The 57,671-nt window shown below is 39.5% G+C and carries 57 protein-coding genes, 1 tRNA gene, 1 pseudogene and 1 riboswitch (1 of these 60 running past the window's edge); of the genes and pseudogenes, 34 read left to right on the top strand and 25 right to left on the bottom strand.

Features of this window, described 5'->3' with window-relative positions:
• The 6 genes from pepT to L1S31_RS11520 form a co-directional block, all read right to left on the bottom strand.
• Positions 1-740, bottom strand: the 5' portion of a protein-coding gene (gene pepT, locus L1S31_RS11545) for a peptidase T (RefSeq protein ID WP_236464895.1). It extends 574 nt beyond the left edge of the window; the window shows 740 of its 1,314 coding nt (coding positions 1-740); its start codon is at positions 738-740; its stop codon lies off the left edge, out of view.
• Between the two features lie 149 nt (positions 741-889).
• Positions 890-1,984, bottom strand: coding sequence for an MBL fold metallo-hydrolase (locus L1S31_RS11540; RefSeq protein ID WP_236464894.1), 1,095 nt, complete (start codon positions 1,982-1,984; stop codon positions 890-892).
• Between the two features lie 9 nt (positions 1,985-1,993).
• The gene (locus L1S31_RS11535; RefSeq protein WP_236464893.1) at positions 1,994-2,908 is read right to left on the bottom strand and encodes a helix-turn-helix domain-containing protein; all 915 of its coding nucleotides are present in this window, start codon (positions 2,906-2,908) and stop codon (positions 1,994-1,996) included.
• Between the two features lie 74 nt (positions 2,909-2,982).
• Complete coding sequence (locus tag L1S31_RS11530) at positions 2,983-3,786, bottom strand: SDR family oxidoreductase (RefSeq protein ID WP_236464892.1); 804 nt, start codon at positions 3,784-3,786, stop codon at positions 2,983-2,985.
• A 350-nt stretch (positions 3,787-4,136) separates the two neighbouring features.
• A complete protein-coding gene (locus tag L1S31_RS11525; protein WP_236464891.1) occupies positions 4,137-4,328 on the bottom strand; it encodes a cold-shock protein in 192 nt (63 codons plus the stop codon).
• A gap of 227 nt (positions 4,329-4,555) precedes the next feature.
• The gene (locus L1S31_RS11520) at positions 4,556-5,011 is read right to left on the bottom strand and encodes a hypothetical protein (protein ID WP_236464890.1); all 456 of its coding nucleotides are present in this window, start codon (positions 5,009-5,011) and stop codon (positions 4,556-4,558) included.
• Positions 5,012-5,157: 146 nt separating this feature from the next.
• Between L1S31_RS11520 and L1S31_RS11515 the strand changes: the two genes are divergently transcribed.
• The 10 genes from L1S31_RS11515 to L1S31_RS11470 all read left to right on the top strand — a co-directional run bounded on the left by L1S31_RS11515 (position 5,158) and on the right by L1S31_RS11470 (position 11,310).
• Entirely contained in the window at positions 5,158-5,733 is a 576-nt protein-coding gene (locus L1S31_RS11515; RefSeq protein WP_236464889.1) for a Crp/Fnr family transcriptional regulator, read from the top strand.
• A gap of 86 nt (positions 5,734-5,819) precedes the next feature.
• Positions 5,820-6,356 (top strand): YceI family protein, encoded by a 537-nt coding sequence (locus tag L1S31_RS11510; protein ID WP_236464888.1) that lies wholly within the window; start codon positions 5,820-5,822, stop codon positions 6,354-6,356.
• Between the two features lie 3 nt (positions 6,357-6,359).
• Positions 6,360-6,578, top strand: a complete 219-nt coding sequence (locus tag L1S31_RS11505; protein WP_236464887.1) for a tautomerase family protein — start codon at positions 6,360-6,362, stop codon at positions 6,576-6,578.
• A 4-nt stretch (positions 6,579-6,582) separates the two neighbouring features.
• Entirely contained in the window at positions 6,583-7,317 is a 735-nt protein-coding gene (locus L1S31_RS11500; RefSeq protein WP_236464886.1) for an SDR family NAD(P)-dependent oxidoreductase, read from the top strand.
• 42 nt (positions 7,318-7,359) lie between these two features.
• Positions 7,360-8,118, top strand: coding sequence for a type 1 glutamine amidotransferase domain-containing protein (locus L1S31_RS11495; RefSeq protein ID WP_236464885.1), 759 nt, complete (start codon positions 7,360-7,362; stop codon positions 8,116-8,118).
• Positions 8,119-8,200: 82 nt separating this feature from the next.
• The gene (locus tag L1S31_RS11490) at positions 8,201-8,683 is read left to right on the top strand and encodes a cupin domain-containing protein (RefSeq protein WP_236464884.1); all 483 of its coding nucleotides are present in this window, start codon (positions 8,201-8,203) and stop codon (positions 8,681-8,683) included.
• 86 nt (positions 8,684-8,769) lie between these two features.
• On the top strand, positions 8,770-9,246 hold the full coding sequence (locus tag L1S31_RS11485; protein WP_236464883.1) for a nuclear transport factor 2 family protein: 477 nt from the start codon (positions 8,770-8,772) through the stop codon (positions 9,244-9,246).
• A gap of 11 nt (positions 9,247-9,257) precedes the next feature.
• Positions 9,258-10,343, top strand: coding sequence for an NAD(P)H-dependent flavin oxidoreductase (locus L1S31_RS11480; protein WP_236464882.1), 1,086 nt, complete (start codon positions 9,258-9,260; stop codon positions 10,341-10,343).
• Between the two features lie 82 nt (positions 10,344-10,425).
• The gene (locus L1S31_RS11475; protein ID WP_236464881.1) at positions 10,426-10,845 is read left to right on the top strand and encodes an Ohr family peroxiredoxin; all 420 of its coding nucleotides are present in this window, start codon (positions 10,426-10,428) and stop codon (positions 10,843-10,845) included.
• Positions 10,846-10,860: 15 nt separating this feature from the next.
• Positions 10,861-11,310 carry a DMT family transporter gene (locus L1S31_RS11470; protein ID WP_236464880.1) on the top strand — a complete coding sequence of 150 codons (450 nt, stop codon included), beginning with the start codon at positions 10,861-10,863 and terminating at the stop codon, positions 11,308-11,310.
• A 47-nt stretch (positions 11,311-11,357) separates the two neighbouring features.
• Here L1S31_RS11470 and purL read toward each other — a convergent pair whose 3' ends face one another.
• The gene (gene purL, locus L1S31_RS11465; RefSeq protein WP_236464879.1) at positions 11,358-15,005 is read right to left on the bottom strand and encodes a phosphoribosylformylglycinamidine synthase; all 3,648 of its coding nucleotides are present in this window, start codon (positions 15,003-15,005) and stop codon (positions 11,358-11,360) included.
• 76 nt (positions 15,006-15,081) lie between these two features.
• The gene (locus L1S31_RS11460) at positions 15,082-16,596 is read right to left on the bottom strand and encodes a right-handed parallel beta-helix repeat-containing protein (protein WP_236464878.1); all 1,515 of its coding nucleotides are present in this window, start codon (positions 16,594-16,596) and stop codon (positions 15,082-15,084) included.
• A gap of 190 nt (positions 16,597-16,786) precedes the next feature.
• Between L1S31_RS11460 and L1S31_RS11455 the strand changes: the two genes are divergently transcribed.
• From L1S31_RS11455 to L1S31_RS11430, 6 genes are all read left to right on the top strand, one after another.
• Entirely contained in the window at positions 16,787-17,209 is a 423-nt protein-coding gene (locus L1S31_RS11455) for a PaaI family thioesterase (RefSeq protein WP_236464877.1), read from the top strand.
• Positions 17,209-18,273: a chorismate-binding protein gene (locus L1S31_RS11450; protein WP_236464876.1), complete on the top strand. Its 1,065-nt coding sequence runs from the start codon at positions 17,209-17,211 to the stop codon at positions 18,271-18,273. Before L1S31_RS11455 ends, L1S31_RS11450 begins: the two co-directional genes overlap by 1 nt.
• A 65-nt stretch (positions 18,274-18,338) precedes the next feature.
• On the top strand, positions 18,339-19,055 hold the full coding sequence (gene bshB1 / locus L1S31_RS11445) for a bacillithiol biosynthesis deacetylase BshB1 (RefSeq protein WP_236464875.1): 717 nt from the start codon (positions 18,339-18,341) through the stop codon (positions 19,053-19,055).
• Between the two features lie 86 nt (positions 19,056-19,141).
• Positions 19,142-19,215, top strand: a tRNA-His gene (locus L1S31_RS11440).
• Positions 19,216-19,285: 70 nt separating this feature from the next.
• A complete protein-coding gene (locus L1S31_RS11435; RefSeq protein ID WP_236464874.1) occupies positions 19,286-19,699 on the top strand; it encodes a hypothetical protein in 414 nt (137 codons plus the stop codon).
• Between the two features lie 100 nt (positions 19,700-19,799).
• On the top strand, positions 19,800-20,117 hold the full coding sequence (locus L1S31_RS11430) for a hypothetical protein (protein WP_236464873.1): 318 nt from the start codon (positions 19,800-19,802) through the stop codon (positions 20,115-20,117).
• A gap of 8 nt (positions 20,118-20,125) precedes the next feature.
• Here the strand turns inward: L1S31_RS11430 and L1S31_RS11425 are convergent, their stop codons facing one another.
• A complete protein-coding gene (locus tag L1S31_RS11425) occupies positions 20,126-21,160 on the bottom strand; it encodes a M28 family peptidase (RefSeq protein WP_236464872.1) in 1,035 nt (344 codons plus the stop codon).
• A 5-nt stretch (positions 21,161-21,165) separates the two neighbouring features.
• Positions 21,166-22,236, bottom strand: coding sequence for a DUF3667 domain-containing protein (locus L1S31_RS11420; protein ID WP_236464871.1), 1,071 nt, complete (start codon positions 22,234-22,236; stop codon positions 21,166-21,168).
• Between the two features lie 74 nt (positions 22,237-22,310).
• Between L1S31_RS11420 and L1S31_RS11415 the strand changes: the two genes are divergently transcribed.
• Positions 22,311-22,808 (top strand): GNAT family N-acetyltransferase, encoded by a 498-nt coding sequence (locus L1S31_RS11415; protein ID WP_236464870.1) that lies wholly within the window; start codon positions 22,311-22,313, stop codon positions 22,806-22,808.
• 10 nt (positions 22,809-22,818) lie between these two features.
• The gene (locus L1S31_RS11410; RefSeq protein ID WP_236464869.1) at positions 22,819-23,775 is read left to right on the top strand and encodes an ion channel; all 957 of its coding nucleotides are present in this window, start codon (positions 22,819-22,821) and stop codon (positions 23,773-23,775) included.
• A gap of 20 nt (positions 23,776-23,795) precedes the next feature.
• Here the strand turns inward: L1S31_RS11410 and L1S31_RS11405 are convergent, their stop codons facing one another.
• Together L1S31_RS11405 and L1S31_RS11400 are read right to left on the bottom strand one after the other, a co-directional pair.
• Positions 23,796-24,335: a YceI family protein gene (locus L1S31_RS11405; RefSeq protein ID WP_236464868.1), complete on the bottom strand. Its 540-nt coding sequence runs from the start codon at positions 24,333-24,335 to the stop codon at positions 23,796-23,798.
• A 14-nt stretch (positions 24,336-24,349) separates the two neighbouring features.
• The gene (locus L1S31_RS11400) at positions 24,350-24,715 is read right to left on the bottom strand and encodes a hypothetical protein (RefSeq protein ID WP_236464867.1); all 366 of its coding nucleotides are present in this window, start codon (positions 24,713-24,715) and stop codon (positions 24,350-24,352) included.
• Between the two features lie 85 nt (positions 24,716-24,800).
• On the opposite strand from L1S31_RS11400, the gene L1S31_RS11395 reads away from it, so the two are divergent.
• Positions 24,801-25,190 carry an OB-fold protein gene (locus L1S31_RS11395; RefSeq protein ID WP_236464866.1) on the top strand — a complete coding sequence of 130 codons (390 nt, stop codon included), beginning with the start codon at positions 24,801-24,803 and terminating at the stop codon, positions 25,188-25,190.
• A gap of 21 nt (positions 25,191-25,211) precedes the next feature.
• A complete protein-coding gene (locus L1S31_RS11390) occupies positions 25,212-26,051 on the top strand; it encodes a DUF5777 family beta-barrel protein (RefSeq protein WP_236464865.1) in 840 nt (279 codons plus the stop codon).
• A gap of 70 nt (positions 26,052-26,121) precedes the next feature.
• On the opposite strand, the gene L1S31_RS11385 is transcribed toward L1S31_RS11390, so the two are convergent.
• The 6 genes from L1S31_RS11385 to L1S31_RS11360 all read right to left on the bottom strand — a co-directional run bounded on the left by L1S31_RS11385 (position 26,122) and on the right by L1S31_RS11360 (position 34,520).
• A complete protein-coding gene (locus tag L1S31_RS11385; RefSeq protein WP_236464864.1) occupies positions 26,122-28,179 on the bottom strand; it encodes a T9SS type A sorting domain-containing protein in 2,058 nt (685 codons plus the stop codon).
• A 35-nt stretch (positions 28,180-28,214) separates the two neighbouring features.
• Entirely contained in the window at positions 28,215-29,351 is a 1,137-nt protein-coding gene (locus L1S31_RS11380) for a hypothetical protein (protein WP_236464863.1), read from the bottom strand.
• A 206-nt stretch (positions 29,352-29,557) separates the two neighbouring features.
• Entirely contained in the window at positions 29,558-31,600 is a 2,043-nt protein-coding gene (locus L1S31_RS11375) for a T9SS type A sorting domain-containing protein (protein WP_236464862.1), read from the bottom strand.
• Positions 31,601-31,642: 42 nt separating this feature from the next.
• Positions 31,643-32,740, bottom strand: a complete 1,098-nt coding sequence (locus tag L1S31_RS11370; RefSeq protein ID WP_236464861.1) for a hypothetical protein — start codon at positions 32,738-32,740, stop codon at positions 31,643-31,645.
• 150 nt (positions 32,741-32,890) lie between these two features.
• A complete protein-coding gene (locus L1S31_RS11365; RefSeq protein ID WP_236464860.1) occupies positions 32,891-34,222 on the bottom strand; it encodes a DNA recombination protein RmuC in 1,332 nt (443 codons plus the stop codon).
• A gap of 43 nt (positions 34,223-34,265) precedes the next feature.
• Positions 34,266-34,520, bottom strand: coding sequence for a hypothetical protein (locus L1S31_RS11360; protein ID WP_236464859.1), 255 nt, complete (start codon positions 34,518-34,520; stop codon positions 34,266-34,268).
• Positions 34,521-34,617: 97 nt separating this feature from the next.
• Between L1S31_RS11360 and L1S31_RS11355 the strand changes: the two genes are divergently transcribed.
• Positions 34,618-35,196: a pseudouridine synthase gene (locus tag L1S31_RS11355; RefSeq protein WP_236464858.1), complete on the top strand. Its 579-nt coding sequence runs from the start codon at positions 34,618-34,620 to the stop codon at positions 35,194-35,196.
• Between the two features lie 14 nt (positions 35,197-35,210).
• Complete coding sequence (locus tag L1S31_RS11350) at positions 35,211-35,672, top strand: tRNA (cytidine(34)-2'-O)-methyltransferase (RefSeq protein WP_236464857.1); 462 nt, start codon at positions 35,211-35,213, stop codon at positions 35,670-35,672.
• On the opposite strand, the gene L1S31_RS11345 is transcribed toward L1S31_RS11350, so the two are convergent.
• The 5 genes from L1S31_RS11345 to L1S31_RS11325 are packed head-to-tail and all read right to left on the bottom strand — an operon-like array spanning position 35,673 to position 40,092.
• Positions 35,673-36,170, bottom strand: a complete 498-nt coding sequence (locus tag L1S31_RS11345) for a hypothetical protein (RefSeq protein WP_236464856.1) — start codon at positions 36,168-36,170, stop codon at positions 35,673-35,675.
• 38 nt (positions 36,171-36,208) lie between these two features.
• Positions 36,209-37,006 carry an ABC transporter ATP-binding protein gene (locus L1S31_RS11340; protein ID WP_236465003.1) on the bottom strand — a complete coding sequence of 266 codons (798 nt, stop codon included), beginning with the start codon at positions 37,004-37,006 and terminating at the stop codon, positions 36,209-36,211.
• Positions 37,003-38,034, bottom strand: coding sequence for an iron chelate uptake ABC transporter family permease subunit (locus tag L1S31_RS11335; RefSeq protein ID WP_236464855.1), 1,032 nt, complete (start codon positions 38,032-38,034; stop codon positions 37,003-37,005). The genes L1S31_RS11340 and L1S31_RS11335 overlap by 4 nt, the downstream gene beginning before the upstream one ends.
• Complete coding sequence (locus tag L1S31_RS11330; RefSeq protein WP_236464854.1) at positions 38,035-39,213, bottom strand: ABC transporter substrate-binding protein; 1,179 nt, start codon at positions 39,211-39,213, stop codon at positions 38,035-38,037.
• Between the two features lie 12 nt (positions 39,214-39,225).
• Positions 39,226-40,092, bottom strand: a complete 867-nt coding sequence (locus L1S31_RS11325) for a T9SS type A sorting domain-containing protein (RefSeq protein WP_236464853.1) — start codon at positions 40,090-40,092, stop codon at positions 39,226-39,228.
• Between the two features lie 67 nt (positions 40,093-40,159).
• Positions 40,160-40,361: riboswitch (cobalamin riboswitch) on the top strand.
• Positions 40,362-40,442: 81 nt separating this feature from the next.
• On the opposite strand from L1S31_RS11325, the gene L1S31_RS11320 reads away from it, so the two are divergent.
• From L1S31_RS11320 to ctlX, 3 genes are all read left to right on the top strand, one after another.
• The gene (locus L1S31_RS11320) at positions 40,443-42,395 is read left to right on the top strand and encodes a TonB-dependent receptor plug domain-containing protein (RefSeq protein ID WP_236464852.1); all 1,953 of its coding nucleotides are present in this window, start codon (positions 40,443-40,445) and stop codon (positions 42,393-42,395) included.
• Between the two features lie 138 nt (positions 42,396-42,533).
• Complete coding sequence (locus L1S31_RS11315; RefSeq protein ID WP_236464851.1) at positions 42,534-42,710, top strand: hypothetical protein; 177 nt, start codon at positions 42,534-42,536, stop codon at positions 42,708-42,710.
• 126 nt (positions 42,711-42,836) lie between these two features.
• A complete protein-coding gene (gene ctlX / locus L1S31_RS11310) occupies positions 42,837-43,772 on the top strand; it encodes a citrulline utilization hydrolase CtlX (RefSeq protein ID WP_236464850.1) in 936 nt (311 codons plus the stop codon).
• 87 nt (positions 43,773-43,859) lie between these two features.
• Here ctlX and L1S31_RS11305 read toward each other — a convergent pair whose 3' ends face one another.
• The gene (locus L1S31_RS11305; RefSeq protein WP_236464849.1) at positions 43,860-44,483 is read right to left on the bottom strand and encodes a MarC family NAAT transporter; all 624 of its coding nucleotides are present in this window, start codon (positions 44,481-44,483) and stop codon (positions 43,860-43,862) included.
• 112 nt (positions 44,484-44,595) lie between these two features.
• Between L1S31_RS11305 and L1S31_RS11300 the strand changes: the two genes are divergently transcribed.
• The gene (locus tag L1S31_RS11300; RefSeq protein WP_236464848.1) at positions 44,596-44,961 is read left to right on the top strand and encodes a CoA-binding protein; all 366 of its coding nucleotides are present in this window, start codon (positions 44,596-44,598) and stop codon (positions 44,959-44,961) included.
• Here the strand turns inward: L1S31_RS11300 and L1S31_RS11295 are convergent.
• The gene (locus tag L1S31_RS11295) at positions 44,958-46,454 is read right to left on the bottom strand and encodes a sodium:solute symporter (protein ID WP_236464847.1); all 1,497 of its coding nucleotides are present in this window, start codon (positions 46,452-46,454) and stop codon (positions 44,958-44,960) included. The genes L1S31_RS11300 and L1S31_RS11295 overlap by 4 nt on opposite strands.
• A 155-nt stretch (positions 46,455-46,609) precedes the next feature.
• On the opposite strand from L1S31_RS11295, the gene recR reads away from it, so the two are divergent.
• From recR to L1S31_RS11255, 8 genes and pseudogenes are all read left to right on the top strand, one after another.
• Positions 46,610-47,230 (top strand): recombination mediator RecR, encoded by a 621-nt coding sequence (gene recR / locus L1S31_RS11290; RefSeq protein WP_236464846.1) that lies wholly within the window; start codon positions 46,610-46,612, stop codon positions 47,228-47,230.
• A 64-nt stretch (positions 47,231-47,294) separates the two neighbouring features.
• Complete coding sequence (locus L1S31_RS11285) at positions 47,295-48,080, top strand: polysaccharide biosynthesis/export family protein (RefSeq protein WP_236464845.1); 786 nt, start codon at positions 47,295-47,297, stop codon at positions 48,078-48,080.
• An 11-nt stretch (positions 48,081-48,091) separates the two neighbouring features.
• Positions 48,092-50,566, top strand: coding sequence for a polysaccharide biosynthesis tyrosine autokinase (locus tag L1S31_RS11280; RefSeq protein WP_236464844.1), 2,475 nt, complete (start codon positions 48,092-48,094; stop codon positions 50,564-50,566).
• Entirely contained in the window at positions 50,563-51,543 is a 981-nt protein-coding gene (locus L1S31_RS11275) for an SDR family oxidoreductase (RefSeq protein ID WP_236464843.1), read from the top strand. The genes L1S31_RS11280 and L1S31_RS11275 overlap by 4 nt, the downstream gene beginning before the upstream one ends.
• Before the next feature lie 10 nt (positions 51,544-51,553).
• Complete coding sequence (locus tag L1S31_RS11270; RefSeq protein WP_236464842.1) at positions 51,554-52,945, top strand: UDP-glucose 6-dehydrogenase; 1,392 nt, start codon at positions 51,554-51,556, stop codon at positions 52,943-52,945.
• Positions 52,946-52,996: 51 nt separating this feature from the next.
• Positions 52,997-54,274 carry a nucleotide sugar dehydrogenase gene (locus L1S31_RS11265; RefSeq protein WP_236464841.1) on the top strand — a complete coding sequence of 426 codons (1,278 nt, stop codon included), beginning with the start codon at positions 52,997-52,999 and terminating at the stop codon, positions 54,272-54,274.
• Positions 54,275-54,278: 4 nt separating this feature from the next.
• Entirely contained in the window at positions 54,279-55,325 is a 1,047-nt protein-coding gene (rfbB, locus tag L1S31_RS11260; protein ID WP_236464840.1) for a dTDP-glucose 4,6-dehydratase, read from the top strand.
• 332 nt (positions 55,326-55,657) lie between these two features.
• Positions 55,658-57,671 (top strand): annotated as a pseudogene (locus L1S31_RS11255) (hypothetical protein); the annotation flags it as partial.

Raw genomic sequence — 57,671 nt, 5'->3', positions numbered from 1 at the left:
AATTCGTTGATAAAGTCGTTGGCAATCAGCATCGAATTAATCATTTTTCCTTTGGCATAACCCGGATGCACGCTCTTTCCTTTGAAGGTAATCTTAACGCCAGCCGCATTGAAGTTCTCGTATTCCAATTCGCCAATCTGGCTTCCGTCCATTGTGTAAGCCCAGTCGGCTCCAAATTTTTCCACATCAAACAAATCGGCACCACGACCAATTTCCTCATCAGGTGTAAACCCAACGCGGATTTTCCCATGTTTGATTTGCGGATTCTGAACCAAATATTCCATGGCCGTAACAATCTCGGTAATCCCCGCTTTGTCGTCGGCGCCAAGCAACGTCAGTCCATTTGTCGTAATCAAAGTCTGTCCTTTGTACAACAATAAATCCTTGAAATAATTCGGAGACAAAATGATGTTCTGCTCTTTGTTCAATACAATATCACCGCCATCGTAATTCGGGATAATCTGTGGTTTTACATCCTTTCCGGTAAAATCGGGAGTGGTATCAAAATGCGAAATGAATCCGATTGTCGGAACTTCATGCTCCACATTCGAAGGCAGCGTCGCCATGATATAACCGTGTTTGTCAATGGTAACTTCCTTTAAGCCAATGGCTTTAAGTTCCTTCACCAGGTTATTGGCAAGGTCAAATTGTTTTTTGGTACTTGGAGTAGTGTCCGAATTTGGATCCGATTCGGTATCGATAGTAACGTAGCTTACAAAGCGGTCGATGATGTGTTGCATTTTAATTAGATTTTCTACAAATATAATAATTCAATTTGTCATTCCCGCGAAGGCGGGAATCCATTTTAGGAGCGGCACATTTTCTTTCTTAACACTTATGCTCCCGCCTTCCGCGCTACATGGTAGCTTGCTGCAGTCGGGGCTAAAGACTACTTCCACCATTCTCTAAACTCCTGATTACTGTCATCAAGAAAAACTTTTTCGCCTATTGTGGGTGTGATCAGCGAATAACCGTAACCATCGGTTTTATGATATTCAGTAACCTTGTCCAAAGGTTCATCCCAAGGATGTTGCGCCAGGGTGAATTTCCCCGAATGTACAGGAAATACCCTTTTCGCTTTCAATTCCGCTGCGGCCTTTCCAAATTGCTCCGGCAATAAATGAATGGCTTCCCAGGCCAGGTTGTACTGGCCGTTTTCAATTAACGCCAAATCGAATGGGCCGTATTTTTTACCTATTTCAGCAAAATGGGTATCATAACCACTATCACCACCCAAAAATAGTTTTAGGCTTTTGGCTTCCAAAACAAAGGACAACCAAAGCGTATTATTGCGCACCAGCCCACGTCCTGAAAAATGCCTCGCAGGTGTAGTATGGATTGTGAGTGTGTCGGTCAGCACTTCTGTTTCATGCCAGTCTTTTTCAATGATGATTGCCGGATCAAAGCCCCAATGTTCAAAATGGGAACCCACTCCAAGTCCACAAATAATAGTTTTGACTTTAGGTTTTAATTCCAATATGGTTTTATAATCCAAATGATCATAATGGTCGTGCGAAATCAACAGATAATCAATATCGGGAAAATCATCCGCCTGATAGTCATTACTGCCGGGAAAGGCTTTTACGCTTCCCGGAATCGGTGAGGCATTGCCACTGAAAACAGGATCGATAAGGAACTTTTTGCCATCAACCTGTAGGAAATAGGAAGAGTGCCCAAACCAAACCAATATATTTTCATTAGGATTCAAATTCTTCAAATCAGTTTTATCAGAAGGGATTTCCCGGTTAGGCTTACGATTCGGAAAGCTGCCAAAAAGCTGTTGGTACAAAAGCCCGGGCATCGAATAGCCTTCCGTTAATGTTGGTGTAAAATGGAAGTTCTGAAACTTTCCATCCTTGTATTGTGGGGATTGTTGAATCCTTTTCAGCCGTTCACCCGAAGGGGCTTTCCCAAACATCGGACGGTTCAGGAACCAAAAGCCAAACAATAGCAATACTGCTGCTATGCTTATAAATATAATCATAGTCTTAGTTTAATTAAGTGAATTTTTGAATTCCAAAGGCGTTAAGCAGGTTTTGTTCTTAAACAGCTTGCTAAAGGATTGTGGATATTCAAAGCCCAATTGATAGGCAATTTCCGCCACAGACAAATCACTGGAAATCAAAAAATCCTTGGCTTTTTCAATTAGTTTGGAATGGATGTGCTGTTGCGCATTCTGCCCGGTTAGGTTCCTGAGAAGGTCGCTAAGGTAATGGCTCGAAACATTTACCTTGGAAGCCAGTAAATCTACTGTGGGCAATCCTGTTTTTAGTGTATCGGCATTATCAAAATAGCTGTCAAGCGTTTGCTCCACCTTCATCAGCAAATCATTGCTTACCGCTTTTCGGGTAATGAACTGGCGTTTGTAAAAACGATTGCTGTAGTTCAGCATCACATCAATGTAGGAAACAATTACATCCTGGCTCATTTCGTCAATCGCGGTGTGAAGTTCATTGTTGATGCTTTCCATCAGGCCTATAATGGTGTTTTTTTCAATTTCGGAAAGATGCAGTGCTTCATTGGTATCATACGAAAAGAAACCATATTTCCTGATGTTTTTCCCCAATGGATAATTCCGGATAAAATCGGGATGGAAGAATAGGGTATAGCCCTTGTATTCCGCTTCCTTATCATCAATATAGATGAGCTGGTTGGGAGAGGTAAACATCATTCCGCCTTCGTTAAAGTCATAATAACCCTGGCCGTATCCCATTTTGCCAGTAGTGGAAATTTTGTACGATATCTTATAAAAATCAAGCAGTACCGAATCGGGTATCAGCGTAGCATCCATGGCAATCTTACTATTGTCAACAATGCTCAGCAACGGATGCAGTGGTTTTGGAAGCTGCAGTATCTGATGCAGTTCCGATATGGAGGAAACTTTGTGTGGTGTGTTTTTCTTTTCCATGGTTTAAATATAAGAAAATTTAAGGCTGATACCGAACAGGATTTGATTCCCAAACAGTATCAGCCTAAATGGATTTAAGCTCCAATGAATTGTTTGCCAAATTGGGCACGGAACACTTCATCGCCCTGTTCCAATCGTTGCCTGTAAAGTTCTTTGGCGTCTTCACCGGCTACATAACGTAGTTTGGTTTTTCCATCAGTAGCGGCTTCATAAACCACTTCCGCAATCTGCTCAGGTGTAGAGGCATTGGCAAACATTGCTTCAGCGCCGGCAAACATGCTTTCGACCATTTCCTGATAGGCTGGTGCTGAACCGGCATCCAACGAACGCGTCATAAAGTCGGTTTTAATCCCGCCAGGAGAAATGGTTTTGATGTTGATTCCAAAAGGATTCAGCTCAAAAGCCAGGCTTTCGCTCCAGCCTTCCAAAGCCCATTTAGTAGCGTGGTAAACAGAACCTAAAGGAAAAGTAAGCAAACCTCCAATTGAAGTTGTAGTAAGGAACAACCCATTTTGCCTTTCCCTGAAATACGGAATAAAGGCATTGGTGACACGGATAACTCCCAACAGGTTCGTGTCAATTTGTTTGGTAATCTGTTCGTCAGTAAGGCTTTCCAATGGACCAATCAGCCCATACCCCGCATTGTTATACACTACATCAATTGGGCTTAGTGCCAGTGCTTTTTGAACCGTTTCCTGAATCTGTGCCAGGTTGGTGACATCCAAAGGAAGCAGTGTTACATTTTGGAGTTTGGAGAGTTCGGTTTCCTTTTCAGGATTTCTCATTGTTGCGATTACATTCCATCCATTGTTGTGGAATAATTGTGCGGCTGCTTTCCCAAGTCCGGAAGAGGCGCCAGTGATAAAGATTGTCTTCATGATTTTTGTTTTAAAAATTGTGTTATAATTTGATAAGACAAAATTCACACTATGCATCTTCTAAAAAGTATCCATTTTGGTAAAATGAGTGTTCAAAATGGATTTAGGGTTTGTAGTTTATGATTTGTGGTCTCGGTAGTAGATTTTTTCACTCTGAATTTTAACATTTCTGTGTCAAAATCGTTCGAAAAAATATTTTTACCACACTTTTTGTGCTAAACTTTAAAAACAAAACAGTTTTAGCACAGAAATGTTAAAATTTTTCAGCCCCAACCTTGAGATTGACTTTGTAGTAACAAAAAAAAGCCAATCCTTAGGATTGGCTTTTAATAACATTGGTAAAATATATCTTAGATAACGTTTACATTGGTTGCAGTTGGCCCTTTTTGGCCGTCTGTTACATTATAGGACACTTTGTCGTTTTCCTGCACCTGCCCATTAAGGCCTGTTACATGTACAAATAAGTCCTGTCCGCCATTACTTGGTGTAATGAAACCGAAGCCTTTGGCTTCATTGAAAAATTTAATCGTTCCTTCGTTCATAAAAATAAATTATTAAGCGGTGAAGATAGTCTTAATAATTGGTTTTAAGTCTTTTAATATGAATAATTTACAAAAGGCCGTTAATTTAGTACCGTTATTTTGTTTCAATAAATCAAATTCCCGATTCAAATATCGCTGTCTTAGACTGGCGCAATTGCTGTTTTAAGAATGTATTGTTCTTTTTTTTTAGATAGATTGTTCCGATAAAGGGAAGCAGGCCATTTAGCTTATTTCGAAGCTGTCTCCTTATAATCCTTACTACGCTCACCCTGGATGAACATTTTCAGGGTATTGAAATGCATGGTAAATTCAACCGGTTTCCATTCCATGTCTTCATCCGTGTCTTCTTCGGTGCGGGTAGTATATTGGTACCAAAGGATGTATTTGGCATTGTCAAATCCCTTTTTAAAGAGTAAAGCACCCTTTTCGTCGCATTCCAATCCCCAAATCATTGGCCGTTTGAGCTGGTCGTGCAGCTGGTAAAAACCCATTCCGTATTGATTGAGTTCCACCACAGGTTCCTTTCCGTTGAATAAATATTTGCCCAGGATATCCAGGTTGATATTGTCCATATAATGCGAAATGTAATGCGGGCCGTCTTTGGTTTCAATCTTATCCCAGAGCTGGGCAAAGCTCTTGGTTCCAATCAATAACAAGACTAGGAGTAATTTTTGAGGTTTCATAACGTTAGGTTTAGTTTGTACTAAAAATAAAAACTATTCAATTCCAGTCGTCGATATGTGGAAATTAGTTATGAACAGATTGATTGTGGAAATGTTCATTTTAGTTAATTATGTAACTTTGTGTGGAATGACAAATAAGTATCAGCATGGAAGCCAAAGCAATCCTACAACAACACATAGCCAAGACCATATCGTTAAGTGAGGAGCAATTTGCCCATTTTTTCTCTTATTTTAAACCGATGTCCTTCAGCAAAGGACAGACGATTATTGGGGAAGGCGATACCGTAGATTGCGAATACTTTGTGCTTTCGGGTTGTTTGAAGGCTTTTTATATTAATGATGAAATCAAGATGTATATCCTTCAGTTTGCCATGCCAACCTGGTGGACCTCTGATTATGCGGCATTGTATAATAATACCCGCGCTACCATAAATGTAGACTGTATCACTGATGCAGAAGTACTTTGCCTTTCCAATGCCGATAGGGAGAAACTGTGTAGCGAACTCCACGAAGCGGAACACTTTTTCCGTTGGAGGACGAATCGGGGTTACATTGCTTCGCAAAAAAGGCTGCTTTCCTTTATGAATAATGATACCAAAAAGCGCTATGAGGAATTATTGGCGCTTTATCCCCAACTGTACAATTTAGTCCCAAAGCATTTAATTGCAGCTTATCTCGGGGTTTCCAGGGAAACTTTGAGCCGGCTTTATTCGGCACACTGATACTTTTTTCGAATGTGATGTAGGTCACGTAACCAACTTCGTATTCTGTTCTTCCTTTGTACCATAATTTTAAAACAAATTTAAAAATGGAAACAAAAGAATTTAAAATCGAAAGCGCAAAAAGCCGCATCGATTGGATAGGAAAAAAAGTAACCGGCGCACATAACGGTACGATTGAAGTAAAAGAAGGTTCCTTCACTTTGAATGACGGAAGGATAACCGAAGGTAAGGTCATCATTGACATGTCGAGCATTATGATCCTCGATGTAACGGATGCAGCTACGAATACCCAATTTGCAGGACACCTTGCTTCTGATGACTTTTTCTCAATTGAAAAATTCCCAGAGGCGTCTTTCGAAATTGTATCGGTAAATGCAATATCAGGCAATCAATATCATTTTGAAGGGAATTTAACGATCAAAGGAATTACTCATGCAGCTGCTTTTGATGCAACTGTTGAAAGCAGTGCAGCTACGCTAAACCTGGTTGGGAAACTTATCGTAGACCGTACCAAATATGGCATCAAATTCCGTTCAGGAAACTTCTTTAGGGATTTGGGCGATACGCTAATCTACAATGATTTTGAACTTGATGTTAATGTAACTGCCAACTTAAAAAACTAAGCCATGCCATTCGTAAAAATTGAATTGACCCGCGAGGGCGTAACCCGCGGTCAAAAACAGCAGCTAATCAAAGGAGTCACCGACTTAATTACAGAAGTCCTTAACAAAGACCCACACTTAACCCACATAGCCATACAGGAAATAGATACCGACAATTGGGGTTATGCAGGTGAACAGATATCAGTATTGCGTGAAAAAGGAATAACAGCAGATAAAAAATAATGCGATGAAAAAGCAAACTATAATTGTTACCGGAGCTTCTTCGGGTATAGGAAAAGGAATAGCGAAATACTTTTTGGATCGTGGCGATAATGTAGTCATCACTTCGGGTACGGCTGATAAATTGGAAGCAGTTTACCAGGAATTTGGAGCAACGGATAATCTTGCATTCGTCGCGGGTAATATCAGCAATAAAAAAACAGGCGAACAATTGGTGGCTACAGCCATTGAAAGATTCGGTTCCGTAGATATATTGGTTAACAATGCAGGTATTTTTGATAGTAAGCCTTTTTTAGAAGTAGATGAAGCTTATCTGGATAAATTCCTAACTACTAACCTGAAAGGAACTTATTTCACTACACAAACAGTCATTCCACAAATGCTGAAACAAAAAGGAGGTGTGGTAATCAACATCGGGACACCATTGGTAAACCATGGATTAGGTGGGTGGCCGGCATCAGCTCCGGTATCGAGTAAAGGCGCCATCCATGCCTTAACCGTTCAGCTTGCCGCCGAATTTGGAAAACAAAACATACGTTTCAATACAATTGCTCCGGGAGTTATCCGCACCCCAATGCATGGTGATAAAGCGGATTCCAATGCTGGACTTCACCTGCTGGATAGGGTTGGCGAAATTGAAGACGTTGCAGAGATGGTTTATACTGTTGCCAAAAGCAATTTTATCACAGGCTCGATCATCAATGTAGATGGAGGAAAAGGAGCCGGGCATAATTTAAATTAATTAAAATAATAATAACCGCCTCAGGGCACAAATTAAATAAAGATGAAAAATATAATTAAATCAGTATTTGTAGCTATGTTGGTAATGACTGGCGTTATTGCTACAGCTCAGAAATCACAAAAAACAAAAGTGCTTTTTGTTTTAACTTCCCATGATAAATTAGGGGATACAGGAGAATTAACAGGTTCCTGGATTGAAGAATTTGCAACCCCTTATTTTTTCTTTTTGGACAAAGGAATTGAAGTAGTGATTGCAACCCCAAAAGGAGGACAGGCTCCCATTGACCCAAAAAGTAACGACCCATCTTTCCAGACTCCGGCAACCAAACGTTTTTATGCCGATAAAAATGCACAAAAAGCATTGAGCACTACAGTGAAAATCACAACAGTTAAACAAGAAGACTTCAAGGCAGTATTTTACCCAGGTGGCCATGGCCCAATGTGGGATCTTGCAACGGATAAGAATTCGATGAAACTGATAATGGAATTTTACAATAACAGCAAACCAATAGCTTTTGTATGTCATGCGCCGGCCGCTTTGGCAAATGTTAAGGATAAAAACGGGAACTATCTTATTGCCGGTAAAAAAGTAACAGGTTTCAGCAATACTGAAGAAGCAGCTGTAGGATTAACCAAAGTAGTTCCTTTTTTGTTGGAAGATAGATTAAAAGAACACGGAGGAAAATATTCCCAAGGCGCTGATTGGAGTTCTTATGTAGTGGAAGATGGCTTATTGCTGACAGGTCAAAATCCTCAATCTTCAGAAGAAGTGGCTTCTAAGTTATTGTCTAAAATAAACTAATTCAATTATCTCCAACAAGTGATTTGGCATAGTTTGAAAATGAAGCTATGCCAAATCTTTTTATACCTTAAATATGTTTATTATGAAATCGAATATATCCTTAATGCTGACCCTTATTTTTTGGGTTGCCGAGAGCAGCAGCGCACAAGGCATGAGTTCCAAAGAATTCAATTCTATAAACCCCGAAAAGATAACATGGAAATCTTTCCCTGCTTTTCCGGATAAAGTAAAACTGGCTGTTTTGGTAGGGAATCCTGCTAAAACAGAACCCTTCATAGTTAGGGTAAAAGTACCGGATGGTGAAAAAATAATGCCCCACGTACATCCTGAAGATCGAATCTATACTGTAATTTCAGGAGTGTTTTATATAGGCATTGGAGAGAAATTTGACGAAACCAAACTTAAGGCCTATGCTCCAGGTTCGGTAATCATATTGCCTGGAAATACACCACATTTTCATTGGGCGAAATCTGGAGAATATGTTACCCAGGTCTATGCCATTGGCCCTCTGGGTTTGGAATACCTCGATAAGGAATACGATCCCAGGTTAAAATCGAGGAAATAATACTGCTTTTGTTTTAATGTGATTTACATCACACAGTCAGCCCGCTGTTTCTTTTGAAATTTGTAGTGTAATTAAATCACAACACAATGAAACCACAAAATCCAACAGTAATAAAAGCAATCTTAGTAACCGCTTTCATGCTCTATAATGTACAGGGAATGAAAGCACAAAACAACAGCACCATGAAAAATCAGGATTCAGACAAAGCAGCCCTTACAAAAGTATTGGAAGACAATTATTTCAAAGGGATTTATGAAGGCAATGTAGCCTTATTGGGCAGTGCATTCCATCATGATACTTTATTATTTGGCGATATTAAAGGAACGCCTTACGCCAAAACGCTCGAACAATATTTAGACGGAGTTAAAAACCGTCAAAGTCCTAAGGATTCCGGCAGGCCATTTCGAGGAGAAGTTTTATCTTTACATATCGTAAACTCTATCGCGGTAGCTGAAGCCAAAGTGACTATGTACGACTTCATTTACCATGATATCCTATCGTTTCATAAAATCAACGGGAATTGGGTTATCGTCAATAAAATGCTTACCGACACCAACCAATAAATGATAAAGTTATGTGGTATCATACAAAAGCAACAGAATTATTAGGCATACAATATCCGATTATGCAGGGCCCGTTTGGCGGTAATTTGTCTTCAGTAGCATTAACCGCTACAGTATCCAATGCTGGTGGCCTTGGCGGATTTGGAGCCTATACCTTGAGCCCACAGGAAATCATCGATGTCGATAAGCAGCTAAAAGCAGCTACTGATAAACCTTACAATCTCAACCTTTGGATTGCTGACAGCGATGTTCCTAATTCGGGCATAAGTGATGAATACTATGCAGAAATAAAAAAAGTATTCCAGGTCTATTTTGACGAGCTTGGAATTCCTTTTCCTGAAAAACCCGCACCCTTTCAATCCCGATTTGAAAACCAGGTAGAAGTAATCCTGGATCTTAAACCAAAAGTATTCAGTTTTATGTTTGGCGTTCCTTCTGCAGATATATTGGAGGAAAGCCGTAGACGAGGCATTGTAACAATTGGAGCAGCCACCACTTTGGATGAAGCCATTTACCTTGAAGCGGCCGGAGTTGACATGATCATTGCCTCAGGTTTTGAAGCAGGCGGGCACAGGCCTTCTTTTTTGGCTTCAGCTGAAACCTCCATAACAGGCTCATTTGTATTAATGCAACTCATTAAGGAAAAAGTAAAAGTTCCCATTATTGCTGCTGGTGGCATTGCTAATGGGAAAGGAGTAGCGGCTGCTCTGGCTCTAGGAGCGAGTGCCGCACAAATAGGTACCGCTTTTTTGGCTACAGATGAATCGAATGCTTTGCCAATCCATCGTCAAATGTTGTTTTCGGATGCAGCCAAATACACTACACTTTCCCGAGCTTATACTGGCCGTTTAGGCCGTGGAATTACCAGCAGGATTGCCAGGGAAATGATAGGTAAGGAAAAACAAATCCTCCCTTTTCCGCTACAGACAACTCTAATAGCATCCTTGCGAAAAGCTGCCCTTGAACAGGGGAAATGGGATATGGTATTGTTTTGGGGAGGACAGATTGCGCCAATTCTTAAACACACCAAAGCTGCTGCTTTGATGGCTTCGTTAATACAAGAAACAGAAGATTATTTTAGCAATCTAAAAGCCTGATTTTTTCGAATGTGACCTACATCACGTAACCGGATTTTTATTCTTCCTGAACTTTGTACTGTAATTTTAAATACAATACAAAATGGAAACAATAAATGAAAAAGTACTTTATACCGGAGTGACCCATACTACAGGAGGCAGAACTGGTAAATCCAAAAGTTCAGATGGTGAGTTGGATATCCTACTTTCCTCTCCCGGTTCTAAACGTTCCGGCACTAATCCTGAACAACTATTTGCAGCCGGATGGTCAGCCTGTTTTATAGGCGCCATGGAAATCGCAGCAAGAAATCTAAAAGCGGCAATTCCCGAAGATCATTATGTGAATACAGAAGTCGATTTGGTATTAAGTGAAAACGGTTATACACTTCAGGCGCGTTTATATATAAACTTACCCGGAGTTGATAAGGGAATTGCGAAAAGCATTATCGGGATTGCACAAGAAAGCTGTCCCTATTCAAAAGCCACAAAAGGGAATATAAAAACCGAATATATCCTTATCTAAAAACAAATAGAAAACATGAAAAGTAATTTAATCTATCTGGCAATGGCATTGATAACAGGGGCGCTGATTCCGATTCAGGCTTCTACAAATGCTGCGTTCAGTAAAAGTGTGGGCAATCCCTTCCTTACAGGTTTGATGGTTTTTATTGTGGGTTTGATAGGAATGGTGGCATTTATCGTTATATCGGGGACAGCCATGCCAACTACACAACAGGTAATCAGCGCGCCACTTTACAGCTATCTGGGTGGTGTGATTGTAGTAATTTATGTGATTATGATTTCGGTGTTAGTGCCTCGCATTGGCGTTGGAACCTCCATTGCCTTTATATTGACAGGGCAGGTGATTTTTGCAGTAATCATTGATCACTTTGGGCTTTTTAATGTTGTACCACGTTCTATCAACTTTACAAGGATTATTGGTTTAGTATTGTTGATAAGTGGAGTTTATATCGTAATGAAAAAATAAGGTTTAACTTTTCTACAGATAAAAAAAGGAGCTAATGCTCCTTTTTTTTATTTTTTCTCTAACCAAATTCTAGCATTTACAAATGCCTCAATCCATGGGGAAACTTCATCCTTTTTATCCGTTGGATAGTATGCCCAGTTCCATGGGAAGGCAGAGCGCTCAATATGTGGCATCATCACCAAATGACGACCGGTCTTGTCACACATCATTGCGGTGTTGTAACCCGAACCATTCGGATTTGCAGGATAGCCTTCGTAAGCGTATTTGGCTACAATATTGTACTGATTCTCTGCTTCCGGAAGTTGGAATTTTCCTTCTCCGTGCGAAACCCAAACCCCAAGCGTGCTTCCGGCTAAGGTTTTCAGCATCACCGAATTGTTTTCGGCAACTTTTACCGATGTGAAAATGCTTTCGTGTTTGTTACTATCATTGTGCAGCATCTTTCCATGGACCTTATGTTCCGGATGGATGACTTCCAATTCCATAAACAACTGGCATCCATTACAGATTCCAACGGATAAAGTGTCTTCTCTTTTGAAGAAATTCTTAAGCGAATTGTTTGCCTTTTCGTTGTATTTGAATGCTCCGGCCCAGCCTTTTGCCGAACCCAAAACATCCGAATTCGAAAATCCTCCCACAGCGCCAATAAACTTTATATCTTCCAGGTTTTCACGCCCCGAAATCAAATCGGTCATGTGGATGTCCTTAACGTCAAAGCCTGCTATGTATAGGGCATTCGCCATTTCACGTTCGGAATTACTTCCTTTTTCCCTGATTATGGCTGCCTTTGGACGCGGTTTCGTATTGTCAATCTCAGGTTTTTTCCCTGTAAACTGAGCAGGGAATTTATAGTGTAAAGGTTGGTTTTTATAATTGTCAAAACGTTCTTTGGCTTTATTGTTTTTGCTTTGTTTCTGGTCGAGTAGGAAAGAGGTTTTGAACCAAATGTCTCTTAAGTTTTGAATGTTGAATTTCAAATCATTAATTGTCAATTCGCCTGACTCCACAGCGTTTCCGATTTTGAAGAACTCGATTCCGCTCAATGCTTTTTCAAATGCAGCGTCGTCTTTTGCCTGAAGTACCAAACCGATGTTTTCAGAAAATAAAATCTTTACCAAATCTTTTTCGGCAAATGAACTAAAGTCGATTTTGGCTCCCAAATTTATATCTGCAAAACACAGCTCCAATAAAGTTGTAATCAAACCACCCGAACCAATGTCGTGCCCTGCAACAATCTGCCTGTCCTTGATTAGATTTTGAATGGCATTGAATGCTTTTTTAAAGAAATCAGCATTCTTGATGGTTGGCGTATCATTTCCGACCTTATTCTGGGTTTGGGCAAATGAACTTCCGCCCAATTTAAATTCGTCCTGAGACAAATTGATATAATAAATCGAACCGCCATTTCTTTGTAAAACCGGTTCAACGACTTTTGTAATATTGGAACAATTTCCGGCAGCTGAAATAATAACCGTTCCCGGCGCAATCACTTCATCATTCGGATATTTTTGCTTCATTGACAGCGAATCCTTTCCGGTTGGAATATTGATTCCCAATTCGATGGCAAAATCAGAACACGCTTTTACCGCTTCGTACAAACGGGCATCTTCGCCTTCATTTTTGCATGCCCACATCCAGTTGGCCGAAAGGGAAACACTTTTCAAACCATCCTTTAACGGCGCAAAAATAATATTCGATAAGGCTTCGCCAATAGAATTCCGCGAACCTGCACTTGGATTTATCAAAGCTGAAATTGGAGAATGCCCTATGGTTGTGGCAATTCCTTCCTTTCCGTTAAAATCCAATGCCATAACACCAACATTGTTCAATGGTAATTGTAACGGTCCTGCGCATTGTTGTTTGGCTACTTTTCCACCAACGCAGCGGTCGACTTTATTGGTCAGCCAGTCTTTACAGGCAACTGCTTCAAGCTGTAAAACCTGCTCCAAATAGCTGTGGATTTTATCTTGTGAATATGGAACTTCAGTATATTTTATAGTGGATGTTGAATCGGTCATGATCACTTTAGGCGAACTTCCAAACATATCTTCCAGCGCAAAATCCATAGGTTTTTCGCCAGTAGTTTTGCTTTCAAAAGTAAAGCGGTGGTCATCGGTTACTTCGCCCACTTCGTACATTGGGGCACGCTCACGCTCGGCAATTGCTCTCAGGATTTCAATGTCATCCTTTCCAATTACCAATCCCATGCGTTCCTGTGATTCGTTACCAATGATTTCTTTGGCAGATAATGTTGGATCGCCAACAGGAAGTTTGTCCAGATTGATCAATCCACCGGTCTCTTCAACCAATTCAGAAAGGCAGTTCAAATGCCCGCCTGCACCGTGATCATGGATTGAAACGATCGGATTCGTATCGCTTTCCACAAAAGCACGGATGGCATTGGCAGCCCTTTTCTGCATTTCCGGGTTCGAACGTTGGATGGCGTTTAATTCAATTCCGGAACCAAAAGCACCGGTATCTGCAGAAGAAACTGCAGCGCCGCCCATTCCGATTCTGTAATTTTCACCACCAAGTACTACAATTTTATCGCCTTTTTTTGGTTTGTGTTTTTTGGCCTGTTCTTCTTTTCCATAACCAATTCCACCGGCTAACATGATTACTTTATCGAAACCTAACTTTCGGTTGTTTTCTTCATGCTCAAATGTTAGTACAGAACCTGTGATTAAGGGTTGTCCAAATTTATTTCCAAAATCGGAAGCACCATTCGAGGCTTTTATCAAAATGTCCATCGGAGTTTGGTACAACCATTTTCTTTCCTGCATTCCGTTTTCCCATTCACGATTTTTTTCCAATCTTGAATAAGCAGTCATGTAAACCGCTGTTCCTGCCAAAGGCAATGAACCTTGTCCGCCTGCCAAACGGTCCCGGATTTCTCCACCAGAACCTGTAGCCGCACCATTAAAAGGTTCTACGGTTGTTGGGAAATTGTGGGTTTCGGCTTTGATGGATATTACTGAATTGAATTCCTTTTCCTGGTAAAAATCGGCTTTGTCCCCCTTTTTTGGAGCGAACTGAGTCACTTTCGGGCCTTTGATGAAAGCCACATTGTCTTTATAGGCCGAAACGATATCATTCGGATTGAGTTCGGAAGTTTTCCTGATCATTTTGAACAAGGACATGTTTTTCTCTACACCATCAATAACGAAAGTTCCGTTGAAGATTTTATGACGGCAGTGTTCCGAATTTACCTGCGAGAATCCGAAGACTTCCGAATCCGTTAATTTTCTATTGAGTTTTTTGGAAAGGTTTTCAAGGTATTGTACCTCTTCATCGCTTAAAGCCAAGCCTTCCTGTTTGTTATAGGCAGCAATGTCGGCAATTTCCAGGATTGGTTCCGGCTTGATGTTGATGGTAAAAATATCCTGGTTCAGCTCGCTGTATTTCTGCGAAAGCATCGGGTCAAAATCATTGAAATCCTCAGAAATTTTTAAGAACTCCTCAATTCGTATGATGCCGTCAATTCCCATGTTTTGGGTAATTTCAACAGCGTTGGTGCTCCAGGGCGTAATCATTGCGGCACGTGGGCCAATAAAAAAATCCGTCAGGACGGATTTTTCTATTTTATATGCGTTAGCGAATAACCAATTTAGTTTTGAGATAGTTTCTGCCGAAAGTTCGTTTTGCGACTGAACGGCAAAAACGGTATTGCTTTCGTTTCCGAAGAAATGAATCATTGTGTTGTTGTTTTGTGTTGTTGTGGTGCAAATTTAGGCTAAAAATCTGAAACCTAAAAGAGCTTTTAATTTAATTCTAAGGAATAAAATTATAGGCGCCCACATCAAAAGGATTTACCCTTGGATTGCCTAATATGTCAAACAAAACTCCGGCTTCAATTCCCATTCCTATTGCAAAGGAATCCTCATCAAGGCGTAGGTTGTTTTTAGCAATTTCTACGAAATCAGGTGATTTATTTATCTTATTTCCGTTTTGTTCCAATCGCAGCACATCATATAAAAGCGGATTTGCCACAGCGACAGAACCCGATGAAACATTAATCTTCACGAGGCAGTTTTGGAAAGAGCTGTTGAATGTAGTTCCTTTTTTGTCCAGGATAATTTCATTGCTGTTTGAACCATAAATGATGCAATTCGTGAAAGCTGCATTTAGTGCCAATGGCGTTTCCTCTCCTAAATAATCAGAAGCATACACCGCCAGTTGTTTGGAACTGCTCCAGTTGTTGTTGAACGTACAATTGGTAAACGCATAATCTCCTCCATAAACAGCAGCCACACAGTATTGACCGCAACTGTTGATGACTACTTTTTTGCCTTCAATGTTCCCGTTATACGAAAGTATCCCGTAGTTGGAACAATCGTAAATCTGGGTGTTTTCTATTCTAACCAAACCTGCATTGTCTTCAATAAGCAATCCTACGATGGCATTTTTAAGTGTTAGATTCTTAATGTTTGCATGGCTTCCCTGACGCAGGTAAACGGCCTGCCATTGTCCCGGAACATCTGAAAAATCGGGTTCCAAACGGTCGCCTTCAAAAATAACTTCGTTTTCCAAAGTTTCCTGATTTGTGGATATGTCTCCTTCTATATTGAGCGTTCCGCCTTGTTGAACCACCAAACCTGATCCATCGTGGAAATGAACCCTTGCTCCTTGTGGAATGGTGAGCGTTTCTCCATTGGGCACACTCGCATAACCGTAGACGACATAAGGTTTGTCGGTATGGAACGTATATTCATCCTGATTGTCGGGATGATTGTGGCTCAGGTTTCGGCCGTTGGTTTCCAATACTTCCCCGTTTTCGCCAAAACCAATTGGAATCTGGTCGATAACACCGTTGGTATTATTAGGGAAAATAAAATAAGCATCCTGGATTAGTGTTACCAATTCCACTTTTTGCAGGTTATCGCCGCTGTCAAATTCAATCTGGTCGGTATATAGGAAATCGTCTGGGTTGGCATCACCAATACCCGCTGTGGTTTCTATGAAAATATACATACTGTCCTTTGCCAATAATTCGACGTCGCGGAAAACCCTGTTTTCAAAACCGACCATTCCATCAACCGTCATCCTGTATTTTGAACCAACTCCTTTTGCCAATCTGATGGATGGAATTTTGATGTCTTTGTCGCTTCGGTTATAAACTTTCAAGGTATAAGTGCTGGAACCGATATTGGTAAAAACCGTGTCGAGGTAAATGGTGTCTTTAGAAAAAACCAACTCGCCCTTACTTGGTTCGAATACAAAATCCTGACGACAGGAACTAACGGTGATAGCTAAACCAACAAAAAATAGAATAATGAGTTTACGCATTTGCAGTATGAATTTTGGTAAATGTAAGTATTAATTTGAAAATCTAAAAATCTAATGATATAACGTCAAAAAATAGAATTTATTGCCAAAAGTATTCAAATCCGTGTCATTTCGGTTTTAAATTCTTGTAAATAAGTAGTATTTTTACACTCGGTACCTTTAGGTCAAACCGTAAAAAATAAAAATAGCTATGTCATTTGATAAAGATAAAATGCTCCAACTTTGCAATAATTGGTGCAAAAACACCCTGATGGAAACTTTGGAAATCGAATACATCGATGCCGGCGAAGATTTCCTTACGGCCAAAATGCCTGTAAATTCAAGAGTGCATCAACCTATGGGATTGCTTCATGGCGGTGCCACTGTGGCATTGGCAGAGAGTGTTGGAAGTGCGGCTTCCTTTTTGTTCATCAATACCGAAAAACAGGAAGTACGCGGCATCGAAATTTCTGCGAATCATTTAAAGGCAAAGCGTGAAGGAACCGTTTTTTGCACCGCAAGGATCATCCATAAAGGCAGGAGCATCCATCTTTGGGAAATAAAAATCACCGATGAAGAAGGAAAATTAATATCGCTTTGCAAATTGACTAACATGATTTTACCAAGACGCTAATGACCGATTTATTCCTAAAAGTCAAAATCCAGCAAGGGCAGAATCTGCCGTTTGTCTTGTTCTGCAAACCCGATTCCAATAAGGTTGTAGGTGTGTTTCAAAGGAATGACCACTTGTATTTTTTGGAAAGTTTTGAGGAAAAAGGTTTTGCTTTTGCTCCCTTTGATGCTGAGGAAGTCCCTTATATTCCGTTGGAGCATTCGGATGTGTATGTTGAAATGGTCCATAGCAAAAATTACTATTTTGAATCCAAGCCCATTGCGCCAAACAATATCATAGGAAAAGATTTCTTTGAAGAATTGGTTGCCAAAGGCGTTGATGCCATAAACGACAAGGAATTCCTAAAAGTGGTTTTGTCGAGGAAAGAAGAAGTGGCACTGACTGATTTTGACATCCAGGCAACGATGCGCCGAATGATTTATCAATATCCCAATGCCTTTAAATATTGTTTTTCGCATCCAAAGATTGGAACCTGGATTGGCGCAACACCCGAACAGTTCCTGAAGACCAATGCGAATTCGATAAAAACGGTTGCACTTGCCGGGACACAATTGGAAACAGCTTCTAAAAATGTGGTTTGGCAGGATAAGGAAAAAACCGAGCAGCAATTGGTCACCGATTTCATAGTAGACAGCCTTGAGGATTTGGTTAAGGAAATTACCCTTTCGAGTCCGTATTCGGTTAAGGCGGGAAATTTGTGGCATATAAAAACGGATATTTCTGCAACTTTGAAGTCGAAGAAATTCCTAAAGAAAGTCATAACGGCCTTGCACCCAACGTCAGCTGTTTGTGGCCTGCCAAAGCAGGAAGCAAAACAGTTCATCCAAAAAAATGAAGGCTACAACCGCGAATATTATTCGGGTTACCTGGGCGAACTGAATATCGATTTGGTCACCTTTAAAACATTGCAGACCGATTTGTTTGTCAACCTGCGCTGTATGAAAGTACTCGGAAATAGGGCGCAGCTCTTTATTGGCTGCGGGATCACCAAAGACAGTAATCCGGAAGATGAATACATTGAGACGGTCAACAAATCGATGACGATGAAGAAAATCATTAGTTAAAAATTGACAATAAAAATAGAACACAGAATTCAAAATTTAAAATTTAGAATTTAAAATAGATTTATATGAAACTAGATATACTTGCGTTTGGAGCGCATCCCGATGATGTAGAATTAGGCTGCAGCGGAACGATAGCCAAGGAAATTTCGCTTGGGAAGAAAGTAGGCATCATCGATTTGACCCGTGGCGAATTGGGAACGCGTGGCTCTGTTGAAATCAGGAACGCCGAATCTGCGAAAGCTTCAGAAATACTGGGAGTTTCAGCAAGGGAAAACCTGGATATGCGCGATGGGTTTTTTGTAAACGACGAAGCACACCAAATGAAAATCATTCAGATGATTCGGAAATACCAACCGGAAATCGTGCTCTGCAATGCCATTCGCGACCGTCACATTGACCACGGAAAAGGAAGCAAATTGGTTTCGGACGCCTGCTTTTTGTCGGGTTTGCGAAAAATTGAAACTGCATTAGACGGAAAAAATCAGGAAGCATGGAGGCCAAAAGTGGTTTATCATTACATACAATGGGAAAACATTGAACCCGATTTTGTCGTTGATATTACGGGTTTTACAGAGAAGAAAGCAGCTTCAATCCTTGCCTACAGCTCGCAGTTTTATTCAGAGGATTCCAAAGAACCGGTAACCCCGATTGCGACCAAAAATTTCCTGGAAAGCATCCATTACCGCTCTCAGGATTTTGGCCGGATCATTGGCGTAGACCATGCCGAAGGATTTACCGTTGAAAGATATTTGGCGGTGAAGAGCTTAGGGGATTTGATTTAAAAAATATAAAAAATCTTTGCAAGAGTAAACTTTTGCACTATATTTGCACTCGCAAAAGAAGCTTAGGCTTTATTGCACATTAAATGGTGGTTGTAGCTCAGCTGGTTAGAGTATTGGTTTGTGGTGCCGAGGGTCGCCGGTTCGAACCCGGTCAGCCACCCTTAATCAAAAAGTCCTGATGATTCAGGACTTTTTTTGTTATATTACCTTCGATTTCAAAAAGTGAAACTATGGATAATCATCTGGAATTAACCGATTGGGAGTTTGAACAACAATTTGCGGATTGTAAAATTCCACCGGCTTTGTTTAGCCACGAAGCGCATTTAAGGCTTGCCTGGATTCATATTGATAACTATGGCATTGATGCAGCGGTTGCCAATGTTTGTTCCCAACTAAAATCCTTTGTAGAGTTTTTGGGAGTTTCTGATAAATACAATGAAACGGTTACCATTGCTGCGGTTAGGGCTGTTTATCATTTTAAGTTAAAATCGGGAACAGATAATTTTCAGGATTTCATTGCAGAAAATCAAAGACTTACAACCAGCTTCAAGGAACTGCTGAACCAACATTACACTACCGATATTTTCAATTCCGCAAAAGCAAAAAGGAGATTTATTAAACCAGATTTATTACCTTTCGATTGATTTTACCGGACAAAATGCTAATATCATAATAAAATCGGCAAATAGTGTAAGCTCTTTCTTTTTGGAAGGAATTATCTTTGAGTAACTAAATAGATGAAAAATGAAAACGCAATCTCAACTCCAGAATATACTTTCCTTACTATTCATTTTAGTTTCGCTGAACGGTTTTTCACAAACTGTAGATAAATCGAATCTTACCACACTGCAAAATGTTGTTGAGAATATCAAGCAAAAGAATGAATCCATAAAAAATGTGGAAAGTGTAAACGTGATGGTAAACGATGTACTGATAAAAGATTTACAGGATTTTACCATAGACCCAAAGAGCATTGCAATGGTAGAAGTACTTGTGCTGAAACCTAAGGCTGATGGAGCACAAATCAAGCCTTCCATAATAATCAATACAAAGCCTAGATAATCTTTATTTTATCTTCCGTCGGTTTTGTCAACCACCAATTTGTCTTTTCGGTTGGCTATTTCCAAGGCAATGGCAAAAGCATATTTTGCCCTGGTTTGCAGCGCATCAAATTCTATTTTCTCTACTTTATCCGTTGGCTGATGATAGTCTTCGTGTGTACCGTTGAAAAGGAACACCACCGGAATTCCGTTTTTGGCAAAATTGTAATGGTCGGAACGATAATAAAAACGGTTTGGATCGCTTTTGTCGTTGTATTTATAATCTAAATTCAGCAGGTTGTATTTTTTGTTTACATCTTCACAAATGTTGTATAAATCGCTTGAAAGATAATCTGAACCGATAAGGTAAACATAGTTGTTGGTTTCTTTATGGAATTTATCGCGACGCCCAATCATATCTATATTCACATCGGCAACAGTATTTGCCAAAGGGAACAAAGGGTTTTCGGAATAGAATCGTGAACCGTGCAAACCGTGTTCTTCACCCGTCATGTGTAGGATTAGTATCGAACGCTTTGGTCCGTGGCCTTCGTCTTTTGCCTTTTGGAATGCAGCAGCAATTTCCATAATCGCGACTGTTCCCGAACCATCATCATCTGCTCCATTATAAATTTTGCCATTCTGGATTCCAACATGGTCATAATGGGCAGAAACAACTACAATTTCTTCAGGTTTTTCAGAGCCTTCAATAAAAGCCCAGATATTTTCGGAATCATTCAAACCTTCGTTTCGTTTGGCGTTCAGATAGGAAGCGGGAATGTGCTGGTAATAATCAGTGGCACCTTTTGGGAAACCAACACCATGGCTCATGTACCAATCAATCATGTAACGTCCGGCTCTTTTTTGGCCTTCGCTTCCTGTTTCTCGTCCTTCCATTTTGTCTGAAGCAATGATTTCAAGGTTTTGCTTCAGGCTCTCCTTTGAAATGAAATCAAGGTAATCTGTTTTGGAAGCGTCAAACGGTTTTTTGGCAACTACAGCTTTGTGGCTCGAACAGCTCAGAAATGCAAACGTGAATGCCAATAATGCAGTTTTTTTAATCATCGTTTTTAATGGATATTTATAAAAGTATATATTAAGAATGCTAAAAGTACGATTGTCATCAGGATCATATTGATGAAAAACATGGCAACACTTTTTATGAATGATATCCATCTTGTTTCTCCATAAAAGCGATGATGTGCCGGAAAAAAATAGTAGAACATCCAAATCATGGCAATCGTACGCGCTATCGATCCAATAGTACTCGTTACCATATTTTCCGGGAAGCATTCTATCAACCTGTTCAGGAAGAAAATCAGCAATATTATCAATAATAAAAATGAGAAATAATGCAGCGTGAATATTCCGTGGTCAAAATAAAACCAACGTTTTTTACCATGGAAAATCCATAATATGAAGGCAAACAATGGCATGTAAATGAATAAGGTCTTGGGGATATTGTGCCAGGCTTCTTCCCCGAATTTCTCCCACATTTCTGTTTTATTGTACTTTGCCTTTACAGTTAGTGTCCTTTTAATGATATCATATTCCCAATCACTCAGCTTATCCTCCTTTGGGCCATATTTCTGCAGCGAATCCAATTCCCTGAGATTATCATATCCAAAATTCAGGAAGCCTTTATTTTGTTCTTCATTGCTGAGTTTCTTTTTCTTTTGGGCTTTGTCTGCTGCTTCCAATAATTCCGACACCTTTATTTTTTTCTTTGTAAGCAAGCTGTCCTTGAGTTTGCCATTGGCATCAGGAACCTTAACGGAATAGGTTTGGTCGAGGTCAATCATATCGTCTGCTGCATGATTTTCACCTTTAGGGAAAACCGAAATCAGGAAAAAGGTAACAAAACTGATAAAAATGTATAAGCGAACCGGAGCCAGATAGGAAAGACGCTTTCCCGAAAGGTATTCCTTGGTAAGCGAAGCCGGTTTGATCAGAAGGTTTTTTATGGTTTTCCAAAAGGCATTTTCGTAGTGGGTCAAATCTTCGAAAAAATGGATAAATAAATGGTGGAAGGTTTTTCGGGTGTCGGTGTTTTCCTGGCCACAATTTGGGCAAAATCTATTTTCTACAACATAATTACAATTCAGGCAGGTTTTGTCTTTTCTTAAAGGACTTCTGGACATAGGCAATAGTTATAAAATCAAAATGTAAAGCTATTAAATTTATTTCTATTTTTGAGAGGCAAAACTTAAAACTAATGATTACCATTCAAAATAACACAGACCCTAATTTTAGTCAAATCAGGGCAATTGCCAAGGAAGTCTGGCCGATAGCTTACGGCGCCATTTTGAGCCAGGAGCAATTGGATTACATGATGGAAATGATGTACAGCGTTGAGGCGCTTCAAACGCAATTCAATGAAAAAGGGCATCATTTTATCCTGGCGATTGAAGAGGAAGCGGCAGTTGGATTTGCTTCCTATGAATTTAATTACAATCAGGAACCAAAAACCAAAATCCATAAAATCTATATATTATCCAACCAACAAGGCAAAGGAACCGGAAGGATACTGATTGATTACATTACCGAATCGGCACGCAAAAACAACCAGAAAGCCTTACTTTTGAACGTCAATAAAAATAATATTGCCCAGCATTTTTATAAAAAATTGGGTTTTGACATTGTCCTTGACGAAGTCATTGACATTGGCAATGGTTATGTTATGGATGATTATGTGATGGAAAAATCGATTTAAAACAACACGAATGCAGTTTCTCAAAAAAATCAACAGCAAAGCAAAATCTGATTCCAATACGGGTTTCGGAACCAACGCATCCAGTTATGGTGGCAGGTTTGTTACCAAAAATGGAAATGCTAATGTCAAAAAAGCAGGAATCGATTTCTTTGAAGGAATCAGCTGGTACCACACGATGGTGAACATTCCGCGATGGAAATTCTTTGTCATCATTGTGACGTTTTATTTTTTGGTCAATTTTATTTTTGCCAGCATTTATTACGGAGTTGGCGTTGAACACTTGAACGGAGTTACGGCTGTTAAGGCTATTGACAAATTTGGGCAGGCTTTTTTCTTTAGTGTTCAAACCTTTACCACTGTGGGTTATGGGCATGTGAGCCCGAGTGGATTTCTTACCAGTTTTGTTGCGGCTGTTGAAGCACTTTTTGGTTTGTTGAGTTTTGCGATTGCAACGGGTTTGTTTTATGGAAGATTCAGTAAACCAAAAGCGCACATTAAATTTTCGCACAATGCATTGATTGCTCCATATAAAGACGGAACGGCATTGATGCTTCGCCTGACACCTTTTAAAAATACCAATCTGACCGATGCCGAAGTCAAAATGACCTTGGGAATGAAGCTCGATGAAAAAGGAACGCTGACCAATAAATTCTACAGCCTTGATTTGGAAATGTCCAAAATCAATGCGCTGAATCTGAGCTGGACTTTAGTACATCCTATAACCGAAAGCAGTCCGTTGTACAATTTGACGAAAGAGGATTTCGAGAATATCGATGGGGAAGTTTTGGTGTTCCTAAAGGTTTTTGACGATATGTTTAGTACTACGGTTGTAAAACGTTCATCATATGCGTTTGATGAGATTGTTTTTGGGGCCAAATTCCTGCCAATGTATTCCCGAAGCGATAACCAGAACAAAACGGTGCTTCATATTGACAAGCTCAATTCGTTTGAAAAAATAAAGCTGTAAATTTCTTTACAGCTTTATTTTTATTTTAAGGTCGCATCCAATTTGACCGATACTTTTTTGGAGACTTTCTTACTCACGACACTTGGAATGTCAATTCCGTAATCATCGGTATTTAAGGTGAAGTTGGAATCGATGTCCACTCCGTCACCCGATTTCTTGATACTTGCCGTAATGGTTATGTCCTTTGTTTTTCCGTGCATTTCCATTTTGCCTTTTATCGTATAGCTTTGTGCGGCTGCAGTTAATTTGGAAACATCAAAATTCTCAATTTTCCCTTTAAATGTCGCTTTTGGATATGTATCACTTTCCATATAATTTTCGTTGAAATGTTCCTCCATCAGCGCCACTTTGAAACGGAAACCCTTAATCAATGCCAAACTGGCAATTTCGCCTGTAGCCGGATTTAGGACCACTGTAGTCGATTCGTTTTTGGCTTTTATTTCTTCAAAAGCAGGAACCGATGCTTCGAAAGTAATTTTCCCGGTTTTGGTAACCATTTTGGTTTGAGCAAAACTGCTCATGCTTACAATAATAAGTAGGCTTAATAATTTAGTCTTCATAGCTTTTAGTTTATTTATTCTGGAAATCCGTTTTGTGCCCATTGGAAAATTTTATCGATTGTGGCCTGTGGCAATCGTGTACCACCGTTTGGCATCATACCGGCCGAACCTTGTGCTCTTGAAATCCTGTCGAGCAGGCCACGGGTCATTACTGCATTTTTAACATCGGTATAAGTTGTCAGTTGCATTGGGGCTCCATTTTGTGGAGGAGAAGTATGACAAAAAAGGCAATTGTTCTCAACGACACCTTTAACGGTATTGGTGTAAGTGATGTCGCCGGCAGCTGTATTGTCAATTAGGTCAGACGTAGAATCATTCGTACAGCCGTATTGCGACAGGACAAAAGATGCCAATAAAAATGTGTATGCAAATCTTTTCATAGTAAATTTCTTTTTTTAATAAAGTTAGTAAAAATTCTGACGTATTGATAAATAATTAAATTTGTAACAATTAAAATCTCCAGTTATGAAAAAGAAAATAATTATTGTTCTACTAATTCTCATTGTTGCGGCATTCGCGGTTTATAAATTTCTTTATAAAGAACATAGGGATATTGCTTCCGAAGATGTTACCTATACTGAAACGGTAGTCCAGGTTTTTGATGCATTTCAAAAAGACGCTCAAAAAGCCAACGCAAAATATTTGGACAAAACCATTGAAATATCTGGTAATATCACAAATATTGACCCACAAAATAAACTAATTACAGTGGATGAAAAGCTTTCCGCGAAGTGTACAAATAGTATACCGAACAATTTAAAGCCCCAGAATTCTGTAATTTTGAAAGGAAGGGTCGTTGGTTATGACGATTTACTTGGCGAGATTCAAATGGACCAATGCACAATCAAAAAATAGAAAACTAAAATGAAAACATCTATGAAAAAAATTACCCTACTATTATTACTTCCATTTGCAATGTCTGCCCAGGAAGATTTACTAAAGGAAGTAGACTCTACGCCATCCGAAAAAACGAAAGTTGAAGCTGCTTTCAAGGCTTTGAAGATTGTCAATATCGAATCCACAAAATTGGCTTCTAAAGGCGATTTTTATTTTATAGTTGCCCACAGGTTCGGTTCGCTTAAAGATGGATTTGAAGGCGCATACGGACTTGACAATGCAGTTACCCAACTAAAGTTCCTGTACGGAGTTACGAATTGGTTTACGATTAGTGCTGCCCGAAGTGAGCTGGCTTATGATTTTTCCGGCAAATATTTATTGAAATCCCAGGAAGATAATGGTTTCCCGGTTGCGATTGCCGGATTTACCAGCTTGGGCTTCAATAATACCCTGAAAGAGAATATTTATCCAAAAATGAAATTTGAGGACCGATTGATTTATGTTGCCCAATTATTGGTTTCAAGAAAAATCAACAGCAAACTGTCATTAGAACTTGCTCCGACATTTTTCCATGAAAACTTTGTAACCGATGACAATCAGGATAATAGCCAGTATGCGATTGGAATGGGAGGAAGGTATAAATTTGCTAAACGCTGGTCAGTGAATGTTGAGTATGCAGCACATTTAAACCGTTCCAGTACTTCGCCTTATAAAGATCCACTTTCCATTGGTGTTGATTTGGATACCGGAGGACACGTTTTCCAAATGCATTTCAGCAGTTCTCAGGGAATGCACGAAGCTGGATTTTTGGGCAATACAACAGGAGACTGGAGCAAAGGCGATATCTTCTTTGGATTTAATTTGTTGAGGGTTTTCTAAATATTTAAATAAGACATAAAAAAAGCGTCCCGAAATCCGGGACGCTTTTCTATTATAAAGGTTTTGGTGTTTATTCTTTAACGAATTTTTGTCCGTAGTTTTTATTATTTGAATCTGTGATTGACAGGATATAAGTTCCAGTCGCAAGGCTTGCTACATTGATTGGACGATCCAAATCGGTTGTAGTCAAAACAACCCTACCCATTAAATCATATACCGCAGCAGATTTAAGCGTTACGCTTAAATTATCTTTCAACTGAATATTAATCACATCTTTTGTAGGGTTTGGATACACTGAGAATACTCCGTTGGTAAATGCACTGGCAGCCAATGTTGCACCTTCTACAACCAAAAGCCTTTGGTTTGGAGTTACATTGTTGTAAGTATCCACAAGGCCAGATGGCCATCTAATGATTACCTGGTCGATAGTTGTAGCCTGTCCAATTCCAAAATGAGCATTCAATGAACTCATGAATTCAAATCCTTCACCACTTCGGATGTCCCTGATTTGAATGCCCCATGCACCGTGGATTTCAATACGGGCACCAATACCGTTTCTGTTACTTTGTACACCTTGTAATGCCACTTTAATCCATTTATTGGTGTTAGGCGTAGCATAACGGATAGTACTTCCATTTAGAATGTCAAGGAAGCCGTCGTCATTTAAATCACCAATTGCACCAATCATCAATCCAGGATATGAAACAGGGGCAAAAGTGCTGTTGTGCTGATTGTACATAATTTTGTTACCACCACCTAAAACGTCAAGGAATCCATCGTTATCGAAATCATAAGTAACGTTGTCAATGTTGGTTGAAGTGTTAGTGTCCCAACCAGAACCGGCAGTTATGTTAGTAAATGCTTCTTCAGTAGTGTTGGTAGTGTCAAGGTTATTCCTGAAATATTTGTGTGTTCCGGAGCTTGCTGTAATGATAACATCCATATCACCATCATTGTCAAAATCACCAATTGCAGAAGACCAGGTTTGGATAGGTGTAACATTGATTCCTGCGATAGCAGAAATATCTGTATAAACACCATTACCATCATTTCTATGCAATTCACATGGTGGCCCTGAACATTTTGAAATGAAAACGTCGGTATCTCCATCATTATCAAAATCAGTAAATAATGTTGAGTAGTTACCACCAATAGTACCAAATTTCATAGCACCTGGCGTTACATTTGATTGGTAGAAAGTTAAGGCATTATCTGTACCACCACCATTGAGGTAATAGCAGTTAGGTGCAATGTCGTGGCAGGAAAAAATATCCAGGTTTCCATCATCATTCAAGTCAGCAAAATTGGTTCTTTGGCAGAAGATATAATCTCCAGGAGTGATATTAGTATAGCTTGTTCCGTTTGATTTCCAAACAGACAAACCAGAACCCGCTCCTAAAATAAAGTCCATTTTACCATCTCTATTATAATCTCCCGCAGCCATACTCCAGTTTGGCATGAAATGCGTTCCTGCAACAGGATAATCAGTTGGTGTGGTTATCCCACCAGCGCCTTGGTAGTGTACCCTTAAATTATTATTGCTTACTCCAACAATATCATCTTTATGGTCACCATCTACGTCAACAACACAAATATTGAAAGTGCTGTTAATCGTTGCTAATGAAGTCGAATTGTAAGTCACCGGCAAAGTAGGAGGAACTACAACAGGAGCTTCCGTTAATCGGAAACTAAAACCATTGTTGTGTGCAGCGTCCAGCCATCTGTTATCAAAAACAATGATGTAAGATGTGCCTGCAGTTACATTGAAGGTTACCACCGAAGAATAGTCCGCGCCGGCATCATCATCACCTGCAAAACAAGTCAATGCATCACAAGTTCCGGTATAAACGTGAACACGGGTATCTGTTCTTGGAGTGTTGGCAGTAATGTCTGTTGATACAGTTACTGTATGGGCAGCTGTTGGCGTATAGATATACCATTCGCCTCCAGGAATTGCCTGCTGGATTGCACCGTTGTCAGCACAAAAAAGTGTTGGGGCAGTTCCGTTGATTACACCAACAGTATACGTTCCAGGTCCTGGAATTGCTGTTGGGGAAGCACAAGAATCCTGTGCTTTCGATAATTGCACCATAAAGAGCAATGTAATAATTAGAGTAATTTTTTTCATGTTTCTGATTTTTAAAGTTTGCTAGTTTTCTTTGTTTATGGACAAGGTGCCAATGAATTGATCCATTGTCCTATTAGTTCGACACCTTCCTCATGGATTACAGTTCTTCCATGAAGCGGCATTCTAAATGATTCTTCTGTTGTATTTAGTCGGTAATAAAGCATCGACCTGTTTACATTTCCGGGTTTTATGATCTTTGTCAAAGCAGGAGCAAAGCTGTAGTCTTCTGTATCTACGCAGACTCCCATATTGGTTTGTCCATTTGGGCCACCAGTCATATTAAATGGAAAACGCATCGGTCTATAATCACAATGCCTGTCAATGGCATGGCAGTGCGAGCAGTTGCTGTCCAGATAGGAGCGAACCCTCAATTCTAAAGGCCTGGTATTGTCGTTATAATTAATTACGGTGTTTTCGGCAGTAGGCAGTGTAAAATTGCTGTCGAGATATCCCTGTTCCACCCATTTGGTAAGCTGGTTTTTAGTACCCGAAGCATAAGTGTAAGCAAAATTAAGGTTTTGGGGTTTGATGCCAATAGGAATGTAAGTGTCAATTTCAGTAGGGCCAATCACTTGCTTGTTTTTGTGGCAGATCATGCATTGAACTTCGGTTGGAATCCTGTAACTCGTACTTTTGATTACATTGTTTTCATCTTCCCAGGAAATATCAGTAAAACTTCCGGCCAGGTCAAAGTCAGCATCGGTCTGAGCTTCATTCCAGACGTAATTTGCAAATATCCAACCTGTATCTTTTCTAATCATAAGGCGTGTTTCAACAATTCTTGTACCTCCAACCGGAGCAATATTCTGAACATTTTCGTAATAAAATGTTTTAATCAATACAGCACCAACAGGAAGTTCCAAAACTTTGCTGTCGGAGACAAAAGTTGCCTTTGTTCCTAGCGGCATCCATACAAATCTCTTTTTATGGGCATAGTCGGAAAAAAGCGACGATGCAGGCTCATAAGGCAACACATTTAAGGACGGAATCTGATTTTTCAATTCACCCTCAAAAAAATGATAATCTGATAATTTTGGATAAGGTACCTGGCTCAAATTAACTGTAACCGGTGATACAGGAACAGGTATGTATTCCTCACCTTTATCAGAGCAAGAAATAAAAATGATAAAAGATAAGAATACTGCAAAAAACAGATAGTAATATTTCTTCATATAATTTTTAAAACGCAGTCCAAATATAAATAAATATTTCATAATTTATTAAAAATTAACAGATTATCTATGTACCAAATCCATTTCATTAGAATATGCTAAGGAATCACGGCATTATCTATTAAAACCATATTTTGCTTTGGTATTGTAGATAAAAAAAACGCTCCATTTTGGAGCGTTTTTCTGATGATGTTTATTTCTAAAAATTACTCTTTGATGAATTTTTGAGTATAATTTCTGTTTTGAGAATCAGAGATTGACAAAATATAAGTTCCGGTAGCCAATTTATCAACATTGATTGGCTGCGTCAAATTACTTGTCGTAAGTACAACTCTTCCGTTCAGGTCATACACCATAGCCGATTTTAACGTAACGTTCAAATTGTCTTTTAACTGAATGTTAACCACATCTTTTGCAGGATTTGGATAAACAGAGAATACTCCGTTGTTGAATGAATCGATACCCAAAGTTGAGCCTTCAACTACCAATAGTTTTTGGTTTGGATTAACATTGTTAAGCGTATCAACAACTCCCGAAGGCCATCTGATGATTACCTGTGTAATGGTTGTAGCCTGTCCAATTCCGAAATGAGCTGTAATGGTGCTCATGTTTTGGAATCCGGTTCCACTTTGTACATCCCTGATTTGTTTTCCCCAAGAACCATAAATTTCGATTCTGGCACCGATTCCGTTTCTGTTACTTTCAATTCCACGTAAATTAACAGCCAGCCATTTGTTGGTATTTCCATTGTTGAACAAAACGTTGGTTCCGTTTTGGATATCAAGGAATCCATCATTATTCAAATCACCTACAGGACGGTCAACAGTTGACATATTGTACGTATTTGGATTTGGAGTGAAATGGAAGGCTCCATCACCAAACATGATATTGTTTCCTGAGCTTAGTACGTCAAGGAATCCATCATTATCAAAATCCTGGGCAACAAATTCCCTACCCATAGTCAAATCGGTATCATAACCAGAACCTACGGAAACGCTTGTAAAAGTTCCGTCACCATTATTTCTTTTTACATTGGTACGGCCATCTGAAGCTGAGTTTACACCTTCAATAACATCCATCCATCCATCATTGTTGAAATCACCAACAGCACAAGACCAGCTTTGCTCCGGAGCTGCCATATTTGCCGAAGCAGCTACGTCAGTGTAAGTTCCGTCACCATTGTTTTTGAATAATTGGTCGATATTTCCTCCAACACCCGATCCACCTTGTCCACATTTGGCAAGTACCATATCGATGTCGCCATCATTATCATAATCGGTCCAGCATGAAGCATAATTTCCTCCTGATGGGAAGTCACCAATTCCACCCTGTACGTGGTTCATCGCAACGCCATCATTCATATAATATCTGTTAGGAGCATTGTCATCGCATGCAAATGCATCAAGCTTTCCATCGTTATTGATGTCTACAAAGTTGGTTCTTTGTACCAAATAAGACTGTGTTTTTCTATCAGTCGTATAACCTGTCCCGTCAGCATTTGCCTTTAAAAAGCAGATACCACTTCCAGACCCATAAATCAAATCATTATATCCGTTGTTGTCATAATCTCCTGCAGCGATGCTCCATGAAGGTAAAACAGAAGTATTTGCAACAGTATAAGCAGTTGTAGAAAACACGTGGTTATCTCCTTGGTAAGTGATTACCAATTGGGTATTGCTTACAGCTGAAACGATATCATCCAAAAAGTCACCGTTCATATCTACAATACAGTTGTCATAACCTCCGGTAATACCAGGAACTGATGTAAGTGTAAATGATAATCTGTCCGGTGCTGGTGGTGGTGTCACCATAACTGTGAAATCAAAACCAGAATTGCTGAAACGATTGTCAAAAGCTATGGTATAAGTAGTTCCTGCAACAGCATTAAAAGACAAATAAGATGAATTTGTTCCATTGTAATCGTCATTAGAGCCTACACAAGTCAATGAACCACAAGCTCCTGAATAAACAATCACACGGGTATCAACATTATTGTTTTGTGGTAAAAGCGTAGAAACAGTTACTGACTGAGTAGCTGTTGCAACATATTTGTACCATTTCCCTTTAGAGCCTGATCCCGATGCAAGGCCACACAATGGTGACGGAACGGTACTACCTGTTTCACCGGTAAAAGTCGGTGCAGTTGTCGTAGAGCCCAAAAGGACTTCTACTGCAGTACCACAATTTGTCTGAGCTTCAGCAATTGTAGCGCTGAAAATCAAAACAATTAAGAGTAAAGTTTTTTTCATAAGGTGTTTGTTGTGATTAATTATAATTTAGTTTGAATGTTTCTAATTACAGCTTTGCGTCAGCGATGAAATGTATTCTTCCAAAAGCTGAACGCCTTCGTCGTGCACAATGGTTCTTCCCAATAATGGCATTCTTTCGCTCTCGTCATTGGAGCTCAAACGGAAATGCATGATTGATTTGTTATAGTTTCCTGGCGCAATTACCTTGGTTAAAGTTGGGCTGATAGGCTCGTCCGCCAATAGGCAGATTCCAATGTTCGAATCAACATCGGTCTGGCTGAATGGGAATCGGATTGGCCTGTAATAGCAACGCGCTTCATCCTGATGGCAGTGCGAGCAATTGGCATCCAGATAAGAACGCAGCCTTAAATTTATTGGTTGTGTCGTATCGTGATAATCAACTGTCGAAAGGATGTTGGCCGGATAAGTATCCAAATAACCCTGTTCCACCAATTTGGCCAAAATGTTTTTATTGGTATTGCCATACATGTGGCTGTGATTCAGGTTTTGTGGCTTAACCCCAATTGGAGTTCCAATTTCATTGATTTTATGGCAGGCAAAGCACTCAGCATCCGAAGGGATTCTGTAGTCGGTAGTTATTTCTTCACCACTCGGTTTTGTAAAGGTAATTGTTTTAAAACCACCGGTTGTAAAGTCGGTTCCTGAAACCAAATCGGCATCAGTCTGCTCATCATTCCATAAGTATTCATAGAAATGCCATTTGTCCTCTTTTCTGACCATCAAACGGGTTTCGATGATTTTGGTCACATTTCCCGGTTGGATTGTGGTGTAATAAAATGATTTTATCAAAACGGTCCCAACAGGAAAATCCAGGATTTTATTGCCCGCTACAAAGCTGGCACTAACTCCCGGAGGCATCCAGATGAATCTCTTTTTTGAGGCATAATCCGTGAATAACGAACTCGCAGGCTCATACGGAATGACATTCAGCGAAGGAACCATGTCCTTCATTGCTCCTCCTTCAAAAAATTTGTATTCGGATAATTTTTGGTATGGAACCAAAGTTAGGTCAACGTTAACCGGTGACACTGGAACATACTCATCATCAGTGTCTGAACATGAGATGTATAAGGCTGTAAGAAGCATGCACAGGGCAAATGCAAGGTAACTTTTTTTCATATTTTTTTCAAATCGCAACCAAAAATAGTAAATATTTTGTAATATCCTACCAATTATTTGATTACTAATAAAAATTGTTAACTATTTATAAGAATAGTTTAAGTAAAAGTTTAAAAACTTCCTAATTTAACATGAGAACACTTTAATTTTTTAGGATTCCGATTCCTCCGCATTGGCACGCTGAAGGATATTTTCGGGTAAGGATTTTTTGGCTTTAGCTCCCATTTTTTTAAGGTTTTCCACTCTGTTGATAAGATTTCCACTTCCTTCAACCAACTTGTTCATTGCATTATCATATTCCGATTTTGAGTCTTTTATTTTATTGCCCACTTTTACCAAATCGGAAACAAAACCTTCAAATTTATCGTATAAAGCTCCGGCCTGACGTGCAATTTCAAGCGCATTTTCCTGCTGTTTCTGGTTGGTCCACATGCTGTCAATCGTTCGAAGCGTTGCCAACAATGTTGACGGCGTTACAATGACAATATTTTTTTCGAATGCTTTGTTGTAAAGCGAAGTATCTTCATTCAATGCCAAAGCAAAAGCCGATTCAATTGGGATGAAAAGCAGCACAAAATCCGGGCTTTCCATTTGGTATAAATCGTGATAGTTCTTGCCACTTAATTGCTCCACATGACGCCTGATGGACAAAACATGTTCTTTAAGATATTGTGCTTTTTCAACATCGTCTTCTTCGTTAACATAACGCTCATAAGCCGTTAGGGTTACCTTAGAATCCACCACCATTTTCTTTCCGTCAGGAAGGTTTATTACAACATCAGGGAAAACGCGATTGCCGTCTTCGGCAGTAAAACTCTGCTGTACTTCATATTCGCGTCCTTTTTCCAAACCCGATTTTTCCAACACGCGTTCCAATATCAATTCGCCCCAGTTTCCCTGCATTTTACTATCGCCTTTAAGGGCTTTGGTCAGATTCAGGGTTTCCTTGCTCATCTGCTCATTCATTTCGCGGAGGCCCAAAATCTGTTGGCGCAAAGCGGCATGGTAATCGATGCTTTCCTTGTGTGTGTCTTCGACTTTCTTTTCGAAAAGTTGGATTTTTTCGCTTAGTGGTGACAGGATGGTTTTGAGGTTTTCCTTGTTTTGTTCGGTAAATTTATTGGTCTTTTCCTCAAGGATTTTATTGGCCAGGTTTTCAAATTCCTTGGTGAATTTTTCCTGTAGTTTTTCCACTTCGTCCTTTTGCTCTTTGTTGCGTTCCCAAAGATTCTCAAAATCGGTCTCTTTTTTGGATAACTGAATGGCAAGAGCCTCTTTTTCGGTACGGATATTTTCGCGTTCCTGGACGGTTTGGTTCAATTGGTTTTTGAATTGCTCAATTTGCTGCAGCAAACCGTTTATTTTTTCTTCGAGTGAAGCTTTTTCGGATTTTGAATTGACGGAAAAAAATATTTTTCCGAAGTAAATGCCTAGAAATAAAGCGATTATAAATATTAAAATGGAAAGAATGGTGGCGTTCATATATAACTTATTTGAAAGTAAATATATGAAACAAATGGGTTAATTATTCATGCATAAAAGAATAAAATTTGTCATCTTTTGTTCTTCGGTCGGAATAACTGTTATAGAACAATCTTCTGGATTTTCCTTTTTTAGGAAAGCTCAGGACACCCAAAATAATGAAGATGAAAAACAGTATAACTAATAGTGACATATAGATTAAATATCCAAAGTCAGCAGATTGTTTTAAGTTAGATACAAATACATATCCAAAAGCCAGTGATGCCAAATTAGCCAGAAGTGTAAAAATAGTTTTCATATCATAAAGGTTTAAATTAGTTTGTTAAAATTAGCCTTAAATTTGACCAACCTTTTTATATGATTTTAACATTTCATTATATGATTTTTATGTTAATATGATTCGAATCCGAAACTTCATTCTGCACAAACCTCATGGTTACCTGAGCCAGTTTATTTATGAAAAAAAAAGGCATAAAAAACTGCTGGGCGAACTCTATGATTTTCCCGAAGGAACCATGGCAATTGGACGTTTGGATGAGGATTCGGAAGGATTGCTCCTGCTTACAACAGACGGAAAAGTGAGCGAAATGGTACGCAGCAAAACTGTCGAAAAGGAATATTATGCGCAGGTCGACGGACGCATTACCGAAGAAGCGGTTCAGCTTTTGAAAAACGGAGTCGAAATTGGTTTTAAAGGAATAAAATACACCACCAAAAAGTGCGAAGCCCGAATAATATCCGAACTTCCGGATTGCATTGGTGAAGGCAGGAAAATTCGCGATGAGCGTCACGGGCCAACAAGCTGGGTTTCAATAACGATAACCGAAGGTAAGTTCCGGCAGGTTCGTAAAATGACTGCAGCTGTCGGATTTCCAACCTTAAGATTGATCAGAATCCGTGTTGGTACTTTATCTTTGCAGCTTAACGCAGGAGAAGTTATTGAAGTAGAAAATTTTTTCACCCATAAACCATAAACTACAAATCAAAAATGCTCAACATCGTTTTAGTAGAACCCGAAATCCCAAACAACACAGGTAACATAGGAAGGCTTAGCGTAGGTACCGAAAGCCGACTGCACCTGATTCATCCTTTTGGATTTGTCATCAATGACAAAAACCTAAAGCGTTCGGGTTTAGATTATTGGGTGCATTTGGATGTCACCGAATACCAAAATGTGGCCGAATGGATGAAACAGATAAAGGACAAATCACGGGTTTTCCTGATGAGTTCCCACGCAGAAAAATCGATTTATGACGCAGAGTTCCAGGATGGAGACTGGCTGGTTTTTGGGAAGGAAAGTGTGGGTTTGAGTAAGGAATTTTTGGCGCTGTTTGACAATCATCTGACAATTCCAATGTCCAATTTAATCCGAAGTTACAATATCGCGAATTCGGTGGCTTTTGTAGTTGGCGAAGCCAAAAGGCAGATTCGATTGAATAATCAAGGCTAATTACTGATTGATAAAATTCACATAGGATTTTACAATCTTATTTATTGTGTTTTCCAACGAAGGCTTGGCATCCCGAAAATCATCCTTTAACTTTCCATCGGCGGTAAAAAAATCGGCTACCGTAGTTTTGGTCAGCACATTCTTGGCATAAATTTCCTTGACGGCAATAGCCAAGGTATATTTTTTATCCGGCCTAAATTCAATTTTAAGCGTATACACAATATCGCAATTGTATTTTACACCCACATTATAATAATAGTATCCATTCTCAACACGGGCTTCGATGGAAAGTGAATTTTCAGTCACATCAAAAATATCATAGGTTTTTTTATTGAAATAAGGAGCCCAGTTTTTGGAACCTTCCATCAATTGATCCAAAGGTCGGTTGGGAGTTGGCATTTCCAAAGGCTGAAAACCCTGAGGCGTTAATTCCAATTTGGGTTGTGCCGAACAGATTGTAAAGAAAAGTAACAGGCTTATTTGAAGAAGGTGTTTCATCTTGAAAGATTTAGCGGTCTTTCAAAGATAACAATTATTTACAGGTTTTTGAAGCTGAATTTCCCCTTTTCTTTGTCAAAAAAAAGCGATTCATCCTTGAAGATGTTATCGAAAACTCCTTTGCGGATTAAATTACACGGCTGATCCTGTTCGACAAAATCTTCGGTCATTACAATCATTTCATCCGAAAGCTGTATCGCCAAATCGATGTCGTGGGTCGAAAACAATATGCATTTGTTGGTTTCCTTCGAGAGTTTTTTCAGCAGTTTAAAAACCGAAACCTTGTGAAACAAATCCAGGTGAGTGGTTGGTTCGTCCAGAATAATTAAGGGCGTATCCTGTGCCAATGCTCTTGCAATCAAAACAACCTGCAATTGGCCATCGCTGATTTCGTAATGCCTTTTATCAATCAGATGTTCGATATGCGTAAGGGCAATTGCCTCATTTACTTTCTCCAAATCGTCATTCGATAATTTGCCAAGCCAATTCGTATAAGGTTGTCTTCCCAAAGCGATGAGCTCAAAAACGGTAAGATTGCTTGGAGGAAGGCTTTCGGTCAAAACCAAACTCAGGTTCTGTGCCAAATCCAAAGGCTGATACGAAAAAATGTCCCTGCCATTCAGCGCAACTGTTCCGCCCAAAGGCTTCTGGATTCCGGTAAGCGTCCGCAAAAGCGTAGATTTTCCAATGCCGTTGGCGCCAACCAATGCTATGAGTTTCCCGTTTTCTAAATCAATGTTTAAATTTTGGGCAATGACAATCTGATGGCTTTTGGATTTGTAACCAATGCTCAGTCCGGAAGCGTTTAGTATTTTTTTAGGCTGTTCCAAAGCTATATGACACTATTTTTATTTTTTCTGCTGACTATCAGCCAAATCACCATTGGTGCTCCAATTATAGAGGTTATCGCATTGATGGGTAACGTAAAATCAAAACCCGGCATTTGCGAAACCGTATCGCAAAGCAACATAATTATCGAGCCTATGAAAAACGTTCCGGCAAACAGGATTTTGTGATTGCTGGTTTTGAATAATAATTTTCCCAAATGCGGAACCGCAAGCCCGATAAATGCTATTGGCCCGGCAAATGCTGTAATGCTTCCCGCCAAAATGCTGGTCGCAAAAATAATGATGTAACGTGCTTTTGAAATGTTCAACCCCATACTCTTGGCATAATTTTCACCCAAAAGCAAAGCGTCTAAAGACTTTAAGGAAAGCAGGCTCAGAAGTAATCCGATAAAAACACAAATCGCTAAAATTGCTATGTTTGTCCACGAAATATTACCGATGCTTCCCATCGACCAAAATGTATATTTCTGTAATTGTTCGGCCGTACTGAAATACGAAAAAACGCTGACAATCGCACTCGTAAAACTACTGAACATCAAGCCCACAATAAGGATGGACATCGTATCGCGCAGCCGTTGTGAGACCACCAATATCATCAGCAAAACCAAAGAACTTCCTATACAGGATGCGAGTATTATTCCGTAGGATGACAATAAAAACTGTGAAAAAACAGCAGGCAGTAATCCTGCGCCAAGAATGACAAAAGCAACACCAAGGCTCGAACCCGAACTCAATCCCAACACATAAGGACCGGCAAGCGGATTCCGGAACAACGTCTGCATCAGCAATCCCGAAATCGAAAGCCCAACACCAACCAGTACCGCGGTAATGGCTTTAGGCAGACGGAAATTAATGATGATGTATTCCCAGGTTTCCTTAGACGACTCACCTCCAAGCAGGCTTCTGAAAACTTCCTTCATCGGAATGGCAACCTGGCCAAAGGAAATGTTCAAAACGAATACTGCCAGCAACAGCAATGACAATCCTGAAAATAATATGGAGTTCCTGTTTTTCAATTATTGTAATTTTTCAAAGAAAAAAGGTTTGTAGCCCACCAGCAATTCGGGATGCAGGATTTTTACCAAATCCTTCAAAACCAAATCCGGTCGGTTGGGTGCCAATTCATAATACAGGATTCCGCCGGTTTTTCCTTTTTTCCTGCTGAAAGTGTAGACATTTTTATTGGTAAAAGCGTCAAATTTGGCGTAATGCGGATTCATATCTGTCATTTCCTTTAAGGTGGAAAACTGCCCCGAAGTAATCCAAAGGTCTGCATTTTTGGCTTTTTCAAAAACCGTTTCAAACGACAACGATAAACTTCCCGTTCCGCTGGTTTCCTGCCATAAATAATTGCCGTTGGCCTGTTTCAAAAGCAGGCTTCCCCAACTCGTTCCTTTTGGTAAATACCATCGGTCTTCAAACATGTCTCCGGCCAAAATGGTTGGAGTGGTCTTGGCAAGTTTGGCAATTTCCAGAGTATTGACATAGTCTTTTTCTATTTTGGTGAACAATTCGCCGGCTTCTTTTTGTTTGCCATACAAAGCGCCAAAAAACTTAACCCATTCGGCTTTGCCCAAAGCGGTTTCTTCGTTCCAGTCACCGTTGAGCATCACTTTCAAACCACTTTTCTGCAGGTTGTCCAGAGTTGGATTTTTGTTGTCAATGCCATAGCCAATGATAATGTCGGGCTGTAAATCGAGGATTACTTCCGTATTCAAATCCTGGTTATTGCCCAGTTCCTTAATTTTTCCGGCGTCAATTTGGGCTCGGACTTTTTCAGAAGAAATATAATCACAATGCGGAAAACCAACCAGCGAATTCACTTCGTTAAGCATTTCCAATGAAGGAATGTGGGTTGTTGAAGTTACCACTATGGTTTTTATTGGAATCGGAATAACAAGATTTTGTTTCAGGCTGTCAGGAACAATTCCATCTTTTTCCTTTAGGATGTAAGTATAGGTTTTGGTTGCTTTTGGCCACGGATTGCTGACGGTTACAACCGAATATCCTTCGTAATTCTGAATCGAAAAACCCTTGGCGTAATGAACAGTATTTTCAGAAGAGACTGCTGTTGCTGTCTTTGTTTCGCTTTTGCAGCTGAAAAGAAACAAGAGGCTCAGCGACAATAAAAATTTGGTCACAATAGATTTCATATAGCTTTTTTGCACGTGGTGCAAAGTTATAGCTAAACGCATAAAAAATAATTTTTATTTTTTTACCAATTTGTAATTGGCCTTTTGCCCGTTGTCAAAATCGAGGTTCAGGATGTACATACCTGTGCTTAATTGTGACGATTGATTGTCTAATGCTGCTTTTGATGAAGTTGAAACTATGGTTTTTCCTGTAATGTCTATGATGGAATAATTGGCAATGGTTTGCTCGGTTTCGATATTGAAATTACTTGAAAATGGATTCGGGGAAATGACCGCTTTTGGTTTTTCGAACTGGCTGTTGGAAAGCATCACACCACCTTGTACACTCTCTACCGCCTGAACAACTGCCGGATAATTCAACAAAGCGGTATTCAAAAGGTTTTTATCACAGTCGCAAACCGCATTGTAATAATTAAGTAAAGGGTTACCCACAGGTGCAGAAGGGTAGGCTTTGGCATAAAAGAAAACGTGGAAGTTTTCAAAAATGGCATTCAGGCCGGCATCATTCGTGACAACGATATTATTTGAAGTTCCAATGGGAATTCCTGTATTTACATTTAGCAGTTTTATCATCGTGGCATCAGTATATTCATAATTGTCGGTAAATCTTGCGAAAGCAATAACGGAAGAATAGGCGTTAAGCGCATCCAAAAGTCCCTGAGAAATATTACCACGGAGTTGTTTGGTTTTTGACATGAAAGGCGGATACGGATGGAAGTTATTGTCTTCATAGGATAAAAAGCCATACGCCGTCAAAATGGCATTCAGTCCGTCATCATTCGAAGTATTTGTACTGTGGATATAATTTTCATCCCAAACATATATTGGGCGGCCAACATTTTCATCAACTAATCTAACATCAATGGCATTTTGTGAAAATGCAAAATTCGAAATCAATAAAAGGAGTAATAACTTTTTCATAATCTGGCAGTTAAAATGATTGTAAAGCTATAAAAATATTTTCTGATTAAATGAATTTTGTGTGTTATATTTGCACCCGAATTGAGGTTGCGATTTCTGTTTTTTCAAAATCGCATTAAAAGGGAATTTGGTTCAATTCCAAAGCTGTTCCCGCAACTGTAAGCTACAAAGCTTGTTGTTATCTGCAAAACCATTGTCCGGTATTTTCAGGATGAGAAGGTAAACAACAAGACGCAAGCCAGGAGACCTGCCTAGTTCACATTGAGTAACAAACTTTCGGGAAAAAAGGTTTGGGTATGGGTAAATTCTATGCTTTTCTCCCACAATTATTAAATTATTGTTGAATTAAAATGAAAAAAACAGTTAAGGCAGTTGCTATTTTGGCATTGCTAAACACTTGTGCCTATGCGCAGGAAGTGGATTCCACCAAAGTGAATCCGTTGAAGGAAGTAGTCCTTTCGGATACCAAATTTGCTCAAAGCAAAGAAAAATCAGGAAAAGTTATCGAAGTAATCACCGCTGAGGATTTGAACAAAAAATCGGGTCAGAGCTTGGCAACAGTTTTGTCTCAGGTAGCTGGATTGGAAATCAATGGAAACCAATCGGCTAACGGGAAAAACTTAGGCTATTATATTCGTGGTGGAAAAAACCGCCAGGTTTTGGTTATGATTGATGGGATTCCGGTAACGGATGCTTCGGGAATAAGTTTTGAATACGATTTGAGGTTACTGCCTGTAGAGCAGGTTGATAAAATCGAAATCATGAAGGGCGCAGCCAGTACTTTATACGGAACCGGAGCTGCAACCGGAGTAATTAACATCACCCTGAAAAAATCGGCTAAAAAAGACATTCAGGGAAATGCCTACGTAAACATTGGTTCGAACAATACTGCAGACAACCACCATTATAACGGACAGGATTTCAATCAGGGACTTTCGGTAAGTGGTGATTACAAAAAGGTAAATTATTTTGCCGGATTGAACAGTACTGAAACCAAAGGAATGTCACAGATTGCCCAGCCAACATCGACTTCAAATTATGAAGAGGATAGTTTTTCAAGGCAGAACCTTTTGGGTAAAATCGGATTTAAGGCAACAGATAAAATTTCATTGGACTTTTTTGGAGGTTATGACCGAATCAAAAACGACTACGATTTTACTTTTGACAATACCGGTTTCAATGATACCGATGCGAATGTTACGACTTCGGAGCAAATCCGTTTTGGCTTCAGCCCAAAATACAAATACAACAAGGGCGAGTTTGTACTGAATTCCGGTTTTACCAAAATCACCCGTGAGTATACGGAATTCAACACCTTCTCAAGTACGATGGATTATTCGGTTTATGATTCAAGAAGCATTGTTTTGGACGGTTTCAATAAATACAATTTCAGCAAGCAGTTATTTGTGATTTTGGGTGCCAATTATCAGTTCAATGATATGAAAAGCAGCACGCCTTTCAGTACTATTGCTGAAGAAGGAACCAAATTCAACATCATCGATGGGTACACGACTGCAGTGTATAATTCTAATTTTGGTTTGAATATAAATGCAGGAGCGCGATTGAACAATCACAGTGCTTATGGCAATAACTTTGTCTATAATATCAATCCGTCATACAATTTCAAGACTTCATTTCCTTTGAAGGTTTTGGCTTCTTACAGCACGGCTTACATCACACCAAGTTTATACCAATTGTATTCTGAATATGGGAATGCCGATTTGACTCCGGAAAAAAATGCAACTATTGAAGCTGGTTTCGAAACCGAATTGGTAAACAAAAAAGTAAGGCTGAATGCAGTAGCTTTTTACCGTGACCAGGACAACGCCATCGATTTTTATTTTGACCCAAATACTTTTGAAGCCTATTATATTAATGTAAACGGAGAAACCAAAGCAAAAGGAGTGGAAACTTCGTTGACGATTGACCTGACTTCAAAGTTACAATTGAACGGAAACTATACCTTTACTCAGGTTGACAAAGCTTTGGATCGTTTGATTCCAAAACATAAGGTTAATGCAGGTTTGGGCTTCCAGCCAACAACAAGAACATTCCTAAGTGTGGATTACCAGTATTTTGACGCGCGTAACGATGCCTTTTTTGACGGAAACACCTTTGCGGTAGTGACGACAAAGTTAGGTTCATACCAATTGTTGAACGCTACAGCCAAATACGAATTATTAAAAAACAGGCTGACTGTTTTTGGGGCAGCAACCAATATTCTTAATGAGGAATTTGTAGAAACAGTGGGTTATTCAACCCGCGGAAGGAATTTCAAAATAGGTTTAAACATTATTTTGTAATTTTTGGTAGAAAAAGCCTTCGCATTGCGGAGGCTTTTTTGTTTTATGCTGGTTGGAATTGTATAACAATAAACCATAAGTTTATAAGTGATGTGAGTTGAGAAGGAAGTAAATTTATAATACCAAAAATTACTGATTATGAAAACTTTACTCAACATCCGAACCTGGTTATTGCTAATGATAGCCTTGTTGTTTATTTCCTGCGCATCGCAATATTCCAATAGAGGAACATCCAGTGATAGGACCGGGACAAACGGAGCTACAAACGGTACAGGAAAACCGCCAAGAACATCAGCACACAATATGAGATATTAATTTTGACGTGTGTTAAAATTTAAATTTAGATAAAGAAGCATCCGAAAGGGTGCTTTTTTATTGGTTGGGTTTTGTTACCTTTGAGAGGACGAAAAGGATCAGTTCCCTAATTTAAATGAAATTACAATGAAACAAACTACCAATGCCATACTGATGATTCGTCCTGTTGCTTTCCGAATGAATGAGCAGACAGCCGTAAATAATTATTACCAAAAAGTCCTTGACGGGCTTTCACCCGAAACCGTAAATGCCAAAGCCCAGCAGGAATTTGACACTTTTGTGGCCAAATTGCGAAAGGCTGGTGTCAACGTTACGGTGATTGAAGATACCTTAGAACCAAGCACGCCTGACAGCCTTTTCCCTAACAACTGGATTTCGTTTCACGAAAATGGCGATGTGGTTTTGTATCCAATGTTTGCCGAAAACCGACGCTCCGAAAGAAGGGAAGACATCCTTGATGTTTTGGAGGGCGATGGTTTTGTCATCAAGGAAATCATGGATTATACCCAGGCAGAAGATGATGGGGTTTTCCTGGAAGGAACCGGAAGTTTGGTATTGGACCGTGAAAACGGCAAAGCCTATTGTGCGCTTTCGCCAAGGGCAGAGGAAGAAATCATGATAGAATTTTGTGAGGATTTCGAATTTACACCAGTTATTTTTGAGGCATTCCATACTGTGAACGGCAAACGCGAACTGATTTACCATACCAATGTCATGATGACCTTAGGTGATACTTTTGCGGTGATTTGTGCCGACTGCATCGATGACAAAAAAGAACGCAAAATGGTGCTCGACAGCCTTCGTGGTGATGATAAGGAAGTCATTTTGATTACTGAAGAACAACTGGATAATTTTGCCGGGAACATGCTTGAGGTTAAAGGCAAAAAAGACGAACGATTTTTGGTAATGAGTGAATCAGCATACAAATGCCTGACCAAAAAACAAATCTCGCAATTGGAAGCCCATGTTGAAATAATACATTCAAGCCTGGATACCATTGAAGCCTGTGGTGGCGGAAGCGCGCGCTGCATGATGGCTGAGATTTTCCTCCCGAAAGAATAATCAATTTTGCAACAACAATAAGAAAGCCCAAATTCAATCCTGAATCTGGGCTTAATTTATAATTTAAAATTCAAAATTTAGAATAGTTTATATCCCTCTGATAATGCTCAAAACCGAGCTGATGATGTATTGAATCCCAATGGCAATGGTCAGGAATCCAACAATCCTCGAAATGGCTACGATTCCGGAAGCTCCAAGATACTTTGCTAAATAATGGGCACTTCTTAAAATGATAAAAATCAGTAGGCTGACAACAGCAATTGCCAAAGAGGACGAAATAATATCATTGGTCGAATGATGTTCCTGGTAAAAGGCAATCAACAGCGAAATAGAACCCGGACCTGCAAGCATTGGCATCGCCAAAGGCGTAAGCGCAATGTCGTTGCGCCTTTCAATATCTTCCTGTACTTTTTTGTTGATTCCCTTATTCTTGCTGAAATTCCCATTCAATAAACCAAATCCCGAACTTGCAATTATGATTCCACCTGCAATTCGAAGCGCGGTTATGGTAATTCCAAAAAACTCCAAAACATACTGCCCAACAAAAAAGGAAATAATTAAAATGACGAAAACATTAAAGCCTGTCCAGAGCGCAACCCTCGAGCGCTCCTTTTTGGTGTAATCCTGCGTCAATCCTACAAAAATAGGTACAGTTCCAATGGGATTCAGAACTGAAAATAACGCTGCAAATAGAAAAATAAAAAGATCCATAGTTTTTTGGCAAAGATAAATCCGCAGGTTTGCTTTTAGTATTAAATAGAAGTTAAATAAACCTTCGGGTTTATAAAGTTAGCATTATCTTTGTTAAGAAGAAAGAAAAGCTATGAAAAATAAGAAAACTTTGGTGCTTGGAGCAACGCCAAGACCCGATAAATATGCCAATATTGCCATCAATCGGTTAGTAGACAAAGGCCATTCGGTCATTGCAATCGGCAAGCAGCAGGGAGAAGCTGCCGGAATAAAAATCAATACCAAACAAATTCCGCTAACCAATATTGATACGGTGACTTTGTATCTGAATCCTGCAAATCAAAGGGATTATTACAACTACATTATCGAAACCAAGCCCAAACGCGTCATCTTCAATCCGGGAACCGAAAACCCACAGTTTTACCAATTGCTACAAAGCAACGGAATACAGGTAGAGGTTGCCTGTACTTTGGTTTTATTGGCTACCAATCAGTATTAATACCTCGTGTTTTCAGTAGCGGGTTTGCTGATGATTAGTAATCCAATAAACGTAATCAATCCGTTTACGATAATTAGCTCGTTGTCAAAAACATAATCCCCAAATAGCTCCGTAGAATACTTGCTTATAAAGAAGCAGATTGCTGGAGAAACCACGCAAATAAAAGGAACGAGTTTGTCGTGTACTGTTTTTGATTTCATAAATAAGCCAAAAGCATACAACCCTAAAAGCGGTCCATAGGTATAGGACGCAATCTTGAAAATCATCTTCACTACCGAAGCATCGTTGACCGAATTAAAAATCACAATCACCAAAAACATCAGGAACGAAAACGCAATGTGAACCATATGCCTGGTGCGGACAATATTGGGTTTGTTCTGGTTTTCGGTTTTGTCCATTCCAAGGAAATCAACGCAAAACGAAGTGGTTAAAGCGGTCAAAGCCGAATCGGTTGTGGCAAATGTTGCTGCGGTCAATCCCAATAAGAATACCACAGCAGGAACAATTCCTAATGATTTCAGCGCAATTTCGGGGAACAAAAAGTCGGTTCTCGCCACACCATCAACCATTGGAACTGCAATCCCATTTTTCTCGGAAAACATATATAATAAGGCTCCAACGCTTAAAAAGAAAATATTGATCAAGACAAAAATCCCTGTAAAGGTGAACATGTTTTTCTGGGCTTCGCCAATGTTTTTACAGCTGAGGTTTTTCTGCATCAAATCCTGATCGAGCCCAACCATAGCAATGGTTACGAAGATTCCGCCTAAAATTTGTTTCCAAAAATAGTTTCCTTTCAGGTAATCCTCAAAGAAGAAAACTTTCGAATAATTACTTTCCTTCACGGTTTCAAATGCCTGGAAAAATGATAAATCCAGACTGTCACAAATGAAATAGATGGTTAAAAATACCGATGAAACAAGAAAGAATGTCTGCAGCGTATCGGTAATGATGATGGTTTTCAAACCGCCACGATAGGTGTAGGCAAAGATCAATCCCAATGAAATCAACACCGTAAGTGCAAACGGCACATGGAACGCATCAAAAACATAACGCTGCAATACAATTACCACCAAATACAATCGAAACGCCGAGCCAATCGTTCGGCTGATTAGGAAAATGGTGGCCGCAGTTTTATAACTTACCAAACCAAGACGCTGTTCGATATAACCATAAATTGAAGTCAGGTTCATACGGTAATACAACGGAAGCAGGACTTTGGCAATGATCAAAAAACCAATCGCATTTCCCAGCACAAACTGGAAATACTTGAACTGCAGGTCGGGATTCCCAACCTCGCCAGGAACCGAAATAAAAGTCACGCCGGAGAGCGCAGTTCCTATCATCCCGAAGGCAACCAAATACCATTTGGAGTTTTTATTGGCTTTGAAAAAAGTGTCGTTATCCGAGCTTTTTTTACTGACCAGATTTGAAATCAGTATCAATAAGCCGAAATAAATAACGATGATGATTAGGATGGTGGTTGGCGACATACATTAGGTTTTACAGTTAGCCAAAATACTAAAAAATGTGAATGTGTTTGTTGCGTCGTTTGCGAATTTGTGAAGAAAGCAATGTTAATAACAGCACCGAATGTTAACTTTCTAAAAAGCTATTGTCCAACCAGCTATTTTGCTATTTTTGCCCCATGGAATTTTCTTCAAAATTGCTTGAAAAGGCTGTAAATGAGATGGCACAGTTGCCCGGAATCGGAAAGCGTACGGCTTTGCGCCTGGTGCTGCATTTGCTGAAACAGCCTTCAGAACAGACCCAATTTTTATCACAGGCACTGACAACGATGCGCGATGAGATAAAATTTTGCGCGAATTGTCACAATATTTCCGATGTCGACGTGTGTGAAATCTGCAATAATCCTAAGAGAAATCACAAAATTATCTGCGTTGTAGAAGATGTCCGCGATGTAATGGCGATAGAAAACACCAATCAGTTTAAGGGGATTTACCATGTTTTGGGAGGAAAAATTTCCCCAATTGACGGCATTGGGCCAAGCCAACTGAACATCGTTTCGTTGGTCGAAAAAGTGAAATCGGGTGAAACGGAAGAATTGATTTTTGCGCTGAGCTCAACAATGGAAGGCGATACCACGAATTTCTACATCTTCAGGCAGATCAAGGACTTCAATATAAAAACATCAACCATCGCGCGTGGAATTGCCGTTGGTGACGAATTGGAATATGCCGATGAAGTGACTTTGGGACGAAGCATTTTAAATAGGATTCCATTTGAAAACACCTTAAAAAACATATAGCAAATACTTTTTTGTAATTAGAATTGAAAAACTATCTTTGTTTGCTAAATTTTTATTTAAAATAATGAACCAATCCAAAATATATTTATTACTTCTTTTTAGCGTTCTATTGACATCCTGCATACCAAGCAAGGATTTGATTTATCTGCAAAAGAAGGATGATTCCAATGCACAACCTGTTGAACAGGTAAATCAAAAACCCTATCGACTCCAGACCAACGACATCTTAAGCATTTCCATAAAAGCCATTGACCCAAAGTTAGTTGAGGTATTCCGTAGCGACGGAGTAGGAACTCAGGGAAATTCGGAACAGGGAACTTATTTTAACGGGAATTCGGTGGATGACCATGGAAACATAAGGCTGCCAATTCTTGGTGAAATCAATGTGCTTGGTTTTACCACAGAGGATGTGCGTATTAAAATTGAGAAACAACTTAACGAAAAATACTTTAAGAGCGAAGCCGGTATTTTTGTTACAGTAAAATTGGCAGGTTTTCGATACACTATTAACGGCGAAGTTGGAAGTACAGGAACCAAAACGCTTTACCAGGACAAGGTAAATATTATGGAAGCCATTGCCAATGCTGGAGATATTACCGTTACCGGAGATAGAAAAGATGTAAAAATCATCAGAAGGTATCCTCAGGGAAGTGAAACGTTCAGCATCGATTTAACCGACAGCAAGGCAACAAGTTCACCTGTTTTTTATCTTCAGCCGAATGATTACATCTATGTGAAGCCATTAAAACAAAAAACCTGGGGAACAGGAAAAACAGGGATAGAATCTTTGTCAACCATTATTACATTGCTTTCTTTGGCAACAACAACCTATTTGTTACTTAAAAACTAATCCCATTTTTCATGTTAGACGTAAAAGATTTTACTTTTTTTGATAAACAGAATAGCTTTGACTTTAAGGGGTTTTTGATTAAAACCATAAGTTATTGGAAATGGTTTGCGGTTGGATTGATTATCGCTTTTTCTATAGCACATCAGGTAAATGTCAGAAAGCAGAAGATTTATGGCGTTGAAACCACTATCGCCGTTCAGGAGGAAAACAATCCTTTTTTTACTTCCAATACCAGTTTGGTCTTCAATTGGGGTGGAACATCCGACAAGGTCCAGATGATCTCAACCACGCTTAAATCGAGGTCGCACAACGAATTGGTAGTTGATAAGTTACAGTTTTACATTGACTATTTTAAGCAAACCAAATATTTCCTTAAGGATGTTTATGGTGAGATTCCGTTTAAGGTTACGGTAGACAAAACCCAGCCTCAGTTGTTGGATCAGTTTGTCAAGGTAAAGATGGTTTCTAAAGATTCGTACCAGTTAACCGTTGCATTACCGTCAAACAGGGTTGAGGTAATCCGATATGTTGATGCCAAGAAATCCTTCATCAATGTTGAGGAAAGGGAATTCAAAAAGATTTATAAGATTGGCGAACCTGTGAACCTGCCTTTCCTTCACTGGACAGTAAATTCGGTTCCTTCGTATACTGGTGAAAACGCAAATGAGGAAATTTTGGTGCGTTGTGATAATTTTGATTCAACCGTTACAGCCTGTATGGGAATCAATGTTGTAATTGATGAAAAAGCAGGTTCTATCCTAAAACTGGGAATCCAGGGCAACAATAAAAACCGAATGGTCGATTTTTTGAATACTACTGTTGAAATCTTAATCAGGAGACAACTTGAGAATAAAAACAAATTTGCCGAAAACACCATCAATTTCATTGACGAAACTTTAGGTTCGATGGAAAAACAGCTGAAGGATTCAGGTGATGAGTTAAAGGATTTCGGTAAAAATAACAACATACTTGATATTGAAGCAGGAGGCCAAAGCTACAAGGCACAATTATTACAGTACGACGAGGAAAAGGATCAGGTGGAACGAAAAATTTCCTATCTGAATACCTTAAAGAATTATTTGAAAAACAGTGTAGATTTTTCAAAACTTCCTGCGCCAACAGTAGCCGGAATAGAAGAACCTAACATCAATACCAACGTTTCCAAATTGATTGCGCTTTCCATCGAAAGATCGGAGTTGTCATATTCCATCAAAGGCGATGTGTATTATGAAAGAATCGACAACGAAATTTCTTCGGTGAAAAAAGTGTTGCTTGAAAATGCCAATTCGTATAAAAATGCTTTGATGTACGACCTGAACCTGGCCAACCAAAAAATTGGAAAAGTGGAAGGCGAAATCAGCAAGCTTCCTGAAAACAAACAGGAATGGTTAAAGCTTTCGAGAAAATATAATCTTAGTGACAATATCTATAACACCTTCCTTCAAAAAAGAAGCGAAGCTTCGATTGTAAAGGCAGCCAACCTTCCGGATATTGTATTCATTGATCCTGCGAAAGATGTTGGTGGTGGATTATTGGGGCCAAAAACGAGCGTGAATTATGTCCTGGCTTTCTTTATGGGACTCATCATTCCATTGATTTTGGTATTCTTTATATTCTTCATCAGCAACTCGGTCCAGAACATCGAAGATATTTCGGCGCAGACACAACTTCCATTAATTGGTATCGTTGGGGTTAAACATTCCGAAAGCAATCTATCGGTATTTGAACGGCCTAAATCGGCACTTTCAGAGTCTTTCAGGGCAATTCGTTCGTCACTGCAGTTCCTGTATAAAAAACAAAGTGTTGATGGTGCAAAAACACTGATGCTTACGTCTTCGGTCAGCGGTGAAGGAAAAACTTTCTGTTCGCTGAACATCGCTACGGTATTTGCCCTGAGCGAAAAGAAAACCATCATATTGGGTCTCGATTTAAGAAAGCCAAAAATCTTTGATGATTTCAATATCCAGAACGAACTTGGAGCTGTCAATTATCTGATAGGGGAACGAAAACTGGAAGATGTGATTCAAAAAACGCACATTCCTTTCCTTGATGTAATTACATCGGGGCCAATTCCACCAAACCCTTCCGAGTTGATCCTTGGGGATTCGATGAAGGAAATGATTAATGAACTAAAGAAAACTTACGATTACATTGTTCTAGATACACCACCAGTTGGATTGGTGTCTGATGCATTGGAATTGTCGCAATATTGTGATGTTACCTTATATGTGGTGCGCCAGAATTTTACCAAAAAGGAAATGTTGACCCTGCTTAACAACCGAACCAAAAGAGGAGAGCTTAACAACGTGAGCATCATCTTTAACGGTTATGAAAACAAAGCGAAATACGGTGTTGGATATGGCTATGGCTACGGCTATGGCTATAGTTATGGTTATGGTTACGGAAGTGGTTACCACGAAGAGGAAGAGCCAAAAGAATTCTTTGCAAAATGGAGGTATCGTTTGTTAAAAAAGATGGGTAAATGATAGGGAATAAAACAGCTGTATTGATTACTGGAGGTGCCGGATTTATAGGTACTAACCTGTGTGAATATTTTTTGTCGAAAGGATATTTCGTTATTTGTTTTGACAATTTTTCTACAGGCTTCAGGCATAATATCACTGATTTTCTAAACAACGGGAATTTCAAATTAATCGAAGGCGACATCCGAAATCTTGAAGAATGCCGAAAGGCCGTAATCAATGTTGATTATGTACTGCATCAGGCAGCTTTGGGTTCAGTGCCCCGTTCTATAAAAGACCCGGTTACGAGTAACGATGTAAATGTTTCCGGTTTTTTAAACATGCTGATTGCATCAAAGGATGCCGGAGTGAAACGTTTTATTTATGCAGCGAGTTCATCGACCTATGGCGATTCCGAAAGCCTTCCAAAGGTTGAAGACAAAATTGGGAAACCGCTTTCACCTTATGCCATCACCAAATATGTAAACGAATTGTATGCTGATATTTTCAGCAATACGTATGGTTTGGAAACAATCGGGTTGCGTTATTTCAATGTTTTTGGAAGAAAACAGGACCCGAATGGAGCGTATGCGGCAGTGATTCCAAAATTTGTGATGCAGCTGATGCAGCACGAAAGCCCTGTTATCAATGGCGATGGGAATTATTCAAGGGATTTTACCTATATAGATAATGTGATTCAAATGAATGAGCTGGCGATGCTGACCCAAAACCCGGAAGCGGTTAATACGGTTTACAATACCGCTTATGGAGACCGGACTACGCTTAATGAAATGGTGGGTTCGTTAAAGGAATACCTTTCGGAATTTGATTCAGAAATTTCGAATGTAAAGGTGGTGCACGGACCCAACAGGGCAGGAGATATCCCGCATTCGTTGGCAAGTATTGACAAAGCAAAAAAATTATTAAACTATACTCCTCAATATTCCTTTCAGGATGGTTTGAAAGAAGCCGTGAAATGGTATTGGGACAATTTAAAATAGAATATTTAGCATGAAAATTAAAAACATTTGTTGTATTGGTGCAGGATATGTTGGTGGGCCAACGATGGCGGTCATAGCTCAGAAATGCCCGGACATTAAAGTTACAGTAGTCGATTTGAATGAAGCCCGCATCGCGGCGTGGAATGATAAGGATGTTAATAACATTCCGATATACGAGCCTGGACTAAACGAAATCGTAGGCAATGTCCGTGGGAAGAATTTGTTCTTTACTACCGAAGTTGACAACGCCATAGATGAAGCAGATTTGATTTTTATATCGGTAAATACGCCTACCAAAACTTATGGTACAGGTAAAGGAATGGCTGCCGATTTAAAGCACATCGAACTTTGCGCAAGGCAGATTGCAAGGGTTGCCAAGAACAACAAAATCATTGTTGAAAAATCAACATTGCCGGTTCGGACTGCTGAAGCAATAAAAAGCATATTGGACAATACCGGAAATGGGGTCCAGTTTCAAATACTTTCCAATCCTGAATTCCTTGCGGAAGGAACAGCAGTGGCCGATTTGTTAAGCCCTGACAGGGTTTTGATTGGTGGGGAATCTTCTCCCGAAGGGCAAAATGCCATTAAGGCCTTGGTTGATGTTTATGCAAATTGGGTTCCGAAAGAGAGGATTTTAACCACAAATGTCTGGTCATCTGAATTGTCAAAATTAGTCGCCAATGCATTTTTGGCACAAAGGGTTTCTTCTATAAATGCCATTTCCGAATTGTGTGAAAAAACAGAGGCAAATGTCAATGAAGTAGCTAAGGCAATTGGTATGGATAGTAGGATTGGGCCAAAATTCCTAAAAGCTTCGGTTGGATTTGGAGGTTCTTGTTTCCAAAAAGACATCCTGAACCTGGTATACATTTCAAAGGCATTCGGATTAAACGAAGTTGCCGATTATTGGGAACAGGTCATCATCATGAACGACCACCAAAAGCGTCGTTTCTCCAAAAATATTGTACAGACACTTTACAACACCGTTTCGGGGAAGAAAATCACTTTCCTGGGTTGGGCATTCAAAAAAGATACTAATGATACCAGGGAATCAGCTGCAATTTATGTTGCCGATGATTTAATCAACGAGCAGGCGAAAATTGCTTTGTTTGACCCAAAGGTTGGACAGGAGCAGGTGCTTTCAGATTTGAATTACCTTGACAGCAGAAAACCAGCCGAAAACGAAAAACATATTTCATCATTTGACAATGCTTATGATGCGTGTAAAAATGCTCACGCGATTGCAGTATTGACCGAATGGGATGAATTTAGGGATTATGACTGGCAGAAAATATACGACAGCATGTTAAAACCTGCTTTTGTTTTTGACGGAAGGAATCTGTTAGATGGAGATAAATTGAAGTCTATTGGATTTGTTTACCAATCTATCGGAGTTTAATTAAATAAGTATATTTGCATCCCTTTTTAGATAATAAGTTAAAGAAATCTCATGAACATTAAAATAGCAGTTATTGGATTAGGATATGTAGGATTACCGCTGGCACGATTATTTGCAACCAAATATCCTGTGGTCGGTTTTGATATCAATCAGAACAGGATTCAGGAATTGAATGCCGGGAATGATTCTACCTTAGAAATAGATGAAGCTACTTTGAAAAGTGTTTTGGTAAGCTCAAGCAGCAATTCCAATGGACTGTTCTGCAGCAGTACCTTAGAGGATATCCGCGATTGCAATTATTATGTGGTAACGGTTCCAACACCGGTTGACAAAAATAACCGTCCCGATCTGACTCCGTTGTACAAGTCTAGTGAAACTGTTGGGAAAGTATTGAAAAAAGGAGATATCGTAATTTATGAGTCTACAGTTTATCCTGGTGTAACTGAGGAAGAATGCATTCCTGTTCTTGAAAAAGTAAGCGGATTGAAATTCAATATCGATTTCTTTGCGGGTTATTCACCGGAAAGAATCAATCCGGGAGACAAGGAACACACCGTAGAGAAAATCCTAAAAGTAACTTCGGGTTCAACACCTGAAATCGGCCAGAAAGTAAACGATTTATACAAATCGGTTATCACAGCCGGAACGCATTTGGCACCATCGATAAAGGTTGCCGAAGCAGCAAAAGTGATTGAGAATTCCCAGCGTGATATCAACATTGCTTTCGTAAACGAATTGGCCAAGATTTTCAATTTATTGGAAATCGATACGCATGCCGTTTTGGAAGCAGCGGGAACAAAATGGAACTTTCTGCCATTCAAACCAGGGTTGGTTGGAGGGCACTGCATTGGGGTAGACCCTTATTATCTGGCACAAAAAGCACAGGAAAAAGGATACCATCCTGAAATCATTTTGGCCGGAAGGCGTTTGAATGACAGCATGGGCGAATATGTTGCGTCACAGGTTGTGAAACTAATGATCAAGAAAGGCGTAACAATCAATGGAGCCAAATTATTGATGTTGGGAATTACCTTTAAGGAAAACTGTCCTGATGTTAGGAATACCAAAATAGTCGATGTGGTTCATGCTTTGGCGGATTACGGAATCCAGGTGACGATTTTTGATCCTTGGGCAAAACCTTCAGAAGTAGAGCACGAATATAAATTGATTACCAGCACTGAATTGCCTTCGGACACTTTTGACGCCATCGTTTTAGGCGTGGCACACAAGGAATTTACAACTATCGATTTATCCAAATTGAAAAAATCAAACGGAGTACTGTTTGATGTAAAAGGAGTTTTAACCGAAACAGCTGACGGAAGATTATAATAATATGAAGAAGATTTTAATTACAGGCGGAGCAGGATTTATTGGTTCTCATGTGGTGAGACGATTTGTAACAAAATATCCAAATTACCAGATTTTTAACCTGGATGCACTGACGTATGCGGGCAATCTTGAAAATATTGCCGATATCGACCAGTCTCCAAACTATACTTTTGTAAAGGGAGATATCGTTGATGCCGATTTTATCAATGATTTATTTCAGAAACATCAGTTTGACGGCGTATTGCATTTGGCTGCGGAATCGCATGTAGACCGTTCCATCACCGATCCTTTGGCGTTTGTGAAAACGAATGTCATTGGAACCATGAATCTGTTGAATGCGGCTAAAACGATTTGGAAGGACAATTTTGAAGGCAAGCGTTTTTATCACATTTCTACCGATGAGGTTTATGGAAGTTTAGGCGCAGAAGGGCTGTTTACTGAAACGACTCCTTATGACCCGAATTCCCCATATTCGGCTTCTAAAGCCAGCTCAGACCATTTTGTAAGGGCGTATGGCGAAACCTATGGGTTGCCTTATGTGATTACGAATTGCTCAAATAACTATGGGCCAAATCATTTCCCTGAGAAATTGGTTCCCTTATTCATCCACAATATCATCAATAATAAAGCATTGCCGGTTTATGGTGATGGAAAATATACGCGTGACTGGTTGTTTGTAATTGACCACGCCATCGCTATTGATTTGGTTTTCCATGAAGGGAAAAATCATGAGACCTATAATATTGGAGGTTTTAACGAATGGCAGAATATTGATTTGGTAAAACTGCTTTGCCGTCAGATGGATGTTAAATTGGGAAGGCCTGAAGGCGAATCCGAAAAGTTGATTACCTATGTAAAAGACAGGCCGGGACACGATTTGCGTTATGCCATCGATGCTTCAAAAATCAATAAAGAACTAGGCTGGAAACCTTCCGTTACTTTTGAGCAGGGATTGGAAAAAACAATCGATTGGTATCTGTCAAATGAAGAGTGGCTTAAAAGCGTAACTTCAGGAGAATACCAGGCTTACTACGAAAAGCAATATCATTAAGAAATATTCCCATTTCGAATAAATTAAAATATACGTCAGATGACGTATATTTTTTTTGCACTAATCTTAAGAAATTTGAATGTTGGCAATTTCAGATAGGAATTATTCTAAAATCTTTATTTTGTTAACTTAAATTTAACAATTTATCAACACGCAAACGTTTTCGTTCGAATGCTTAGGCTTTTGTCGTTGTTTAACAATATTATTATTTAATACTTTTATACTCCCAAGTCTGCTTCAAACGTAACATGCCCTGTGTTTATGTTTTTACATTGTACCGTTTTACAGTGTATCTATTAAAGTTTTTTAATTCAATTTTTAATTTTTTAATTATGAAAAAACAATTACAGAAAGCACTAAGCTGTTTATTTTATTTGTTCCTGCTGTCTTTTTCTGCAGACGCTGTTGCCCAGAATATTTTTGGTGGCGAGCCTGTTCAGGTTGTAGGGACAATGAATGGTTTTAATACAGGTTCTGCTGCAAATTCAATTTTCAGAAGAGTATCTGTAGCTACAGGCAATCCTACTGACGGAAGAGGACAATGGACAAAAACCTATAATGCGCAGGCATCAGGTGGTGATGTCCTTAACAGCAACATGCCTGGCGGTGGTGGTGGCGGATTCCTGTTTATTTCAGGGCCAAGCGGAAACCGCTTCCAAAACAAATGGGCTTTTAGCGGAGTAGGGCAAGGAGGCTTAAACTCAATCAATACCAATCTAACCTATAATTCAGGTAACGATATGGGGTTGAATATGGGTACAACAGGCCGTTATACTTTTGTATTTAATGATGCAGGCTATACAGCAACTAATGCTAAATTTTATGTAGGCTATACAGCCAATGACCCAATAACGGTTTCAAGAACCAGCCAATCTTACACAGGAACCCAGCCTGTGATTTCTATTACAAGTAGTGCCGCTCCTTCAACCGGAGAAAATATCTATGTGCGTTACCGCGTTGGAACCAATGACTTTACCGCCAGTACATCGGTAGTTCAGGCTACAGGTTCGGGAACATCATGGACAGCTACATTGCCTTCGCAAAGCTGTGGAACCACGCTTTATTATTTTGTGTATACAAGCACACGTACCTTATCTCAAATAAATGCCGATTCAGAAACAGATCGTTCACTTGCGGTATTGCGTTATGATGATAGTTTTGGAGCAAATTTCTCAACAACATTGCCGGCGGCTATAACTTATTATGAAGATGCGGACAATGATGGTTTTGGAAACCCAAGTGTAACGCAGTTGAGCTGTACAGGTGTCCCTTCGGGATATGTTACCAACAATTCCGATTGTAATGATGGTGTAACTTATTATACAGATGCAGATGGTGACGGATTTGGAGTTTTGCCTAAATTACCTTGTGGAACTGTTACTAATAGTACTGATTGCAATGATGCAATAACCTATTATACGGATGCTGATGGAGACGGATTTGGCGCTTTGCCTAAACTAGCCTGCGGTACTATTACCAACAATACCGATTGTAATGATAACCAGATTCAATATCAGGATTTGGATAGTGACGGATTTGGTTCAAATGTTCAGGTTGCCTGTGGTGTTACCAACGCTTCTGACTGTAATGATAATCAATTGCAATATTTAGATGCCGACGGTGATGGATTTGGTTCACTTACGTTGGTTGCTTGTGGTTTAACAAACCATACTGATTGTAATGATAACCAATGGCAATATACCGATGCGGATGGTGATACTTTTGGTGCTTTACCATTAGTGCCATGCGGTGTTACCAATGCTTCTGACTGTAATGATAATCAGATTCAGTATTTAGATGCTGATGGTGATGGATTTGGTTCGCTTACACAGGTTGCCTGTGGTATAACCGATCATTCCGATTGTAATGATAATCAATGGCAATATAGCGATGCCGATGGCGATACTTTTGGAGCTTTACCATTAGTTGCCTGCGGTGTTACCAACGCGTCTGACTGTAACGATAATCAGATTCTGTATCTGGATGCAGATGGAGATGGATTCGGATCGAATACGCAGGTTGCCTGTGGTATAGCCGATCATTCAGATTGTAATGATAATCAATGGCAATATTCAGATGCTGATGGCGATACTTTTGGAGCTTTACCATTAGTAGCTTGTGGGGTTACCAACGTTTCTGACTGCGATGATACACAATTAGAATATTTAGATGCCGATGGCGATGGTTTCGGTTCAACTACACAGGTTGCCTGTGGAGTTTTGAATAATATAGATTGCAATGACAACCAATTGCAATATACCGATAACGATGGTGACGGATTTGGAACAACACCTGTAGTAGCTTGCGGAGTTCTTAATGCTTCCGACTGCGACGATACCCAATTAG

The organism is Flavobacterium wongokense (assembly GCF_021608265.1).
In the GTDB taxonomy this organism is placed as follows: Bacteria; Bacteroidota; Bacteroidia; order Flavobacteriales; family Flavobacteriaceae; genus Flavobacterium; species Flavobacterium wongokense.
This window is presented reverse-complemented; position numbering and strand designations above follow the sequence as displayed.

Coding starts and splice junctions, on each gene's coding strand:
- L1S31_RS11315 (WP_236464851.1), top strand. CDS start 42,534: ATGAAAACTTTACTCAACATCCGAACCTGGTTATTGCTAATGATAGCC.
- L1S31_RS11415 (WP_236464870.1), top strand. CDS start 22,311: ATGATTACCATTCAAAATAACACAGACCCTAATTTTAGTCAAATCAGG.
- L1S31_RS11265 (WP_236464841.1), top strand. CDS start 52,997: ATGAACATTAAAATAGCAGTTATTGGATTAGGATATGTAGGATTACCG.
- L1S31_RS11460 (WP_236464878.1), bottom strand. CDS start 16,596: ATGCGTAAACTCATTATTCTATTTTTTGTTGGTTTAGCTATCACCGTT.
- L1S31_RS11400 (WP_236464867.1), bottom strand. CDS start 24,715: ATGAAAAGATTTGCATACACATTTTTATTGGCATCTTTTGTCCTGTCG.
- L1S31_RS11490 (WP_236464884.1), top strand. CDS start 8,201: ATGAAATCGAATATATCCTTAATGCTGACCCTTATTTTTTGGGTTGCC.
- L1S31_RS11410 (WP_236464869.1), top strand. CDS start 22,819: ATGCAGTTTCTCAAAAAAATCAACAGCAAAGCAAAATCTGATTCCAAT.
- L1S31_RS11285 (WP_236464845.1), top strand. CDS start 47,295: ATGAACCAATCCAAAATATATTTATTACTTCTTTTTAGCGTTCTATTG.
- L1S31_RS11530 (WP_236464892.1), bottom strand. CDS start 3,786: ATGAAGACAATCTTTATCACTGGCGCCTCTTCCGGACTTGGGAAAGCA.
- L1S31_RS11420 (WP_236464871.1), bottom strand. CDS start 22,236: ATGTCCAGAAGTCCTTTAAGAAAAGACAAAACCTGCCTGAATTGTAAT.
- L1S31_RS11360 (WP_236464859.1), bottom strand. CDS start 34,520: ATGAAAACTATTTTTACACTTCTGGCTAATTTGGCATCACTGGCTTTT.
- L1S31_RS11470 (WP_236464880.1), top strand. CDS start 10,861: ATGAAAAGTAATTTAATCTATCTGGCAATGGCATTGATAACAGGGGCG.
- L1S31_RS11300 (WP_236464848.1), top strand. CDS start 44,596: ATGAAAAATAAGAAAACTTTGGTGCTTGGAGCAACGCCAAGACCCGAT.
- L1S31_RS11430 (WP_236464873.1), top strand. CDS start 19,800: ATGAAAACGCAATCTCAACTCCAGAATATACTTTCCTTACTATTCATT.
- L1S31_RS11425 (WP_236464872.1), bottom strand. CDS start 21,160: ATGATTAAAAAAACTGCATTATTGGCATTCACGTTTGCATTTCTGAGC.
- L1S31_RS11540 (WP_236464894.1), bottom strand. CDS start 1,984: ATGATTATATTTATAAGCATAGCAGCAGTATTGCTATTGTTTGGCTTT.
- purL (WP_236464879.1), bottom strand. CDS start 15,005: ATGATTCATTTCTTCGGAAACGAAAGCAATACCGTTTTTGCCGTTCAG.
- L1S31_RS11480 (WP_236464882.1), top strand. CDS start 9,258: ATGTGGTATCATACAAAAGCAACAGAATTATTAGGCATACAATATCCG.
- L1S31_RS11345 (WP_236464856.1), bottom strand. CDS start 36,170: ATGAAACACCTTCTTCAAATAAGCCTGTTACTTTTCTTTACAATCTGT.
- L1S31_RS11350 (WP_236464857.1), top strand. CDS start 35,211: ATGCTCAACATCGTTTTAGTAGAACCCGAAATCCCAAACAACACAGGT.
- L1S31_RS11325 (WP_236464853.1), bottom strand. CDS start 40,092: ATGAAAAAGTTATTACTCCTTTTATTGATTTCGAATTTTGCATTTTCA.
- L1S31_RS11380 (WP_236464863.1), bottom strand. CDS start 29,351: ATGAAGAAATATTACTATCTGTTTTTTGCAGTATTCTTATCTTTTATC.
- L1S31_RS11305 (WP_236464849.1), bottom strand. CDS start 44,483: ATGGATCTTTTTATTTTTCTATTTGCAGCGTTATTTTCAGTTCTGAAT.
- L1S31_RS11455 (WP_236464877.1), top strand. CDS start 16,787: ATGTCATTTGATAAAGATAAAATGCTCCAACTTTGCAATAATTGGTGC.
- L1S31_RS11375 (WP_236464862.1), bottom strand. CDS start 31,600: ATGAAAAAAACTTTACTCTTAATTGTTTTGATTTTCAGCGCTACAATT.
- recR (WP_236464846.1), top strand. CDS start 46,610: ATGGAATTTTCTTCAAAATTGCTTGAAAAGGCTGTAAATGAGATGGCA.
- L1S31_RS11295 (WP_236464847.1), bottom strand. CDS start 46,454: ATGTCGCCAACCACCATCCTAATCATCATCGTTATTTATTTCGGCTTA.
- L1S31_RS11485 (WP_236464883.1), top strand. CDS start 8,770: ATGAAACCACAAAATCCAACAGTAATAAAAGCAATCTTAGTAACCGCT.
- L1S31_RS11275 (WP_236464843.1), top strand. CDS start 50,563: ATGATAGGGAATAAAACAGCTGTATTGATTACTGGAGGTGCCGGATTT.
- L1S31_RS11280 (WP_236464844.1), top strand. CDS start 48,092: ATGTTAGACGTAAAAGATTTTACTTTTTTTGATAAACAGAATAGCTTT.
- L1S31_RS11270 (WP_236464842.1), top strand. CDS start 51,554: ATGAAAATTAAAAACATTTGTTGTATTGGTGCAGGATATGTTGGTGGG.
- L1S31_RS11405 (WP_236464868.1), bottom strand. CDS start 24,335: ATGAAGACTAAATTATTAAGCCTACTTATTATTGTAAGCATGAGCAGT.
- L1S31_RS11385 (WP_236464864.1), bottom strand. CDS start 28,179: ATGAAAAAAATTACTCTAATTATTACATTGCTCTTTATGGTGCAATTA.
- ctlX (WP_236464850.1), top strand. CDS start 42,837: ATGAAACAAACTACCAATGCCATACTGATGATTCGTCCTGTTGCTTTC.
- L1S31_RS11435 (WP_236464874.1), top strand. CDS start 19,286: ATGGATAATCATCTGGAATTAACCGATTGGGAGTTTGAACAACAATTT.
- L1S31_RS11495 (WP_236464885.1), top strand. CDS start 7,360: ATGAAAAATATAATTAAATCAGTATTTGTAGCTATGTTGGTAATGACT.
- L1S31_RS11365 (WP_236464860.1), bottom strand. CDS start 34,222: ATGAACGCCACCATTCTTTCCATTTTAATATTTATAATCGCTTTATTT.
- L1S31_RS11390 (WP_236464865.1), top strand. CDS start 25,212: ATGAAAAAAATTACCCTACTATTATTACTTCCATTTGCAATGTCTGCC.
- L1S31_RS11355 (WP_236464858.1), top strand. CDS start 34,618: ATGATTCGAATCCGAAACTTCATTCTGCACAAACCTCATGGTTACCTG.
- L1S31_RS11320 (WP_236464852.1), top strand. CDS start 40,443: ATGAAAAAAACAGTTAAGGCAGTTGCTATTTTGGCATTGCTAAACACT.
- L1S31_RS11505 (WP_236464887.1), top strand. CDS start 6,360: ATGCCATTCGTAAAAATTGAATTGACCCGCGAGGGCGTAACCCGCGGT.
- bshB1 (WP_236464875.1), top strand. CDS start 18,339: ATGAAACTAGATATACTTGCGTTTGGAGCGCATCCCGATGATGTAGAA.
- L1S31_RS11500 (WP_236464886.1), top strand. CDS start 6,583: ATGAAAAAGCAAACTATAATTGTTACCGGAGCTTCTTCGGGTATAGGA.
- L1S31_RS11450 (WP_236464876.1), top strand. CDS start 17,209: ATGACCGATTTATTCCTAAAAGTCAAAATCCAGCAAGGGCAGAATCTG.
- L1S31_RS11535 (WP_236464893.1), bottom strand. CDS start 2,908: ATGGAAAAGAAAAACACACCACACAAAGTTTCCTCCATATCGGAACTG.
- rfbB (WP_236464840.1), top strand. CDS start 54,279: ATGAAGAAGATTTTAATTACAGGCGGAGCAGGATTTATTGGTTCTCAT.
- L1S31_RS11510 (WP_236464888.1), top strand. CDS start 5,820: ATGGAAACAAAAGAATTTAAAATCGAAAGCGCAAAAAGCCGCATCGAT.
- L1S31_RS11330 (WP_236464854.1), bottom strand. CDS start 39,213: ATGCGTTTAGCTATAACTTTGCACCACGTGCAAAAAAGCTATATGAAA.
- L1S31_RS11475 (WP_236464881.1), top strand. CDS start 10,426: ATGGAAACAATAAATGAAAAAGTACTTTATACCGGAGTGACCCATACT.
- L1S31_RS11520 (WP_236464890.1), bottom strand. CDS start 5,011: ATGAAACCTCAAAAATTACTCCTAGTCTTGTTATTGATTGGAACCAAG.
- L1S31_RS11515 (WP_236464889.1), top strand. CDS start 5,158: ATGGAAGCCAAAGCAATCCTACAACAACACATAGCCAAGACCATATCG.
- L1S31_RS11525 (WP_236464891.1), bottom strand. CDS start 4,328: ATGAACGAAGGAACGATTAAATTTTTCAATGAAGCCAAAGGCTTCGGT.
- L1S31_RS11395 (WP_236464866.1), top strand. CDS start 24,801: ATGAAAAAGAAAATAATTATTGTTCTACTAATTCTCATTGTTGCGGCA.
- L1S31_RS11370 (WP_236464861.1), bottom strand. CDS start 32,740: ATGAAAAAAAGTTACCTTGCATTTGCCCTGTGCATGCTTCTTACAGCC.